Raw genomic sequence first — 56,928 nt, 5'->3', positions numbered from 1 at the left:
GGAATTCACGATGTCGCAGATCACCTGCGCCGTCGGATCGCTCTCCCAGGGCACGACGGAGAGCGTCGAAAGATCGGGCACCAGCTTCAGGTCGCTGTCGCGCGGCTCGTAGCGGAAACTTTCGGTCTCCTCCGGATATTCGCCCGAAATCGTGTGACGATAGATCGCAGAAGGCAGGGCAAGCGAGGTGTTGGAGGTGAATTTCGACGTAGGCATCATCTTGCCGCGCGGCACGCCGGCAAGGTCCGGCGTGATGCATTCTATGTCTTCGATCCCGCGCGCCCGCAGCCATTGAGCCGCTTCCTTCCAATTTGCCACCCCGCGCGCCGATCGTAAGCTTGGGGGAACTGTTGCGACTTTCGAGACCGGCATGGAAGCTTTCAGCGGGGCCTTTTTCGCGGGCATAAAACACCGTATTTGCGTTGATCGGTGACTGCATCATAACGGTAGTTTGCCAATTGGCGAGGGGAAAACCGCTGCGCTTTTCGCCATATGATGGAAAACGACGATGCGGCGCAGCAATGGGTAAAGGAATGAAACGTGGCCGGCAAATATGATGTGATCGTTCTCGGCGCAGGTGCTGCGGGTATGATGTGCGCCATCCGCGCAGGCCAGCGCGGGCGCTCTGTGGCCGTGCTCGACCACGCCGTCGCGCCGGGCGAGAAGATCCGGATTTCCGGCGGCGGCCGCTGCAATTTCACCAATATTCATGCCGGCCCGAAGAATTTCCTCTCGGCCAATCCGCATTTCGCCAAGTCCGCCTTGGCGCGCTTCACGCCCAAGGATTTCCTGACCATGGTCGAAAGCCATGGCATTGCCTGGCATGAAAAGACACTCGGTCAGCTTTTTTGCGACAACAGCGCCAAGGACATCATCCGCATGCTGACCGACGAGATGCGCGCGGTCGGCGCGGAGTTGCGGCTGCGCACCGAAATTGGCGGCATCGAGCCGGTTGCCGGCGGAGGCTATAGGATCGCCACATCTGACGGCGCCCTGGAGGCAACTTCTCTCGTCATCGCCACCGGCGGCAAGTCGATCCCGAAAATGGGCGCCACCGGCTTTGCCTATCGCGTCGCCGAGCAGTTCGGCCTGCCGGTCGTCGAGACGCGTCCCGGCCTCGTGCCGCTGACCCTCGATCCCCAGCTTCTCCAGCGTCTGGCGCCGCTTGCCGGCATCGCCGCGCCCGCTGAAATCCGCCATGGCAAGACGGCCTTCCGGGAGGCCCTGCTTTTCACCCATCGGGGTTTAAGCGGTCCGGCAATCCTGCAGATCTCCTCCTACTGGCGGGAAGGGGACGAGATCACCGTCGCGATCGAGCCCGACATCGACATTTTCATCACCCTGAAAACAGCACGGCAAGCCAATGGCCGGCAATCGGCGCAAACGGCTCTGGCGGAAATATTACCGAAGCGGCTGGCGCAGCATTTCGCCGAGGGGGAAGGCATGTCGGGCAATATGGCCGATCAGCCCGACAGACGCCTGCAGCAGCTCGCCGCCGCCGTGCAGGCCTGGCCTGTCAAGCCGTCTGGCTCCGAAGGCTACCGGACGGCAGAAGTCACCCTTGGCGGCGTCGATACCGCTTGCCTCGATTCGAAAACGATGCAGGTGAAAACCATGCCCGGCCTCTTTTTCATCGGCGAATGCGTCGATGTTACCGGGTGGCTCGGCGGCTATAATTTTCAATGGGCATGGGCCTCAGGCCATGTCGCCGGCGAAGCGGTTTGAAGTCCGTTTAACGTCACACGCAGCCGGGCAACAGAAGCATCGCCATCGTGGCGTTGCGGAGGTAGAACTGCCGGGAAAGAATCCTACGCCTTTCGGATAAACATTCGCAAGGTGCGACAATTGCGGCTAGGCTCTGGTTCCGGCGTTTTCCTTTCCTACATCTTTATTGTCCACATTGGCAGTTGCCGGAACGACCTTTTGCCGGTTATCGTGTCAGTGCGAAATTGGGATTTAGGCTCATGAATAGAACACAACGTCGCGCTCGCGCCATTGCAATTGCTCAAACCCGTGACAATGCCAAGTTGGTAGCCGCCCGGCTGCTGATGCTGGCGACCGGCGCCACGGCAGCCTGCATTGCCTACCTTGCGGTGCGCAGTTTCTGATATCATAGGCCTGATCGTTCGGCCGTCGTCTTCCCGGCGGCCGCCACGTGTGCATACGCCTGACATCCTCTCGGCAGAAGCTCCATATTCCCCAATTTTCAAGGCTTTTCCGGGTTCTTAAGGACCTTGCGGCTCATCGCCACGCTCCCTTATCCGAAAATTAATCAATCGAACTCACAATCCGCGAAGATTTTCCTGGGGCGTGCTTCTACAACGTAGAGCCGAAGCAATGATTGCCACCCGACATGGTTGGGGACCCCGCCTGCGAATATTTCAAGATTGATGTTTGTGCATCCGGTCAGCGCCGTGGCGGCGCCGGCAGGGGGAGTGCGGTGTATGAGAGGTCAGAGCCACGATGTTCATTGACAAGATCCTGTCCCGTTTCAAGATCAAGACGAAGGTTCTGATCTTCGTCCTGCCTTTCGTCATCAGCATTTCCGCCGTCGGCCTCACCGGGCTCTACGCTTCGGGCCTGCTGCAGGGGCGTATGGAAATTTCCAACAGCGTGCTGCAATCGCTGACGGGCTTCAAGAACCTCTACGGTTCGATGGATGACTTCCTGCGCATTACCAACGAACAGCAACGCGACAAGCTCTATCAGGATATCAAGTCGCAGCAGAGCGTTCTGAACGCAACGATGGCCCAGCTCGGCACGGAAGCGGAGGGCCGGGACAATCTGATGGATGCGACGACCAAGACCGCCGACACGTCGAACGTGGTTGCCAAGCTCTGGGCGTTGCACGAGCAGGAAGTCGCCCTTCGCAAGGTGATCGACGACGCGCAGAGAGCGCTGATCAGCGCCCGTTTCAATGTCGATTACGATGGCCAGCAGTTGGAAGACCAGATGCGCAAGGATCAGGCCGACGCGACCGCGACGTTGCGCGCGGCCGACCGCCTGCTGAAGGGCGGCGATACGCTCGTCTCCGTTGCTGAAGATTTTAACAAGGCCGCAGCGCCTGCCGACAAGGTCAAGGTGCTCAAGGACCGGATGCCTGACCTCAACAAGGCGCTCCGGGCGATCGATCTTGCCGTGCCGCAGAACCAGAAAAGCGTCGTGCAGTCGCTGGCCGGCACCATCAAGGATCTCGGAGCGTTCACCGAAAGCACGGATGCTCCGACAGACGATACCGTCACCGCCATCGGTCGGCTGCTCTCCCGTTTCCGGCAGATGTCGACCTATACGCAGCTTGCGGCAACGCAGATGATGCGCCAGGCGACCACCACCTTCGTTCAACTCGACGCCCGTGTCGTTCAGACCAATTCCGTTCTGCAGGATACCCGCCGTCTGGAAGCTTCGGTCTATTCGCTGCAGCTCGTCCTTGCCGACTTCACCGCCAATACCAACAAGGACAATCTCGTTCGCCTGCGCCAGGAAGTCTCTAAGCTTGGCGGCGATATGAATACGCTGAACCAGAGTGCCAAGGGCATGGATTTCGCCGGCGATATCGACAAGGCCATCCGCCCGGCCATCAAGTCGATGGATGAAGCCGGCGGCAAGCTGGTCGATACCATCGGCCAGCGCATCAACGAATATGCCAGCGCCCGCCAGCAGCTCGATCAGGTCTGGGGTCAGCTCACCGCCTTTGCCGAAACCCAGAAGCAGAGCGCCGGCACCGAACGCGACCAGGCGAATTACATCTCTATCCTTGCCACCACGCTCGGCATCATCCTCTCGGTCGCCGGCGGCATCGCGCTGGTCCTGACCCTGCAGCGTCCGATCGGTCAGATCACCGCCGCTATGCGCCGCATCGCCGACGGCATGCTGGAAACCGCGATTTCCGGCGAGCAGCGCCACGACGAAATCGGCGACATGGCCCGTGCACTCGGCATCTTCAAGGAAAACGCGCTTTCGAAGATCCGCATCGAGGAGCAGAGCGACGAGGAGCGAACCGCCGCCGAGCATGAGCGCCAGCGCAACGATGCCGAAAAGCGCGAGCTCGACCGTCAGATCGACTTCGCCGTCAGCGAGCTTGCCGCCGGGCTCGAGCGCCTGGCTCAAGGTGACATCTCTTCGGCGATCGAGACGCCCTTCATCGGCCGCCTCGAGCAGCTCCGCCAGGATTTCAACAGCTCGCTGTCGCGCCTGCAGCAGACGCTCAGCCAGGTGCGTGACAATGTCGAGATGATCCAGAGCAACGGCAGCCAGATGGCAGCCTCTGCCGAGGACCTGTCGAAGCGCACCGAGCAGCAGGCGGCCGCGTTGGAAGAAACCGCTGCCGCCGTGGACGAGATCACCGTCACCGTCCGCTCGTCCGCCGAGCGCGCCAAGGAGGCCGATGCGATCGTGCGCGAAGCCAAGCGCAGTGCAGACGACAGCTCCGTCGTCGTGGGTAACGCCATCGACGCGATGGGCCGTATCGAAGACGCATCACGCCAGATCGAGCAGATCATCGGCGTCATCGACGAGATCGCCTTCCAGACCAACCTTCTGGCATTGAATGCCGGTATCGAAGCTGCCCGCGCGGGCGAGGCCGGCAAGGGCTTTGCCGTTGTCGCCATGGAGGTGCGCGAGCTTGCGCAACGCTCCGCCGCCGCGGCGCAGGAGATCAAGGGGCTGATCAACAAATCAACGCACGAGGTCAATTCCGGCTCGCAGTTCGTGCAGGAGGCCGGCTCGGTACTCGCTCAGATCAGCGGCCAGATCGTCACCATCAGCCAGCATGTGGAAATGATCGCGCGCGCCAGCCACGATCAGGCAAGCGCGCTGCAGGGGGTCAACTCCTCAGTCAACCAGATGGACCAGATGACGCAGAAGAATGCCGCCATGGTCGAAGAAACCACGGCGGCCAGCCGCGAACTGGCCACCGAAGCGGATGCGCTGCTCTATCTCATCCAGCAGTTCAAGATCGAGGGCGGGCAGGGCGTGGGCTACATGCGGGCAGAAGCCGCCTGACCGGAGCAACTGTCACTATCACAGGCGGACCGGCCGATATCAGGCCGGTCCGCTTTTTTCGTTTTGAGCCATGCATAGCCGGCGTCGAGCGCGTTTCCGAACCAGGTAAACAGCGCCAGGGAGTCACGGCCATATTCCCGGTAGAACGCGTCCTCGTTGCGGCGCCATTGCGCATGGCGGACGTCGTTCTCCAGTTGGATAATTCTAGCCAAAGCGATGCAGTCGATCATGGGAAGTCTCCATATTGAGAGGCATCCTTTCAATTACACAGAGGAATTTTCTTTATAAACCGCCGTTTTCGCCTTATGTCTTTCAGTCATGAAAAACGCTGCGTGGGATTCCTATCAACTTTTCCTCGACGTTGCTCGCGGCGGCGGGCTGACGGGCGCAGCATCTTCAAGCGGGTTGAGCCCGGCAACGATCGGCCGGCGCATGCTCGAATTGGAGAGCCAGATCGGACGCTCGCTGTTTCAGCGCAGCCAGACGGGCTATGTGCTGACCGGCGATGGCCAGGAACTATTCGACCAACTGCTGGAGATGGAAGCGGCCGCACGCAAGATCGAAAGCTGGCAGCGTGACGCCCAGGGTGCCTCAATCGTCCGGATCGCGGCGGGCACCTGGGTCGGCTGGCTGCTCAGCCAGAACATGCCGTCGATCTGCTCCGAGCGGGACGGCTTCCGCATCGATCTGCATCTCGCCGAACGCCGTGCCAGCCTTGCTCATCGCGAAAGCGACATCGGTATCCGTGCCTTCGAGCCGGAGGAGATCAATCTGGCGGCTGTCAAGACCGGCGATGTCGCCTATGCCGCCTATCAGGCCCGCAACATGCGCTTCGCCGGGCCGAGGCGCTGGATCGCCGTGGCGGAAGAGGATGCGATCTCCGCCTATTTGCGCTGGCCGCACCAGAACCAGCGCGAGGCAATCGCGGTAACGGTCAACCGGCCGCGCTCACTCTATGATCTCGTGCTGGCGGGAGCAGGCATTGCCGTTCTCCCCTGCTTCGTCGGCGATCTGGAGCCACGGCTGGAGCGGGTCGGCGACGAGGTCGCCTCGTTGCGTCACGGGCAGTGGATCGTCATGAACGACGCCGACCGCCACCGCCGCGAAATCCGCACCGTAGTCGATCGCATGACAAGGCTGCTGAAAAGCCATGCCGATCTCTTCGCCGGGAACCGCCCGACCTACATTTGAACACCGGCGGTGCGTCGCCGCCGGCATCTTAGTCCCGAATGAGGGCTATGTTCAGCGGGCAGCATCGCCCCAGCGATATTCCACCGTCGCGTCGTCCAGCTTTGCCTTCAGCGCCGGATCGAGCTTGAGGTCGATGGCGGCGAGCGTGTCGGTCAACTGATCCGGGCGGCTGGCGCCGATAATGGCTGAGGTGATCACGGGATTGGCGGCCACCCAGGCGACTGCGAGCTGGGTGAGCGAATGGCCGGCCTCGTCGGCAATGCCGCGCAGCTTTTCGATCGTTGCGAACTCGCGTTCGTGCCAGTAGCGCTCCAGATAGGTGGTGCCGGCATTGCGCAGTTGTGCGCTGAAGCGGCCTTCCGTCGGCGCGACGTCGCGCTTGTGTTTGCCGGTCAAAAGACCGCCGGCGATCGGATTGTAGGGCATGACGGCGATGCGCTGTTCTTCGGCGAGCGGCAACAGCTCGCGCTCGATCTGGCGGAACAGCAGATTGTAGCGCGGCTGCACCGAGACGAAGCGGGCAGTTCGCAGGAAATCGGCGCGGCCGAGCGCCAGCGCCAGCCGGTAGGCAAGAAAATTCGATACACCGACATAGCGCGCCTTGCCCGAGCGCACGATGACGTCGAGTGCCTCCAACGTCTCGTCGATCGGCGTTTCGCGGTCGTCGGAATGGAGCTGATAGAGGTCGACATAGTCGGTGCCGAGACGCCGCAGCGATGCATCGATGGCATCGAGAAGGTGCTTGCGCGATGCGCCCTGATCCCAGGGAGATGGGCCGACCTTGCCGACGGCCTTGGTTGCGACGATGAAGCGGTCGCGTTTGCCCTTCAGCCAGCGGCCGACGATCTCCTCGGTGCGGCCGGCAAGCTGTTCGCCGCCGCCCAGCGGATAGACGTCGGCGGTGTCGATGAAGTTGACGCCGGCATCGGTTGCCTTGTCGAGAATGGCATATGCGATGTCTTCCTGCTCGATCTGCAGGCCGAAGGTCATGGTGCCGAGGCACAGGCGGGAAACGCTAAGACCGGTATTGCCGAATTTTTGATACTGCATGATGGAAACTCTTGGAATGGTGCGGGTTGATTTTGCCCTTGGGCAGGGCGGCGAAAGCTGGCGGGAGGCTATTCATAGGATGATACGGGCCGATGGTAGCAAAGCTCATTCCGGCATTCACGCAGGAAGGAAGGCTCGCGTTCACAATCGCGTGCGCGTGGATATGGCCGCTTTCGCGACGTGACTGCCCATTTTCGGTAAATCCGCCAAAGTTTATAATGCCTTGCTTTTCCCCTTGTGGCCTTCGGAATTCCTTTCTAGTCTGACGGGAAAAACAGAGGGTTGGGTATCGCCGGGATGCCCTGGAACAAAATAGGAGAGATCATGAAGTCCATGTTCGCACGGCTCGCAGCAACGGCGTTCGCAGCCGTTTCGCTGGTGACGGCGGCCCAGGCCGAAGACAAGGTCGTCAATATCTACAACTGGTCGGATTATATCGATGATTCGATCCTGGCCGATTTCACCAAGGAAACCGGCATCAAGGTCGTCTACGACACGTTCGATTCCAACGAAACGCTGGAAACCAAGCTACTGGCGGGCAAGACCGGCTACGACATCGTCGTGCCGACTGCGGATTTCATGCAGCGCCAGATCAAGGCCGGCGTGTTCCAGAAGCTCGACAAGTCGAAGCTGCCGAATATCTCCAATATGTGGGACATGGTGATGAAACGCATCTCCACCTACGATCCCGGCAACCAATACGCCGTCGACTATATGTGGGGCACCAACGGCATCGGCTACAATGTCGACAAGGTGAAGCAGATCCTCGGCACCGACGATAAGCCGACGCTCGACGTAATCTTCGACCCGAAGGTCGCTGCCAAATTCAAGGATTGCGGCATCTACATGCTCGATGCGCCGAAGGACGTCATCCCGACGGCGCTGGCCTATCTCGGTCTCGATCCGAACTCGACCAAGCCTGAGGATTTCAAGAAGGCTGAAACGCTTCTGACGTCGATCCGGCCCTTCATCCGCAAGTTCCATTCGTCCGAATACATCAATGCGCTCGCCAACGGCGATATCTGCCTCGCCTTCGGCTATTCCGGCGACGTATTGCAAGCCCGCAACCGCGCCGAAGAGGCAAAGAACGGCGTCCATGTCGACTATTCGATCCCGGCACAGGCGCAGATGTGGTTCGACGTCATGGCAATCCCCGCCGATGCGCCGCATGTGGCCGAAGCGCATGCGTTCCTGAACTACATCATGAAGCCGGAAGTCATCGCCAAGGCCAGCAACTTCGTCGCCTACGCCAATGGCAACAAGGCGTCGCAGCAGTTTGTGAACAAGGAAGTCCTTGAGGATCCCGCGGTTTATCCAACCGATGAGATCATGAAACACCTATTCACGGTGACGCCGTGGGATCCGAAAACGCAGCGCGTGGCGACGCGCTTGTGGACCAAGGTCGTGACCGGTCAATAAGTCAGACAAAGGCCCGGACGGAAACGCCCGGGCCTTTCCTTAGTACAGTGAGCCAGGTGCGGCAGTCCTGGATGGAATAGTATGAAATCTGAAGCGCTACCGGATGGGGAAAAGCCGGAGCGGCATCTTTCGGGGATAGATGATGAAGTCTCTTGGCAATATCCGGCGTTCCTTCGCTCCTTGGGCCGATCCGTCGGCAAAGCCTTATATTTCGTTCAAGAACGTCACCAAGAAGTTCGGCGATTTCACTGCCGTCGACAATCTTTCCCTGGATATCTACAACCGCGAATTCTTCGCCCTGCTCGGCGCATCGGGCTGCGGCAAGTCCACGCTGCTGCGCATGCTCGCCGGCTTTGAGCAGCCGACGACAGGCGAGATCGTGCTGGACGGCCAGAACCTTGCGGGCACGCCGCCCTATCGCCGTCCCGTCAACATGATGTTCCAGTCCTACGCGCTCTTCCCGCATATGACGGTGGAAAAGAACATCGCCTTCGGGCTGCGCCAGGACGGCATGCCGAAAGCGGAGATCGCCGAGCGCGTCGCGCAGATGCTGAAGCTCGTGAAGCTGGAGCAATTTGCCAAACGCAAGCCGAACCAGCTCTCGGGCGGCCAGCGCCAGCGTGTGGCGCTCGCCCGCTCGCTTGCCAAGCGCCCGAAAGTGCTGCTGCTCGATGAGCCGCTCGGCGCGCTCGACAAGAAGCTGCGCGAAGAGACCCAATTCGAGCTGATGGACCTGCAGCAGAGCCTCGGTCTCACCTTCGTCGTGGTCACGCACGATCAGGAGGAAGCCATGACAATGGCTGATCGCATCGCGGTGATGAGCCATGGCAGGGTCGTGCAGGTGGCGACGCCGGCGGAGATCTATGAGGCTCCCAATTCCCGTTTCGTCGCCGACTTCATCGGGGACGTGAACATTCTCGATGGCAATGTCACGCGCGCAAATGGCGGCACGGTCGAGATGGCCGTCGACAATGGCTTCACCTTGCGCACGGCAACCGGCGAAATGCCCACCGAAGGCAGCCGCGCAGGTTTTGCCATTCGGCCGGAAAAGCTGCGTGTCACACCGCGTCCGCCCGCCAACGCCTCGGTCAACGCGGCAGAAGGCGAAATCTGGGATATCGCCTATCTCGGCGACATGACGGTCCTCCACGTCAAGCTGAAGAGCGGACAGGTGGTGAAGGCCTCGTCGCTGAACGCGGTGCGCGCCGTGGAGGAGCCTTTCGCCTACGATCAGGACGTCTGGGTCTCCTTCGATGAAAATGCCGGCGTGCTGCTGAAGGATTGATCATGAAGACGCTCGGCTCTTCCATCTACCAGCGCCTCGTCATCATCGTTCCCTATGCCTGGCTGCTGATCTTCTTTCTCGCGCCCTTCCTGATCGTCTTCCGCATTTCCCTGTCGACGAAGGCGCTCGCGGTTCCGCCCTATGATCCATCTTTCAATTGGACGGACAGTTTCAGCGATTGGTGGGACAAGCTGCAGAGCATGTCCTTCGACAACTACATCTGGTTGGCCGGCGATCCGCTTTATTTCAATGCCTATGTGCAGAGCCTGAAGATTTCAGGCATATCGACGATCCTGACGCTGATCATTGCCTATCCCATCGCCTATGGCATGGCGCAGGCGCCGCGCAGCATCCGCCCGACGCTGTTGATGCTGGTCATCCTGCCGTTCTGGACGAGCTTCCTGATCCGCGTCTATTCCTGGATGTCGATTTTGAGCACCAGGGGTTTGCTCAATCAACTGCTGATGACGCTCGGCATCATTCATGAGCCGCTGGTGATCCTGAATACCAATACGGCTGTTTATATCGGCATGGTCTATTCCTATCTGCCCTTCATGGTGCTGCCGCTCTATTCCTCTCTGGAAAAGATGGACGGCACGCTGATCGAGGCGGCGCAGGATCTTGGCTGCACGCCGATCGGCGCTTTCTGGCGCGTGACCTTCCCTTTGTCGGTCCCCGGCGTCATCGCCGGCTGCATGCTCGTTTTCATCCCCGCAGTCGGCGAGTTCGTCATCCCAGATCTGCTCGGTGGTTCCGAAACGCTGATGATCGGCAAGGTGTTGTGGAGCGAGTTCTACGGCAATACCGACTGGCCGCTGGCGTCCGCAGTGGCAACCATCCTGCTGCTCGTGCTGGTGGTGCCTATTGTTTTCTTCCAGCACATCCAGGCCAAAGCCGATGAGAAGGGGAGATAGGTCATGAGCCGCTGGTCTCGCTTCAACATCGTATCCGTGACACTCGGCCTTGCCTTCCTGTATTTGCCGATCCTGCTGCTGGTCATCTATTCCTTTAACGCCTCGCGGCTGGTCACGGTCTGGGGCGGATTTTCGACGCAATGGTACGGCCATCTGCTTCGAAACAACGATATGCTCAACGCCGCATGGCTCACCGTGCGCATCGCCGTGTTTTCGGCGACGATCGCGACCGTGCTCGGCACGCTGGCGGCGCTGACGCTGGTGCGTTACACGCGCTTTCGCGGACGCATCCTGTTTTCCGGCATGATCTATGCGCCGCTGGTCATGCCTGACGTCATCACCGGCCTGTCGCTGCTGCTGCTCTTCGTCACCGCCGGCCTCGACCGCGGCTTCTGGACGATCGTCATGGCGCATACGACGCTGACCATGTGCTTCGTCGCAGTCGTCGTGCAGTCCAGACTGTTAAGCTTCGATCGCTCGATCGAGGAGGCGGCGCTCGATCTCGGCGCGCCGCCCGTGCGCACCTTTTTCGAGATTACGCTGCCGATCATCGCGCCGGCCGTATTCTCCGGCTGGGTGCTGGCACTGACGCTGTCGCTCGACGACCTGGTGATCGCCACATTTGCTTCGGGAGCTGGCGCCAAGACGTTGCCGATGCTGATCTACAGCCAGGTAAAGCTCGGCGTGACGCCCGAGATCAACGCGATCTGCACCATCCTGATTGGCATCGTCACCGTCGGGGTTATCTTCGCCTCCCTCGTTACCAAGCGCCGCGAGGTGCAACGCCAGAGGGACGAGCAGGCCGCCGCCGCGGCATAGGGCAAAAGCCAGCCGCAGGCGCCTAGAGCAATTCCAGGAAAAGTGCGAAGCGGTTTTCCGTCCGGAATTGCGCAAAAACAAAGAAATAGAGCGGGAAAGCGATTCCGTGAAACGCAGAACCGCTCTATTGTTGCTGCGACTGATGGCCGGGTTTATGCAGCAGCGTCGTGACCGGCGAGATCACCGGGTCCGGCCAGGTGCCGCCGATGAAAAAGGGCAGCATCGGCAGCTCCGCCGCGTTGGCCGGGTTGCTCGCCTGCATCGTGCCCGACAGCGCCAATCCGTTGCTGCGGAAGGGAATGACGCCGTTCAGCATCACCGTTTCGTTGCGTCCGACGATCTTGGCATCGTGAACCTCGACCGATCCCTTGGCAAAGCTTGCATCGACATCGAGGCTGTCGAAATCGAAGGATGTATCGCCAATGTCGCTCATCCGGAAAAAGGCCTTGTCGGAGGCAAGCGCGCGGAAGGCGGAGATGTTGAACTGCCGGAAGGAGCCGGTGGCCGAGGTGAAATGCATCTTGCCGGCAACATCGCTGAGAGTGGCAGCCCAGATCGGCTTCGAAGTGCTGAGCGAAAGATCCAGAGATCCGGTCGTCAGAGGCAGGGGTCCGGCGAGATTAAGCCGGGTGAAAAGCCCGCCGAAATCGGCATCGTGGATGGATATCTGCAATTTGCCACCGCCATCGAAGTCGCCTTGCGTGACCTCCAGATGCGAGATGAGCTCACCACCCTCGAAACCGCTGTCGCCGATATCGAATTTTGCCTTGCCGCCCGCAACCAGCAGGCTTGCGCCGATATCATCGAACTGGAAGGGGCCGAGCGCGGCTTTATTCGACGAGAGTCGCATATCCATATCGAGGCGTTGCAGCGGATTGCCGTTGAGCAATGCGTCGATCGCGGTATCGGCGGCAAGCCGCATGGAGAAGGCCGCCAGAAAGGGATTGAGATTCATCTGGTCGAAGGCGAGCGTTCCGGAAATCTTCGGCTTGCCAGCCTTCGAATAGCTCAGATCCATGACGCCGGACGCGGCGGACTCGTTGACCTTGAAGTTCAGATTATTGAAACGCAGGCCGTTCGGGATTGCGGCGACATCGGCATTGAGAGAAACGTTCCGCAGCGTATCGGCGGCCGGCAGCCGTTCTCCGCTCCAGGCGAGGAAAGAGGGCACATTCGGCACGCTCAGATCCAGATTTCCGGCGAGCGCCGAGAGATTGGAAATACTGGTGGCGCCGGAATAGGTCCAGTTGATCAGGGGCGAGGAGAAGCTTGTTTTCGCATCGACGCTTTTGCCGGCAAAGAGCAGCAGCGGCTGGGCGGAATTGAAATCGATCTTGACATCCTGACCGTTGAGCCGCGCCAGGATGACGGCAGTCATCGCCCCGGACAGGCGCGGCCAGGAGATGTCCGCATTCACGCTGCTCATCTTGTAAATATTGCCGCTGCGATCGTCCGTCATCTCGATGCGGCCGTCCTCGATGGTCAGCATGCCGATGACGGCATCCTGATCCCTGCTCATCGGCATATTCTGGTTGGAGGATGTCTCCACCCGTTCGATGGCCTTGGACAGCAGCCCCTCATTCGTCCAGTCGATCAGACCGGTCTCGTCGCGCCGGATGTAAATGACCGGCCTCAGGAAATGGAATTCATGAAAATGCGCGCGCCCGCGCAGCGCCGCAAACAGCGAGAAGTCCGCCGAAAGGCTGTCGACATGGCCAAGCACCTTGCCGTTTTTAGCCGGTTCGCGGATGGTAACCTGATTGAGCGTCACGCGCGGCGTCGGCCAGAATTCCAGCGTCGGAGCGCCCTCGATCTGAGCGCGATATCCCGTCCAGTCCGACAGCGCGTCCTCGATGCCGGCACGTACCAGGCCGCTGGAAATCAGGAAAGGAGCGGTTGCTCTGAAAACCGCAAAGACGATGATGAGGGTGAGAAGGACAATACCCGTAGTACGCGCAACGGCAGGTAGCCAGCGCGATGCCGATCGCATCGTCATCAGCCACTTCTTATTCCTTGACGCTCTCATGATCCAACTCAGACTTTCATACTGATAGCGCTGATATGCCTGCGTTTGCCGGATATAGGAAATGATCGGCGGATGCAAACATTGTACAGCGGGAATACCGACAACTCAGTGACTTTATAATGCGCTGCAGCATGGTATATAAGCCGAAAACGGGAGGAGATAACATGCGAGATAGTCAGCCGCTTTGGACTCCATCGGACGAATTTCGCCGGCAAAGTCCGATGTTCGTCTTCATGGAAGACTGCAACCGACGCTTCGGCCTGTCGCTCTCCGATTTTTCCAGCCTGCATGCCTGGTCGATCGCCGAGCGTGAAACCTTCTGGACGGCAGCGTGGGATTTCTGTGGCATCAAGGGAAAACGCGGCGAAAGGGCGCTGATTAATGGCGACCTGATGCTGGAGGCGCGTTTCTTTCCGGATGCCGAGCTGAATTTCGCCGAGAACCTGCTGTCGAAAAGCGGCGAGGGCGATGCGCTGGTCTTCTGGGGCGAAGACAAGGTGCGCGACCGCTGGTCCTGGGACCGGCTCTCGGCCATGGTATCGCGCCTGCAGCAGGCCTATCGCGCTCTCGGCATCGGCAAGGGTGACCGCGTGGCCGCGATGATGCCGAACATGCCGGAAACCATAGCCTACATGCTGGCCGCCGCCTCGATCGGCGCCATCTGGTCCTCCTGCTCCCCGGACTTCGGCGAGCAGGGCGTCTTGGATCGCTTCGGCCAGATCGAACCGAAACTGTTCATCGCCTGCAGCGGTTATTGGTACAGCGGCAAACTGCAGGATGTGACGGCAAAGGTCGGCGCCATCGCGCAGCGCCTCGGCGCGCCTACGCTCATCGTTCCCTATGCCGGTGATGCCGATGCGGTTGCAGGCGCCACACCGGGTGCAAAGACGCTGGATGCGTTCATCGCGCCTTTCGAGGCGACGTCCGTCGAATTCGTGCCGCTGCCGTTTTCGCATCCGCTGTTCATTCTGTTTTCCTCGGGTACGACGGGCGTGCCGAAATGCATCGTCCATTCGACCGGCGGCACATTGCTGCAGCTCATCAAGGAGCATCGCCTGCATTGCGGCGTGGTCCCTGGCGAAAAGGTCTTCTACTTCACCACCTGCGGCTGGATGATGTGGAACTGGCTGGTGACCGGGCTTGCCGCCGGCGCCACGCTCTGCCTCTACGACGGTTCGCCTTTCGCGCCGGATGGCAATATTCTTTTCGACTATGCGCAGGCGGAGAAATTCGCCATGTTCGGCACCTCGGCCAAATACATCGACGCAGTGCGCAAGAGCGGCCTGACGCCGAAGACATCGCACGATCTTTCCAGCTTGCGGCTGATGACGTCCACCGGCTCGCCGCTGTCGCCGGAAGGCTTCTCCTTCGTCTATGAGGGCATCAAGGACGATATCCAGCTCGCCTCCATCTCGGGAGGCACCGATATCGTCTCCTGCTTCGTGCTCGGCAATCCCTTGCAGCCGGTTTGGCGCGGCGAAATTCAGGGACCCGGTCTCGGCCTTGCCGTCGATGTCTGGAATGAAGAGGGTGAGCCGGTGCGCGGCGAAAAGGGCGAGCTTGTCTGCGCCAAAGCCTTTCCCTCGATGCCGATAATGTTCTGGAACGATCCCGAGCGCGTCAAATATCGCGCCGCCTATTTCGAGCGTTTCGACAATGTCTGGTGCCACGGCGATTTTGCCGAATGGACGGAACATGGTGGCCTGATCATCCACGGCCGATCCGACGCGACGCTGAATCCTGGTGGCGTGCGTATCGGCACGGCGGAAATCTACAATCAGGTCGAGCAGATGCCCGAAGTGTTGGAAGCACTCTGCATCGGCCAGGATTGGGATGACGATGTGCGTGTCGTGCTTTTCGTTCGCCTTGCGGCCGGCGCGGTGCTCACCGAAGATCTCGCCAAAGCGATCAAGACCCGCATTCGCACCGGCGCCTCGCCACGGCATGTGCCGGCCAAGATCATCGCCGTCAACGATATTCCGCGCACCAAGTCGGGCAAGATCGTCGAGCTTGCGGTTCGCGATGTCGTGCATGGCAGGCCGGTGAAGAACAAGGAAGCGCTCGCCAATCCCGAGGCGCTGGACCTCTTTGCCGGGCTGGAGGAGCTGAAGAGCTGAGATCCTCTTAAAACTGATAGGCAAACGCTGACCTCTCGGTGGTAACCGGGCGTTAAGAGAGATTGGTCAAAGGTAAAGTCCAACTTGGGGCTGTTCGCATGAGTTTGGACGGCTTGGAGCCGCGAGGCTCCCGAGACATGACGTTGATCGACTCGAGCTTTCGTTAGACAGCATAGACCTCAAAGGCAGCGCTACTAGCTGCCTTTTTTTCGTTGTGCGCCGCACAAATACGCACCTGCTCTGTACAACGGCTTGCCGACCAAGTATGTGCACGCCTGAAGAAGAGGCCTGCAACGTGCGGGCCACGATGATCCACGCCGGCTGGCGCGCGAAGAATTCCGAAAGACAAGATATGACCGAATTCGAAGGCATCGTTCCTGCGATCGCCCAGGCTTTGGCAAAGCGCGGTTACGAAGCGCTGACGCCGGTACAGAAGGCGATGCTCGATCCCGGCCTTGCCGGCAAGGACGCGCTGGTTTCGGCACAGACCGGCTCCGGCAAGACGGTTGCCTTCGGTCTGGCATTGGCGCCTAGCCTGCTCGACGGTTCCGAGCGTTTCGGCCGGGCCGGCACGCCGCTGGCATTGGCGATCGCGCCGACCCGCGAACTGGCGCTGCAGGTGCAGCGCGAACTGGAATGGCTATATGAATTGACAGGCGCGACCATTGCCTCCTGCGTCGGCGGCATGGACATGCGCACGGAAAAGCGCGGCCTGGAGCGCGGCGCCCATATCGTCGTCGGCACGCCGGGCCGCCTTTGCGACCATATCCGCCGCAATTCGCTGGATATCTCCGGGCTCAAGGCCGTGGTGCTCGACGAGGCCGATGAGATGCTCGATCTCGGCTTCCGCGAAGACCTCGAATTCATCCTGGAAACTGCACCGGCCGAGCGGCGGACGCTGATGTTTTCGGCGACCGTGCCGCGCTCGATCGCAAAGCTCGCCGAAAACTACCAGCGCGACGCCGTGCGCATCGCCACCGCCTCGGAAACCAAGCAGCATGTCGATATCGACTATCGCGCCCTGACGGTTGTTCCGAGCGACAGGGAAAACGCCATCATCAACGTGCTTCGCTATTACGAAGCGAAGAACGCTATCGTCTTCTGCTCGACGCGTGCCGCGGTCAACCATCTGACCGCGCGCTTTAATAACCGGGGCTTCGCCGTCGTTGCGCTCTCGGGCGAGCTCAGCCAGAGCGAACGTACCCACGCGCTGCAGGCAATGCGCGATGGCCGCGCCCGCGTCTGTATCGCGACCGACGTCGCCGCCCGCGGCATCGATCTGCCCGGTCTGGAGCTGGTGGTTCATGCCGACCTGCCGACCAACCCGGAAACCCTGCTGCACCGTAGCGGCCGCACCGGACGCGCTGGCAACAAGGGCGTCAGCGCCCTGATCGTGCCGCTCAGCGCCCGCCGCCGCACCGAGCGCCTGCTGGAAGCTGCCCGCATCCGCGCCACCTGGGCGAAGCCCCCATCGGCCGACGAAGTCAGCCAGCGTGACAATGAGCGCCTTCTCGCCGACCCGGTCTTTGCCGCACCGCTTGCCGAAGACGAGCAGTCGATCGTGCAGCAATTGCTGGAGCGCCACGGCGCCGAGCAGGTGGCCGCTGCATTCCTGCGGCAGTATCGTGCCGGCCATTCCGCGCCTGAGGAACTGCAGGACGTGCCGGCCGAAGGCGAGCGGAGAAAGCCACGCCGCGACGATTTCCCCGTCTCTCGTGACGACGTGACGTCGTCCGGACGCAACGACTTCACCGACGGCGTCTGGGTGTCGCTTTCGGTCGGCCGCAAGCAGAATGCCGAGCCGCGTTGGCTGATCCCGATGCTCTGCCGCAACGGCGGCCTCACCAAGCGCGACATCGGCGCAATCAAGATGCAGCCCGAGGAAACCTTCGTCGAGTTTTCACAGGAAGGCGCCGAACGCTTCCTGTCGACCATCGGCCCGGACAAGACCTTGGAAAGAGGCATCCGCGTCAAGCCGCTCGCCGGTGTACCGGATTTTTCGCAGGCCAAGAGGGAAGGAACCTACGGCAAGAAGAAGCCCTTCGCCGACAGGGATGCTCGTCCTCAGGACGGCGGCAAGCCGAAATGGAAGTCCGATCGGAAGCCGGAGCGGGCGCATGCGGGGGAAGGCGGCGTTTCCGAGCGCTCGGATAAGAAGCCTTGGGCAAAGAAGCCCGGCAAGCCGAGTTTCACCAAGAACGACGGCTCTCCCAAGCCCAGCAAGCCGAATTCAAGGGCCGCGCGCAAGGCTGCGAAGGCGCGGGGGGAGTAATTTCTTTGCCGAGCTGAAGGGGGCAGCAGCCCCCTTGCCGCAATCTCCACATCTCCCAGTAACAGGAGATATCCAGAGCGCCGCTACTCGAAGAAGATCAAGCTCGCCGGCGATGGCGGTAACGGTTTTACCCTGGCGTTTTGAAAACCGGCACGTCTAGCCATCTCGGCTAGATCCTTCTGCGTGTAGGCCTCGCCCTTCGGCGTACTGGCCAGCATCTCCCACGAGAAGGCGCCGGGGAAGGGAGGCGAAACGAGATCGTCATTGGGCACGAATTCCACGCCGACCACCTTGCCGTCTTGGCTCAGGCTCGCCCGAACCTTTTTGAGCAATCCGGCGCAGGTTTCCATATCGAAGTGATGCAGAAAGTTTGGAAGCAGGATGAGATCATAATCCGTGCCCCAATCGACCTCGAACGCGCTGCCGGGAATGACCTTGTAACGTTCGGCGACGCCAAATTGCCGCGCATTATGTTTCGCCAATTCCAGAACTGAGCTCCAATCGACCGCGACGATTTCGGCCGAAGGAAAAGTCTTCGCCATCTCGATTCCGAAACGCCCGTGTCCTGCGGCGATGTCCAGAATCTTCTTTGGCGGCACGGGCAAGCTGGCCATTTCAGCAGCGAGACTGACTGCGCTGCTGCCTGTAAATGAACCCATCCCGCGAGCAAACTTCACCCAAACGGGATTGTCGGGCGACATGTTTGCCAATCCAACGGATCCGCCATTGCGGACATAGGAAGTCGGATCGTCCAGAATCTGCTTTAGCATTTCCGGTGCGGCCAGGAATTCGATGGCTGAGCCCATATAGGCCGGCGAGTGCCGATCAAGGAATACTCGGCTGGATGGCGTCGGGGCATATTGATTGCCCGTCTTGATCAGAAAGCCGTTTACGACGAGATAGTCGCACAGAATGCGTATGCCGCGTTCGGCAGCATTCGTCGCGGTCGCCAAGGATGCCGCGTCGCGGCCGTCACCGATCAAGGTAAAAAGATCGAGTTCTATGGCGGCCTTGATAGCGGCCGTCTTTCGGCACGCAAACATCGCATCAACCACCAAATTGGGCGAAACCCCGCCCGCGCCTGCTTCTGCTGCCGTCGATGACATTGGAGCCCCCTTATGCGCCCAACGACCGACCGGAATAGCCGGTCTCAACGGCGAACTATCCCATAAAAAGCAACCGAAAGTAAGTTTTGGATCTCTAAAATACCGATGACGCGTCAGGCGTTTTTGGCTGACGGGCCGCATGGATCATCAGACATCCGTCAGCGTCGCCGCTACGCTAGTTGAAAAACAAGCGCGCTGGCGGCCATCAGCACCACGACGATCCAAGGCGGCGTCTTCCACACCGCCAGCAGAAGGAAGCCGGAAAGGGCAAAGGCAAAATCGGCCGACGTATGGACAGCGCTGGTCCATACCGGATTGTAGAGGGCGGCGCCCAGCACGCCGACCACGGCTGCGTTTGCGCCGCGCATGGCCGCCTGAGCGCGCGGATAGGCGCTGAGCCGGTCCCAGAAAGGCAAGGTGCCGACGAGCAGCAGAAAGCCGGGCAGAAAGATTGCGAGCAAAGCGATTGCTGCGCCCGCAAGGCCATGGGGAGATGGCACCAATGCCGCCCCGAGATAGGCCGAAAAGGTAAAGAGGGGACCTGGAACGGCCTGCGCAACGCCGTAGCCGGCAAGGAAGGCGTTTTCCGATATCCAGCCCGGCCTCACCACCTCCGCCTGAAGCAGCGGCAGCACGACATGTCCGCCGCCGAACACCAGCGCGCCGGAACGATAGAAGGCATCGAAGAGTCGCAGCCCCTGCCAATCCAGAGCCGAAACAACGAGCGGCAGTCCGAGCAACAGGAGCAGGAACACCAGCAGACAGGTGAGGCCCGCAGATCTCGATATTCCGAACGAAAGACTTGGCTTGTGCTCGACCGCAGCCCCGCGACAAAGGGCAAGCCCTGAAACGGCCCCCAGCACGATGGCTGCGAGCTGGCCGAGCGTCCCGCCAAACGTCACTACGAAAATCGCTGCGAGCGCGATGCCGGCGCGCGGCCTGTCTGGCGTCAGCGACTTTGCCATGCCCCAGACGGCTTGGGCGACGACAGCCACGGCAACGAGCTTCAAGCCATGCAGCAAACCTTGCCCGAGGGGATTGTCGAGGGCAGCGGCCGCGGTGGCGAAGATGAACAGGATCAGTGCTGACGGAAGGGTAAAAGCGCTCCATGCCGCGAGCGCCCCCAGCGGGCCGGCTCGCAACAGGCCCATGGCAAAGCCCACCTGGCTAGAGGCAGGTCCTGGCAAGAACTGACAGAGGGCAATGAGATCAGCATAACCCTTTTCGTCGATCCACTTCCGCCGCGCCACGAGTTCGTCGCGGAAATATCCAAGATGCGCGATCGGCCCGCCGAACGAGGTGAGGCCGAGCTTGAGGAACGCGCCGAAGACCTCCTGAGGCGTGCCCGCAGGTGGAACTGCAGCTCCGCCTCCGGCTACCTCTTTTATATCCACGACCACACCCCCCAACGTCTTCGTTCGCTCCATATCCTCGTCGTCAGTGACGGCGCGATGACAGTAGACGACTGCGATCTTGCCTTGCAATGAGCCAGTTGCCATTGATCGGTCGTCGTTCGTTTTCGGGCGATGGGCGACGTGATCGGGCAGACGCGAAGAAGCGTCTGCCTCATAGGAATAGGTCAGACCGTTTCAGCCATCGGTCCCCGCGAGGTCAGCCAGACGCCCACCAAGGTCACCGCCAATCCCACGAACATTGCCGTCGTCAGTGGTTCGGAGAACAAGGCCCAGGCCCATAGCATGGTGACGGGTGGACTGAGATAGATGGCCGCGCTGACCTGCGCCACCGGGAACAGCCGCAGGCTGGTGTAATAGACCGAATAGGCGGCAAAGGTTGCGATCAGCACCAGCCATATCATCCCGATAGCAAAACCGCGGGTCATGGGCGGGGCAAGATCCCCCTGCATCACGGCGCAGACGCCGAACAACACCGAGCCTGTAAGCGTATGGATGCAGAGGCTTTGGTGAACCGGCATATGCATAGTCCGCCGCCTTTTGTGCAGAACCGATGCCAGCGCAAAGACGAGCATCGAGCCGACCGTCAATCCATAGGCCCAACTTGGAGCCGCACCGAAGCTGAGACTGTCTAGCGATACGATCAGCACGCCCGCCACCGCGATCGCTGTCCCAAGCCACTGGCGGCCGCTCAGCCGCTCGCCCAAGACGGGTTGGGACAGCGCGGCAATCGCTAGCGGCAGGAGATCGGAGATCAGCGCAACCAGACCCGTCGGCACCCGCTGTTCGATCGCCAGCGCAAAGCCGCCGAGATAGAGGAAGACCGACATGACGCCGAATGCCATCTGTCCCGCGATCGCGCGCAAACGCATGCGCGGCCCGACCGCCAAGGCAAAAGGCAGCAGGACCAATCCAGATAGCAGCGTGCGCCAGAACAGGACGAGTATGACGCTGGCCTCCTGGCTGGCATAGCGAATACCGACGAAGCCGGAACTCCAACTGATGATCAACAGCGCCGCCATCAACGGCCAAAGAAAGCGGCGGTTGTTTAACAAGGGCCGAGACAGGGCTTGGTCAGTCATAGGGTCCTCGGTTGGATGTCACCTGCCGCTCAGCCATAGGCGAGTGTCGGCTCGATTACACATGACAAATATCGATCATGACATGACATTTCAGTCTCGGAACCAATGAGTATTTGCCTGATTGCGCCGGAATATGCATTCTTTCTGCAAGACGATCATCCGAGGCGAGTATGCCATGACCGAGTTTACCAATAGGCGTTTGGAAATCGACGCACTGCGCGCATTATGGGCAATCCGCCACCACGGCGGCATCACCCGTGCGGCCGAGGCCTTAGGCCTGTCGCAATCCGCCGTCAGCCATAAGATCAAGCGGCTCGAGACGAGCCTCGATTGCGATCTGCTGAACCGCAAGCCTGGAGCATCGATGTTCACCGCAGCCGGGGAGGATCTGCTTGACTATGCCGGGCGCATCCTCGGCCTGCATGACGAGGCGCTGTTGAGCCTGTCGAAGACGTCGCTTGCCGGGCGTGTCGCCCTCGGCTTGACCGAGGATACGACCTGCACCGACCTTGCCCGCATCCTGGGGCGTTTTCGCCGCCTGCACCCCAACGTCTCCGTGCGCACCAAGGTTCGCATGAGCCTGGTCCTACGGGGGATGTTGGAGCGGGGGGAGCTCGACGCCGCGATCGTGCAGGTTTTCGCCCATGAAGTCCGCCCGGCCGATGTCGTCCTCTTTCGGGAGCAGCTTCATTGGGTCAAGCATCCCGACTTCTCCCTGCCGCAAGACGGCCCGGTTCCTTTTTTGTCCTTCGACGATGAATGCTTCTATCGCCGATGGGCGCTCGACATCGGACAGGATGGTGGTGTCGTTCTTGAAACCGTATTCGAATGCCCGAGCGCGGCGGGGATTATTGCGGCCGTCACCTCCGGTTTGGGCGTGGCGCTTCTGAACGGCCGCCATCTGCAGCCCGAGATGGAGATCGTCAGCAATGGCCTGCCGGCACCGCCCGCCTTGGCCTATGTGGTGCGCCGCGGACGCAAGGTGAGGAATCCCGCGCTCGATACGCTTGTGGCGGAGATCGAGAGCGAAATCAGCCGTTATGGTGGCTTGGCTCTGGCGAGTTGAGCTGAGTGGAGGCAAAATGCCGTCTTCGAATGGACAAGAAATGGAGCGGCATGCTCATGCTGATCGGCTCATGTCATTGCGGCAAGGCGGGATGGACACTCGAAGGCGATCCAGGCTCGATCACGGCCTGCAATTGCACGCTCTGCCGGCGTTATGGCGCGCTATGGGTCTATGACTACGAAGGGGAGCGAGTCTCCGTTACCGGACAGACTTCGGCTTATACGCGCGCCGCCAGGGATAAATCTTCTCTGGAAATATTGTTCTGCCCGTCCTGCGCCTGCGTATTGAGCTGGCGGGGGCTGAGGCTCCAAAAGGATGGCCGTCGACGCATGGCTGTAAACATGCGGCTGGCGCCGCCGGATCTCGTTTCTGACCTGCCGATCGATCACTTCGATGGGCTCGACACGTTTGAAGACCTTCCTTCCAAAGGGCGGTGCGTGCGCGATCTATGGTTTTAATGGCGGGCCGACGATTTCTCAGTTTGCCAGCACGCGCGGCGATGGGAAGGTGATCTCCACCAATGTCCCCTCGTTCGGCGCCGAATTGATCGAGAAAGTCGCCCTGTTGGCGTCGACCATGGCCTTGGTCAGCGGCAGCCCGAGGCCGGTGCCGTCGCCGCGTTTGCGGGCATTGGTCGACACCTGGCGGAAGGGTTTCATCGCCTGTTCCAGCTCGCTGCGGGTCATGCCGACGCCGGTATCGCGGATGCGCATGACGACGCTGCCATTGCCTTCATAAGATGTAGAGACCACGATCTGACCGCCTGAGGGCGTGAAGCGGATGGCATTCGACAAGATGTTCAGCGCGATCTGCTTGATCGAGCGCAGGTCGGCGACGACGTTCGGCACGGCCTGCGACAGCGCCGTGCGGATGATGACGCGCTGGCTGTTGGCCTGCGGCTGCACCAGCGACACGGCTTCGGCAATTGCCTCGTTCAGGCCGACGGAGGCAAATTCCAGGTCCATTTCACCGGCTTCGATCTTGGAGATATCCAAGAGATCGTTGACGATGTCGAGCACATGCCGGCCCGAGCGGCCGATATCCGCTGCATATTCGATATAGCGGGAATGGCCGATCGGCCCGAAGCGCTCGCCGGCCATCATGTCGGAAAAGCCGATGATGGCATTGAGCGGCGTGCGGATCTCATGGCTGACGCGAGCGAGGAAATCGGTCTTGTGGGCATTGGCGGTCTCCGCCGCGCGCTTGGCATTGCGCAACTCTTCCTCGGTGCGCTTCCATTGCGTGATGTCGCGAATGACGGCGCAATAGCCGTTGGAGGAGTTCAGCCGTCCCATCGTCATGAACAAAGGCACGAAGCCGCCCGAGGCCTCGCGGCCGATCACTTCGCGGCCGTCGTTCAGCACGCTGGCCACGCCATGGCCGGAGAGACCGCCGAGATAGTCGAGCACGGCCTTCTGGCTCTCATGCGCAAAGAGCATGACGAAGGGTTTGCCGCGGGTTTCCTGGTCGTCATAGTTGAAGAGCGCACTTGCCGATCGGTTCATCGAGCGGATCTCGCCCTCCTGGCCGATGATGACGACCCCATCCGTTGCCGTTTCCAGCGTCGAACGCAGCTCTTCGATTTCGACCTGCAGCTTGGCGAGTTTTTCGACCATCCGTTCCGGCCGCGCTTCTTCCGGCACGGGCTCCGGCGCGGGAGCCTCGCTCTTTTCAAGCGGCATCAGCGCCAGCATCAAAGCGGTGCCGTCTTCCCAACGGATCGATTGCAGCCGCGCGGTAACGGGCACGAGCGTATCGTCGGCGCGTACCACCATCATCGTCCCCGGCCGTTCGGTCTTGCCTTCGAGGTCATGGCGCTGCAGCAGCGCATCCAGCCCGCCGACATGCTCAAGGTCCGTGAGGCTTTCATAGCCCGTCAGCCGCAGGAATTCCGGAGTGCCGTGGATCAGCCGGTCGCCGGCATGGACGAGAATGGCAAGAGGCAGTTGATCGACGATCTCGGCCGACAGCCCATCCCGCATTTTCACGCGTGGCGGAATGGCGGTGCTCAAGACCTCCAGCGGATCGATATTCCCTTCCGGCTTTTCCGTCTCGGCCAAAGGCGCCGGGATGTCCGGTTCGGATTGTGCGGTGTCGTCGCTTTCCGGCTGATCTTCGGCATGCGGCTGATCTTCGGCAGCATTGTCTTCGATCGGCGCTTCGGCGGCATCGGACAGAACCTCATCCGCCACATTCGGCGGCGGGGAGATATCAGCCACCTCTTCGGAGTGTTCCATCGTTTCAGGCTGGCCGCCGGGCGGCTCGGCGCGTTTGCCGAACGGGTCGAGCTGCCGGGCGATCTCGCGGAAGGCTGCCTGCTCGCTGAGCGACAAGCCGCCTGGATTTAGCGCCCGCCGCTCGTGCAACCGGATGATCTTGTCGGAGTCCCGGCGGTTCGGCGTCTCGGTAATTTTCAGGGCAGGCGGCTCGTCGTCGCCGGGAACGGGTTCGTTCGCTGCCTGGAATTCTGCTTCGCGCGCGCTCTCGTCTTCTGCGGCAGCATTTTCCTCAGCCGCGTCCTGCAGCGCTTCTTCGGCAATTGCCGGCGCAGCCGTCTCGATAACCGGCTCTTCTGCAGTGCCCGGCGTGGTGACCCGCTCGCCCTCTCCATCCAGCGTTAAGCCAAGCTTCATCGGATCTTCGATGGCATCAGACAGGCGGACGACGCCGAAACCTCTGAAGCCGTCGAATTCGCGGCTGCGCGTATAGGTCGGCAATGCGGCCAGATCGACCGGCACCACCAGGCTGGTATTTTCCACCGGCCAGTAGATCGTCCGGCCCGACCATGTGTCGCGCCGCGCCAGAAGCTCGGCGATCTTGCCGTCCGGATCGAGATTGAAATGCCTGGCGATGTCGGCGAAGGCAACGCCGGTTACTTTCGTCGCATGCGGGCCGACGGCTTCGGCGAATTCGCGCGAGACTTCGCTGAAGCGGCCTTCGGCATCGATCCTCCAGACGAAGCGGGTGGCGCGGCCGCTGCGCTTGAAGATGAAGCCTTCCGGCTGGTCGATTTCGGGAACGCTGGCCTCGGGTATGACCGGCTCAGCGCCTGCCTCCGCATCCTCCTCCGGCTGCCTTTCTCCGGCGCCGGGCCGGAGATCGTCATCGGCCTCCGGTACAAGCTCGTCGGCATGGGCGGCCGCCTCGATCTGTTCCGGCGTCGCGCCGTCCATCATCACCAGGGCATCGATATTCTGGCCCCCGGCATCGGTGTGCGCATGCATTTCTTCATGGTCGGCGCTAGACGCTTCCGGCATATGCTCGACTTCCGCGATCTCCGCCACCGCATCGATGACCTCACGTGAGGGCGCTTCCGCGGCAGGTGTCGTATCGACAACAGGTGCCTCCTCAGCCGCCGCAGTCTCGAGTTCATTCCGCGCTTCTTCCGCTTCCGGCTCCATTGCGGCCTCCGTCGCCGAGGCGGCGGATGCATCGGCCCCGAGGCTTGCCGTCGGGTCGAGATTGCCGGCCGCGGTATCGACGACGAAGAGCAGATGCAGGGCAGGGATTTCCGACAGCTTGCCAACGGCGGCGGGCAGATAGCCATGACCGGTCGGAATCGGCCGCTTGATAAGCCGCTCCGCCTGCGCGCCCGCCATGGTCGTCAGCATCCTTGCGGTCTGCGGCGTCACGCCCAGAGCATCGAAGCGGGCAGAGGCGGCGATGACTTCACCGTCGCGGCCGATCACAGCCATATGCGTATCGGGATCGTCGAAGCCGTCGATCATCCGCTTTGCACTCTCGGCTGCGGCCATCGGCTTAGAAGAGACCGGCGAGGAGAACAGGATCGCCTCTTCGCCCGCCTGGACGCGGATGATTTCGACCGCGGCATTGACGACCGCGCGCTGGAAGCCGGAGGCCATGCGGATCAGGAAGGTGCGCTGGTCGCCGACCGCGCCTAGTCCGCGCGCCGTCGCCTCGATCTGGCGGAAGGAGACATCGCCGGCCTTCGGTCCCTGATCGAGAAAATCATAAATGATATCATAGCCGAAGAGATTGGCGCCGGCGCCGTTGGCCCAAAGCACGCGGTCCATGCCGGTCGAAAACAGCACCATGGCTTCGCCGCGCGCAAAACGTTCCCGAACGCGGGGGTGCACGGCAATATCAATGAACGGGTACTGAATTGCGGGCATGTTCCGACCTGCTTTGCGGGCGTGATCGCCTCTCTTGCTTTAACGCTTTATTAATAACGGCGCCCCGGTTTCAGGTCCAGCGAAGGGCCAGGTTTTTGACTGGCAGGGTTAACGTGTTGTGCATTGCAAAAAACATGTTGCGCTGCACCATAATTTATATTATATAGAGCTCAATCAATTCACCAAGGGCGCCTCTGAGGAGGGCCCATATAGGAGCGCTATCATGGCTACTGTAAAGAAAGACGACGTTTTTTCAACGGCTGCATTCGACCCGTCCAAGCTGTCTGAATCCTTCCGCGACTTCGCCGAAAAGGGCGCTGCACAGTCCAAGGAAGCCTTTGCCAAGATGAAGACGGCCGCCGAAGAAGCCAGCAAGACTGTTGAAGCCACCGTGCAGACCGCGCAGGCCGGCTCCGTGGAAATCGGCCTCAAGGCCATCGACGTGCTGCGCACCAATGCCGAAAGCTCGCTGGCGCACATGGAAGCCCTGCTTCGCGTCAAGTCCGTCGCTGAACTCTTCGAACTGCAGACCTCCTTCATCCGCAAGCAGGCTGAAGTAACGGTCGAGCAGGCCAAGTCCATCCAGGAAACCACCAAGAAGGTTGCCGAAAAGGTGGCAAAGCCCGCCAAGGATGCCGCTGAAAAGGCCATGTCCTCCTTCAAGGCTGCCTAATTTTCCAGAACGCCTCCCAAGGCCGGAACGTCCCGTTTTCAGATGAACACTGAAAACGGGACGTTTTAGTTTCGGGGGGCAGAGCGCCTTTCGCAACGTCGCCCGAATGCGATGCCTGCTTTGGAGGCGGGTCATACCCAGCTTTTTCATATTGCAGGGAGATAGGACTTGAAATAATTTCAAAGTCCTCGTATGTGACCCCCGTCCCCGCGGCGACGCGGCATGTGCGGTTGTAGCTCAGTTGGTTAGAGCGCAGGTTTGTGGCACCTGAGGTCGGTGGTTCGAGACCACCCAACCGTACCATTTTTCCCCCATCGATCAGACGAAAGCAGGAAGCTCGGCGTTAACGCGGGCTATTTCTTGTCCTTGGGCTTCTTTGCGACATGTCCCGGTGAGATCGGATCGCTCGCAGGAAAAGTCTCCTCGAGCGCCTCTTCGAGATAATCGTCCTGCTCCTTGCGTTCCTTCTCGGTCAGATCCGGCTTCTTCTTCTCGCTCATGATTTTGCTCCCTTCGACATTCCTAAAATTTTAGGCCAAGGTTGTCCCTTGTCCAGCGCGGCTTCATCTCTACGCCGCGCAGCGCCTTCCGGCCGCCATTTGAAAATGGTCTTAGAACGTGATTCGCGAGACAATCCTGGCGCGGGCGCGGGGTGGTATTGCGGGAGTTTCGGGCGGGACCCTGAATGTTCTTCTGGCGGCAGGCCGGGCGGCGCCGGGGATGGCTTTTTCGACCGCTGCGACATCCTCGGGGCTGACCTTGGAGGCGGCGCATGCTCCTTTTTTGTTCCAGAGATTCTCGGCAATGCTGCTGCCGACCGCCGCCGTGATGGCCGTCCCGGCCACATCGTTGCGCTGAACCTTGTTCGCTTTCACCATGCCCTGGATGGCTTCGCCGAGGATATCCGCCGAGTCCTTGAAGGATACGTCGCGCACCTGGTCGAACCTCTTGTCGTTTTCACCATCCACGATGCAATGGTGCGCCGTGAACATCCAGTCGTGGATCATATAGGCAGGCGCATATCCCCATGGCGACAAGCCCTTGAAGACCTGCGCGATCTTCGGAATGGAACCGCCATCCGTGTACATCAGGCCGGGCTGGATCTCGGCACCCGGCAGGGAGCGGTCGGCTCGCCGAAACGTCAGGGGATCGGCGGGATCGGGCACGAAAACGAACTTGCCGTCGCCGCTGGAATTTCCCTCTCCGACCCACATCACAAACAGGCTGCCGGCAAGCGTGGCCGGGGGGAGCTGCGAAAAGTCGATGGTCGTGCATGCACTGAGACCGGCGGCAAGTGCCGCAAAGAATACCCCGCCTTTCAACATCAAGCGTCCCCCTCGGACCCTGCCTGGATGAAAACGAAAGCCTGCTGCTCTACTTATGCACGAACTGGCGCCATGCGCAAAGCCCGGCGCAGGAGAGCCCGTCGTGGCATTCACACCGGGGCGATGGGATTTCCTTTGGAACCGTGCCAGCTCGCCGCAGTTCTGTTCATATCAACAACAAGACGGAAGGACCTCGCCATGTCCGTGCCACGCGAGCCGATTCCCGACAAGCCACCGATGCCCGGTCCAGGCTGGACGCCGGAGCCGCCGATAGAGGAGCCGGATCCCGATAGGCTGCCGGATGAAATTCCTGTTCCCAATCCCGATGAGAACGAAGAGCCGCCGAAGCATGCCTAATGCATGTCGCGCAAAAGTGTGCGGCGGTTTTGCGAAAACGACATGCAAAAACAAGGAGCTAAAGCGTGGAAGCGAATCTGAAAGATCGCGACGAGCTTTAGAGGCCAAACACTGGCTTCAGAAGAACATTCGCCTTTCCTCGCTCACCAGCTCCTGCAGAAAATCCGCGACGGTGCGTACCCGCACCAGATCCCGGGCGCTTTCATGGTAGGTGGTCCAATAAGCGCGTTTGATCGAAACATCGGGAAGAATGCGGATCAGCTCCGGATATTGCCTGGCGATGTAATCGTGCAAAATGCCGATGCCGGCGCCCGAGCGCACCGCTTCCGTCTGGCCGATTGACGTGGAGATTTCGAACGAGGCGTCCCAGCTTCGCATGATTTCGCCGGAAAAATTCAGTGAGGCGGTAAAGATCAGATCTTCGACATAGCCGATGCGCGGGTGCAGTTTCAGCGCCTCGACACTGTCGGGCAGGCCCGCCTGATCGAGATAGGCCTTGGAGGCGTAGAGGCCGAGCGTATAGTCCGTCAGCTTGGACGAAATCAGGCGACCCTGTTCGGGACGTTCCAGCGTGATGGCGATATCCGCTTCGCGCTGCGACAGCGAAAAGGAGCGGGGCACCGGCACCAATTGGATCCGCAGCTCCGGATAGCGCGCAATCAGCCGGCCCAAGCGAGGGGCGAGGAAGGAGACGCCGAAACCGTCGGGCGCACCGATACGCACCGTGCCGGTAATGGCGCTGTCGAGATGGCCGACGCTCGCCTGGGCGCGCAGCATCTCGGTTTCCATGCGCTCGGCTGCATGCAGGAAGATTTCGCCTTCGGAGGTGAGATCGCAGCCGTTGGTGCGACGCACCAGCAGCCGCGTTTTCAGCCGCTCCTCCAGCGTCGTCACCCGCCGGGAGAGCGTGGCGTGGTTGACCCCAAGCCGTTTCGAGGCCGCCAGGATCTGCCCCGTGCGGGCAACAGCGAGGAACATGCGAACATCATCCCAATCCATATGCACATCCCGGACTTTAATTTCTGCACAACGGTTGCTTATAACAGCTCATTGATTTGTGCAAATTGAAGTGCCATCCTGTCATCATTCCAGAAAACGAGGAGGCATATCCATGCAGAAGATCGGTCATTTCATTGGCGGCAAGCATGTCGCCGGCACCAGCGGCCGCACAAGCAACGTCTATAATCCGGCAACCGGCGAAGTGCAGGCGACGGTCGCGCTCGCCAGCGTCGAGGAAATTCGCGCCGCCGTCGAAAATGCTAAGGCCGCGCAGCCGAAATGGGCCGCCACCAATCCGCAGCGCCGTGCCCGCGTTTTCTTCAAGTTCGTCGAACTTCTTAACCGCCATATGGACGAGCTCGCCGTAATGCTCTCCAAGGAGCACGGCAAGACGGTTGACGATTCCAAGGGCGACGTCCTTCGTGGCTTGGAAGTTTGCGAATTCGTCTGCGGCATTCCGCATCTGCAGAAGAGCGAATTCACCGAAGGCGCCGGCCCGGCGATCGACATGTATTCCATCCGCCAGCCGGTTGGCATCGGCGCCGGCATCACGCCGTTCAATTTCCCGGCGATGATCCCGATGTGGATGTTCGCGCCGGCGATCGCCTGCGGCAACGCCTTCATCCTGAAGCCGTCCGAGCGTGATCCGTCCGTGCCGCTTCGTCTTGCCGAACTGATGATCGAAGCCGGTCTTCCGGCAGGCATCTTGAACGTCATCAATGGCGACAAGGCAGCCGTCGACGCCATTCTGGCCGATCCGGATATCGCTGCCGTGTCCTTCGTCGGCTCCACGCCGATCGCCCGCTACGTCTACGGCACGGCTGCGATGAACGGCAAGCGCGCGCAGTGCTTCGGCGGCGCCAAGAACCACATGATCATCATGCCGGACGCCGACATGGATCAGGCCGTCAACGCCCTGATGGGCGCGGGCTACGGTTCGGCGGGCGAGCGCTGCATGGCAATCTCCGTTGCCGTTCCGGTGGGCGAAGAGACCGCCAATCGCCTGGTCGAAAAGCTTGTGCCGAAGATCGAGTCGCTGCGCATCGGCCCCTACACCGATGACAAGGCCGATATGGGCCCGCTCGTCACCAAGGATGCCTATAACCGCGTCAACGGCCTGATCGACCGCGGCGTTGAAGAAGGCGCCAAGCTCGTTGTCGATGGCCGCGGCTTCAAGCTGCAGGGCTATGAGGACGGCTATTTCGTCGGCGGTACGCTGTTCGACCATGTCACGCCGGAGATGGATATCTACAAGACCGAAATCTTCGGGCCTGTCCTCTCGGTCGTCCGTGCCAAGAACTACGAAGAAGCGCTCGATCTGCCGATGAAGCACGAATACGGCAATGGTGTTGCGATCTACACCCGCGACGGCGATGCCGCCCGCGATTTCGCCTCGCGCATCAATATCGGCATGATCGGCGTCAACGTGCCGATCCCCGTTCCGCTTGCTTACCACTCGTTCGGCGGCTGGAAGGCCTCGAGCTTCGGCGACCTCAACCAGCACGGCACGGATTCGATCAAGTTCTGGACCCGCACCAAGACGATCACCGCCCGCTGGCCGTCGGGCATCAAGGATGGTGCCGAATTCGTCATGCCGACGATGAAGTAAAGTTCTTCGGTATCCTCTGATACGAACCGCCGCTCAATGCTGCTTTCAGGCAGATTTGGGCGGCGGTTTTTTGTTGCGGTTATTTTCTGCTGAGTCATCTTGTCGAATGGTGCGTTTTGTTTTAGAACAAAACAAGAACAACCGGAGGACGGTGTGATGCCCGTGACCTATCAGATCGACTATCTCGAATTTCCATCCACCGACGGGTTGAAGACCCGCCGCTTTTTCGAGGAAGCCTTCGACTGGAGCTTCGTCAGCTACGGGCCGACCTATCATGCCATTGAAGCGGCCGGCATCGACGCCGGTATCCAGGGTGACGCGGCAGCGGCCACCGAAGCACCACTTCCCGTCGTGCGCACGACGGACTTGGAAGCGGCGCAGCGTGCCGTCGAACTCGCCGGCGGCGTCGTCACGCGCCAAGCCTTCGACTTTCCCGGCGGCCGCCGCTTTCACTTCCGCGAGCCTGGCGGCTGCGAGATGGCGGTCTGGGTTTCGGCGACGTGAATTCCAGGCTGTTGCTGTGGCATTGAGGCCGCAGTCCTGGCCCCAGTTGCGGCAAGCCGGCGCTGTCTGTTCTGGTTGCCTATTTTCCCATTGCCTACCGCTGATTTTCCTGCTCTCAAATGCAGCTATGAGGCGAATTTTTTGCTTCGCAATGCAGCCGGCGACCCGGCAATAAGGGGCAGGGAGATTTCAGCATGGCAGTTGTTGAAAAGAGCTATCCGATAGGGGAGGGCCGGTTTTTCCAGCGTGCGTCGTTTACCGGCCGTGCCGCAGAGTATTTCGGTATTTGGATCGTCAATGTTTTGCTGACGATTATTACCCTGGGCATCTATTCGGCCTGGGCGAAAGTCCGGCGCAACCGTTATTTTTATGGCAATACCGCGCTGCTCGGGCATACATTCGAATATCACGCCAAGGGCAAGCAAATCTTTATCGGCCGCCTGATCGTCTTCGGGCTTCTGATCGTCATGCAGGTCGTCACGACTGTCGCGCCACTCGCGGCGCTGATCGTCATACCGCTGCTGATCGTTGCATTTCCTTGGTTTCTGATGCGCGGCTTGCGCTTCAATGCCCGCGTGACGAGCTATCGCAATGTGCGTTTCGATTTCGTCGGCACTTATGGCGGCGCTTTCAAGGCGATCTTTTTAGGTGCCCTGATAACGGTGATCTCCCTTGGGTTGCTGTCTCCGGTCGCAAGCCGCTGGTTCTACAAATATATCTTTGACAATCTGCGCTATGGCGATCGACAGTTCTCCACCGAGCCGCGATTGGGCGCGCTCTACGAGGCGTTGATCACCTTAGTCGCGATTGTGATCGCAGGCATCGTGATCCTGGGGCTTTTGAGCGCTGTCGCGGCCGGTCTCGGCGGTAACTCGATGGGTCGCGGAATGGATAGCATCAGCCTGGGGCATTGGATGGTTGTGCTTATTTTCCCGATCTACATAATCGCCGGTCTCTACTATCGCGCGGCGGTGCGCAACATCATCTGGTCGGCTACAATGGTCGATCATCGCCATCAACTCAAAAGCGATCTCGGTCGTCGGCGCTATGCGTGGATTGCGATCTCCAATGTGATCGTCACCTTCGCGACCCTCGGCCTGATGCGTCCCTGGGCGGCGGTGCGCCTGCAACGCTATCTCGCCGAGCATACCGCCATTCATGTCGACGGCGACATCGGCGTCGTCTTCGACCAGATCCGCTCGACCGGCGGCGTTATCAGTGCGGAATATCTCGATATCGATGGCTTCGACTTTGGTTTCTGATCCTGCATCAATTGCGACGGGCACCTGGCATCCGCCCCATTCCAGCCGCGCAATTCCGGCGCGGCTGGCCGATATCGGCGGTTCGCTCACCGTGCTCTCGGATGAGGATGATGAGAAGGACAAGCGCCTGGCCTGGGGCATCCGTTCCGATATCGAAATCAGCCCGCGCGTCGGCTCCATTCCGCGGCGCATCATCTTCGGCAACGAATCCGTCTTCGAAACCCGCGACAATGATGCCGTCGACGCCTATCTCCAAGACCGCGGCGAGGGGCGCAGCGGTTTCGTGCATCGATTGGAGATTGTTCGCCCGCGTATGATCGCCTTCGTTGTTGCGACGATCGTGCTGGCTTCAACCATCTATCACTATGCCTTGCCGGCGCTGGTGGAGGTCGCCGTGCTGGTGACGCCGCCGGTTGTGCCGGATATGATGTCTGCTGGCACGTTGAAAACGCTGGACCAGGTGACGCTGGGGCCGAGTAAGCTTCCGGAAGCCAAGCGCGAGGATATCACCAGTCAATTCGAAAGGATCGCGGCTCATGCCGAGGGCGGCATTGGCCGTTATAAGCTGAATTTTCGCGATGGCGGCGTCATCGGCCCGAATGCCTTCGCGTTGCCGGACGGCAATTTGATCCTGACTGACGAATTGGTAGACCTCGCCGGCGGCAATACGGAAATGATTACCGCCGTTCTCGGTCACGAGATCGGCCATGTCGAATACAAGCACAGCCTACGCCAGCTTTACCGGGCCGCCGGCGTTGCCGGTTTGGTCTTGCTGATCGCCGGCGACGTCGGTTCCGGCGTGCAGGATGTTTTGACTCAGGGAGGCGGCCTGTTGGCGCTTTCCTATTCCCGCTCGGCCGAAGCCCAGGCTGATCGGCGCTCGGTCGAGTTGATGCAAGAAGCGGGCATGGACGCGACGGCATTGTCGCGCTTCTTCGATATTCTTGAAACCAAACTCAACGATCATTCCGGTACCAGCATATTGTCGACCCATCCCGGCACGCCGGAACGCAAGCAGGCTATTCTCGATTACGCCAAGGAGCTGCGGATAAAATAGAGTGGACGGAAACGGGCGACGTCCGCCCGCCAAAAAGAGAACTGACGTCCATATCCCCATCAGAATAACGTGAATGTGATTTTCATCTTTTGGAATTGTTCAAAACTACGAAAGGCACTATATACCAGTCGAACCGTCCTATACGGCCTTGATTCCAGGAGATCGGCATGCGCTTGACCAAGCAGACCAACTACGCAGTGCGCATGCTCATGTATTGCGCCGCCAATGAAGGCCACTTGAGCCGCATCCCGGAAATCGCAAAAGCCTACGGTGTTTCCGAGTTGTTTTTGTTCAAGATTTTGCAGCCGCTCACCAAGGCCGGTCTCGTCGAGACCGTGCGTGGCCGCAATGGCGGCGTGCGTCTTGGCAAGCCGGCGGCCAACATCAGCCTGTTCGATGTCGTCAAGGTGACCGAAGATAGTTTCGCGATGGCGGAATGCTTCGAGGAAGGTGTCGTCGAATGCCCGTTGGTCGATAGCTGCGGCCTGAATTCGGCGCTGCGCAAGGCGCTCAATGCCTTCTTCGACGTGCTGACGGAGTATTCCATCGACGATCTCGTCAAGGCCCGTCCGCAGATCAACTTCCTGCTCGGTCTGACCGAGGATGATCGCAGGGCGATCGCCAAGAAGCCGGCGATCGCCGCGCCGGCCGCCTGACCTCGACTAATTTTGCGCAGTTTTCAATCCGCGGCCGCTTTCCGGTGTCCGCGGATTTTTCATTTGTGCTGTCCGGCAACTCCTGCGGCCCAGCATTCGTATTTTCGAACGGGCAAGGGTAAAATTGTCCAGATTGCGTCGAAAAGCGCCGCGATTTCGTTAGATTGTTACCAATCCAAGACCATTTTTGACTTAAAATTTCCAAACTCCATAATTTGGAAAAATTTTGGGCGGGGCGTGTTGCTTTCAAACATTAAATAGCGTTCCATCGGCGCGATCCGGATGGGGAACCTCTGGGGATCCACGGCTTCAAAAGAAGAACAAACCTGGGAAACGATATCATGAAAAAGATCTCTGTCCTGTTGGCAGTGACAGCCCTGACTTCGGTCATGGCGACGTCCGCCTGGTCCAAAACGCTCGTCTATTGCTCGGAAGGTTCGCCGGAAGGTTTCGATCCGGGAATTTATACCGCCGGCACCACTTTCGATGCCTCTTCGCGTACGGTTTACAGCCGTCTCGTCGAGTTCAAGCACGGCAGCACCGAGGTTGAGCCGGGTCTGGCCGAAAGCTGGACCGTTTCCCCGGACGGCAAGGAATATACCTTCAAGCTCCGCAAGGGCGTGAAGTTCCAGACCACCGACTATTTCACCCCGACGCGTGACCTCAACGCCGACGACGTCGTCTTCTCTTTCAACCGCCAGCTCAAGGAAGATAGCCCGTGGGCCAAGTATGTCGCCGGCGGTTCCTATGAATATGCTGCGGGCATGGGCTTCCCGACCCTCATCAAGTCGGTCGATAAGGTCGATGACCTCACCGTCAAGTTCGTGCTGAACCGTCCGGAAGCGCCGTTCATCGCCGACCTCGCCATGGACTTCGCATCGATCCTATCGAAGGAATATGCGGACAAGCTGCAGGCCGACAAGAAAATGGAGCAGATGAACCAGCAGCCGCTGGGCACCGGTCCGTTCACCTTCGTCGCCTATCAGCCCGACGCCGTCATCCGCTACAAGGCGAATGAAACCTACTTCAAGGGCAAGGAAAAGATCGACGATCTCGTCTTTGCGATCACCCCCGACGCGTCGGTTCGCGCGCAGAAGCTGAAGTCCGGCGAATGCCAGATCATGCCGTATCCGAATGCCGCCGACATCAAGGATCTCCAGACTGACAAGAGCCTGAAGGTTCTCGAACAGCCGGGCCTGAACGTCTCCTACCTCGCCTACAACACGCTGGTCGCTCCTTTCGACAAGGCCGAAGTGCGCAAGGCGCTGAACATGGCCGTCGACAAGCGCGCGATCGTCGACGCCGTCTTCCAGGGTTCCGGCTCGGTCGCCACCAACCCGATCCCGCCGACCATGTGGTCCTACAACAAGGACATCAAGGACGATCCCTACAACCCCGAAGAAGCCAAGAAGATGCTGGAAAAGGCTGGGGTCAAGAACCTCAGCATGAAGATCTGGGCGATGCCGGTTTCGCGTCCGTACATGCTGAACGCACGCCGCGCTGCCGAGCTGATGCAGGCTGACCTCGCCAAGATCGGCGTCAAGGCCGAAATCGTCACCTATGACTGGGCGCAATACCTGAAGCTCTCCTCCGCCAAGGATCGCGACGGCGCGGCTATCCTCGGCTGGACCGGCGACAACGGCGATCCGGACAACTTCCTGGATACGCTGCTCGGCTGCGACGCAGTCGGCGGTAACAACCGCGCCCAGTGGTGCAACAAGGAATTCGACGATCTCGTGAAGAAGGCCAAGCAGACTGCCGATGTCAAGGAGCGCACCAAGCTCTACGAACAGGCGCAGGTCGTCTTCAAGCGCGAAGCTCCGTGGATGACCATCGACCATTCCGAGGAGTTCATTCCGATGAGCGCCAAGGTTTCCGGCTATGTGCAGGATCCGGTCGGCGTTCACCGCTTCGACGGCGTTGATATCGCCGAATAACGGATACACTCTGAAATACCCGGCCGAGAGCCGGGCGAAACCGGCGGTCAGGCAATTTGCCTGACCGCCGGAAAACTTTGGACATCTGCCATGTTGCGATTTCTTTTCGGCCGCCTTGCGGTGCTGATCCCGACATTCCTCGGCGTATCGATCGTCGCTTTTTCCTTCATCCGCCTGCTTCCCGGCGATCCCGTCATGCTGTTGTCGGGTGAGCGCGTCATGTCGCCCGAGCGCCACGCCCAGATCTCCCATGATCTCGGCTACGACCAGCCGCTGGTCGTGCAATACGGCCATTACATCTGGAGCGCGCTGCATGGCGATCTCGGTACTTCGATCACCACCAAGCGCGACGTACTGACCGATTTCCTGACCTTCTTCCCGGCGACGCTGGAACTCTCCATCTGCGCCATGATTCTGGCGATCTGTCTTGGCATTCCGGCCGGCGTTTTCGCCGCCGTCAAGCGCGGCACGTGGTTCGATCAGAGCGTAATGGGGGTGGCCCTTGTCGGCTATTCCATGCCGATCTTCTGGTGGGGCCTGCTGCTGATCATCGTCTTCAACGGCTATCTGCACTGGACGCCGGTTTCGGGCCGCATCGGGCTCATCTATTTCTTCAAGCCGATCACCGGCTTCATGCTGATCGACAGCCTCCTGTCTGGTCAAAAGGGCGCCTTCGCCTCGGCGCTGAATTCGCTGATCCTGCCGACCATCGTGCTCGGCACCATTCCGCTCGCCGTCATCGCCCGGCAGACGCGCTCGGCCATGCTGGAAGTTCTGGGCGAGGATTATGTCCGCACCGCGCGTTCCAAGGGCCTCGCGCCGCTGCGCGTCGTCTCCGTGCATGCGCTCCGCAATGCCATGATCCCGGTCATCACCACCATCGGCCTGCAGGTCGGCGTGCTGCTCGGCGGCGCCATCCTGACGGAAAGCATCTTTTCCTGGCCAGGCATCGGCAAGTGGATGATCGACGCTGTGTTCAAGCGGGATTATCCTGTCGTGCAGGGCGGTCTGCTGCTGATTGCGGGCATCGTCATGCTCGTTAATCTCGCCGTCGATCTGCTCTACGGCTTCATCAATCCACGCATTCGTCACTAGGAGCGGCCCATGAGCACGGTAAGTCTCAAATCCGACCGCCCCTCCGCTCTCGCGGAGTTCTGGTATTATTTCTCGCGTAACAAGGGCGCGGTCATCGGGCTGGCGATCTTTGTCTTCGTCCTGTTCCTGGCAATCTTCGCCGGTGTGGTCGCCCCGCATAATCCGGATACCGCCTATGGTAGCGCCATGCAGCGCCTGCCCCCCGCCTGGGCCGCGGGCGGCAATAGCGAATTTCTCCTCGGCACCGATGCCAATGGTCGCGATCTTCTCTCGCGCCTGATCTACGGCACGCGATTTTCGCTGTTCATCGGCCTGGTGGTCGCTTCGCTTTCGGCGCTCGCCGGCATCCTGATCGGCCTCGTCGCCGGCTATGTCCGTGGCCGCACCGATACGATCATCATGCGCATTATGGACATCATCCTTGCCATTCCTTCGCTGTTGCTTGCCCTGGTGCTGGTGGCGATCCTGGGGCCTGGCCTGACCAACGCCATGATCGCGATCTCCATCGTCAACCAGCCGCATTTCGTCCGCCTGACGCGTGCCTCCGTGATGGCCGAGCGCGACAAGGAATATGTCATCGCCTCCCGCGTCTCCGGCGCCAGTTCGCTTCGCCTGATGTTCAAGACCATCCTGCCGAATTGCCTCGGGCCGCTCATCGTGCAGGCGACGCTTGCCTTCTCGGCCGCGATTCTCGATGCCGCCGCGCTCGGCTTTCTCGGCCAGGGCGCGCAGCCGCCGACGCCGGAATGGGGCACGATGCTCGCGGATTCGCGTGAATTCTTCCAGAGCAATCCCTGGCTCGTCACTTTCCCCGGTCTTTGCATCCTGATCACGGTTCTCGCCATCAATCTGATGGGCGACGGCCTGCGCGATGCCTTCGACCCGAAGCTGAAGAGGTCGTGATGCCGCTTCTCGATATTGAAAATCTCACCGTTGAATTTCAGACCGCGTCCGGCCTGTTCCGGGCGGTGGACGGCGTATCGCTCACCTGCGACAAGGGTGAAATCCTCTCGATCGTCGGCGAATCCGGTTCCGGCAAGTCCGTTTCCATGCTTGCCATGATGGGCCTTCTGCCCTGGACGGCGAAGATCACCGCCGACCGCATGACCTTCGACGGCAAGGACCTGCGCGGCATCTCGTCGCGCCAGCGCCGCAAGATCATCGGCAAGGACATGGCGATGATCTTCCAGGAGCCGATGTCGAGCCTCAATCCCTGCTTCACGGTCGGCTTTCAGCTCGGCGAGACTCTGCGCATCCACATGGGTCTCGACCGCAAGGCGCGCCGTGAGCGCTCGATTGAGCTGTTGAATCTTGTCGGCATCCCGGCGCCTGCGGATCGCTTGTCGAACTTCCCGCACCAGATGTCGGGTGGTATGAGCCAGCGCGTCATGATCGCCATGGCGCTTGCCTGCAATCCGAAGCTTCTGATCGCCGACGAGCCGACCACCGCCCTCGACGTGACCATTCAGGCACAAATCCTCGATCTGCTCGTGCGCCTGCAGAAAGAGCAGGGCATGGCGCTGGTACTGATCACCCACGACATGGGCGTGGTGGCCGAAACTGCCGAGCGCGTACAGGTGCAATATGCCGGCCAGAAGGTCGAGGAGCAGCCGGTGAAGGCCCTGTTCCGCGATCCGCATCATCCCTATACGGCAGCACTTCTTTCGGCTCTGCCGGAGCGCGCCGTTGTCGGCGAGCGCCTGCCGTCGATTGCCGGTGTCGTGCCCGGCCAACATGATCGCCCCACGGGCTGTCTTTTCGCGCCGCGCTGTTCGTTTGCAACCCCGGCATGCGACCGCGGCGTCAAGCGTCAGGGCGCGGAACTCGGCGTGGCGCTCTGCAACTATCCATTGGAACACGGCAAGCCGCTTGGCCATCCCGGCCTTGCCGCCACGCAAGCAGCAGGAGGCCGTTAATGACCGGCGCTGTTCTCGAAGGGCGCGATCTCGCCCGTTTCTACACCGTCAAGCGCGGCGCCTTCAAACCGGAGGCGACTGTCAAGGCTTTGAACGGCGTCAGCTTCAGCCTGCAGTCCGGCCGCACCCTCGCTGTCGTCGGCGAATCCGGCTGCGGCAAGTCGACGCTCGCCCGCCTGGTGACGATGATCGAGGATCCGACGGCGGGCGAATTGCTGATCGACGGTAAGCCGGCTAAGCTTGGCGACAGCAGCCTGCGCAGCGCCGTGCAGATCGTCTTCCAGAATCCCTATGGCTCGCTCAATCCGCGTCAGAAGGTGGGTTCCATCCTCGAGGAGCCGCTGAAGATCAATACGGACGATGATGCCGCCACCCGCCGCCGCAAGGCCGAAGAAATGATGGCGCGCGTCGGCCTGCGCCCGGAACATTACGACCGCTATCCGCACATGTTCTCCGGCGGCCAGCGCCAGCGCATCGCGATTGCCCGCGCCCTGATGTTGCGGCCGAAGGTGCTGGTGCTCGACGAGCCGGTCTCCGCGCTCGACCTGTCGATCCAGGCTCAGGTGCTGAACCTTCTGATGGACCTGCAGAAGGAGATGGGCCTGGCCTATCTCTTCATCTCGCACGGTCTTTCGGTCGTCCGCCATATCGCCGACGACGTGATGGTGATGTATCTCGGCCGGCCGGTCGAGACTGGTACGGCCGAGCAAGTCTTTACCCGCCCGCGCCATCCCTATACGGCGGCGCTATTGTCCGCGACGCCGATCGCCGACCCCGAACGCGAGAAGAACCGCATCCGCCTGCAGGGCGAATTGCCGTCTCCGCTCAATCCGCCGACTGGCTGTCACTTCAATCCGCGTTGCTGGCGCGCGCAGGATAATTGCCGGCAGGTGACTCCGGAATTGTTCGGCGAGGGCGGGCACAAGTTTGCTTGCTTCTATCCGCTGGATTGATTCAATCTTCGAGTCCAGCGCCTTGTTGATGCCGCACCTCAGTGCATGGCCCCTCACCCCAACCCTCTCCCCGCTCATGCGGGGAGAGGGGGTTATCATGCCAAATCAGTAGTTTAATAGGCGGCGAACACAGGAATAATTCCCTCTCCCCGCAAGCGGGGAGAGGGCTAGGGTGAGGGGCCAGGCACTTGGGTGCGTCGTCGGTGAACTTGCCTGACGATCCTCTTTTCAAGGCTATGGACCTATGACCAAAACATCGACCACCCCCCTTGCCGTCATCATCATGGGCGTCAGCGGCAGCGGCAAGTCGTCCATCGGCGAAAGGATGGCGACGCGGCTTGGGCTGCATTTTGTCGAGGGTGACGCACTTCATCCCGCGGCCAATGTCGAGAAGATGAGCAAGGGTATTCCGCTGACGGATGAGGATCGCTGGCCCTGGCTCGATCTGATCGGTCAGCAGATCGCCGAAAGCCTTGCGAAAGGTGAAGCGATCGCCGTCTCCTGCTCCGCTTTGAAGCGTATTTATCGCGAGCGTCTGCGAGCCGCCGCCGGCGGGCACCTCTATTTCGTCTATCTCGACGGCTCGAAGGAGCTGTTGACCGAGCGCATGGGCGAGCGCAAGGGCCATTTCATGCCGGCGTCACTGCTGGAAAGCCAGCTACAAACGCTGGAAATCCCGACCGGCGAACCGGGCGTCGTCACCGTCGGCATCGATGACACGGTCGACGGCATCGTCGAAGCCGCGCTCAAGGCTCTCGACGCGATCCGTTAACGTTCAGGGCGCGAACCGGTCCGGTGCGTAAGCCGAGATGTCGATGAACGGCTTTTCTCCGGTGATCAGTTCGGCAAGCACGCGCCCGGTCACAGGACCCAGCGTCAGGCCGTGATGGGCGTGCCCGAAGGCAAACCAAAGGCCGTCATGGCGGGGCGCCTTGCCGATGATCGGCATCATATCAGGCGTGCAGGGGCGGGCGCCCATCCAGGGCTCCGGATCGAGCCTCTCGCCGAGCGGGAAGACGGTGCGGGCCACGGCTTCGGCTCGGTCAAGCTGGATCGGTGTTTTCGGCGCGTCGCGCAGCGCAAACTCCGCCCCAGTCGTCAGCCTGATGCCGCGGCTCATCGGCGCCAGAAAATAGCCGCGCTCGGCATCCAGCGTCCAATTGTTGAGGATGGCGTTGCCCTCGGCGGCGTAGTGCATGTGATAGCCGCGCTTGACGCCCAGCGGAAAAGCATAGCCGAAACGCTTCGTCACGAGATCGGCCCAGGGGCCGAGGGCGACGACGACGTCCTCGGCCTCAATCGAGCCCTCCGATGTCACCATCTTCCATTGGGAGCCGGATCGGCCGAGCGAGACGGCGTCACCCGTCGCGAAAAGCCCACCAATGCTCTCGAAATACGCACGATAGGCCGCGATCAAACCATGCGGATCGAGCACGGACCAGGGATCGCGCCAGCGCAGGCCTCCGGAGAAGCTGCCCCTGATATGCGGCTCCAGCGTCGCTATGTCGGCGCCGGTCAGCGTGTCGTAAGCAACGCCGAATTCGCGGTTGAGACGCTCGGCTTCGGCGAATTCCGCATCGCGTTTCTCGTTCGTGCGGAAAATCTCCATCCAACCATTCTTGCGGATCAGTTCCTCGGCGTGAGAAGCCTGTATCAGATCATTATGCTCGCTGATCGAATGCTCGATCAGCGGCGCATAGGCGCGTGAGATCATCTCATGCCGCTTGGTGTTGGAATTCCACCAGTAGCGGGCGAGAAAGGCGATCTGACCCGGCAGCGCGCGCAGGTGATAATGCGCGTCGATGCGGTTGTTGAAGGCATAGCGCAGAAGCAGACCGAACTGCTGCGGAAAGCCGTAGGGAACGACGCCTTCGCGCTGAATCAGACCGGCATTGCCGAAGGAGGTTTCCTTACCCGGCGCTTTGCGGTCGACGAGGATGACCTGGCGCCCGCGCCGCTGGAGATGGATGGCCGTCGATATGCCGACGATGCCTGCACCGAGCACGATTGCGTCTTTTGTCATGTTCCCTGTTATCCGCACGCTTCTTTTATTTGCGCATGATCCTATTCAGAGATCATGCTTCAAGCATCGAAAATGCCTGCCAAAATGCTGCGGCGCAAATGAAAAATGCAATCAAGCAATGGCCCGTCTCAAAGCCGCATTTTCAGCTCGAATGCGTATGGCAAGAACGGCCGCGTTGAGCAGCGAAAATACCGCGGCGTAAAGCGGCAGGCCGAAGGCGAGCGGCAGTACGGCGATCTCGCCGACGACCACCGCATAGTTCGGATGACTGAGGAAACGATAGGGTCCGTTTGTCACCAAAGCTGCACCCGGCAACACGATGATCCGCGTCGTCCAGCGCCCTTTCAGGGTCGCCAGCACCCAGACGCGCAAGCCCTGCAGCACCATGAAGACGACGAACCAGAACGGGCTGACCGGCCGGTCTGCGGCTAGAAGCCACAGACCGACGAGCCAGGCGGCGTGCATCGCCACCATGTAGGGATAGTGTTCGGGTGCGATCTCCCGGGCGCCACGCGCAAGAAGGGCGGCGGTGTTGCGCCGGGCGTGCAGCAGTTCGGCCAGCCGCTGCAACGTGACGAAGGTCAAAAGTGCGATCGATGGCCAGACCATCAGGCAGCCCTCTTCAGCGTGACGCAGCTTGCCGCAAAGCCGGGACCCATGGCGATGAGAGCCGAACGGCGCGGCAGACCGGCATTGATCGCACGCTCCAGCACGAAGAGCACAGTCGGCGACGACATGTTGCCATAGTCGCTGATCACCTCCCGTTCGATATCCAGCGAGCCCGGTTCGAGGCCGAAGGCAGTCTCAAGCGCCACCAGCACCTTGGCGCCACCAGGATGGCAGATGAAGCGGTCGACATCGGATATCGTCAGGCCGGCGCGTTCCAGTATGCCGGCGACGGCGGGCTTGATATTCGCTTCGGCAAAGGGCGGCAGCGATTGGTCGAGGATGATGCCGAAGCCCGTATCGTCGATCTTCCAGCCCATGATACCGAGCGTATCGGGAAAGAGATGCTCGCCGGTCGATTCGATTTCCGCGACACCCTCTTTGCCGGCGCGCAGGATACAGGCGGCCGCGCCGTCGCCGAACAGCGCTGTCGCGACGATGTTCGGTCGCGTCAGCTCGTCCAGACGGAAGGCGAGCGAGCAGAGTTCGAAGGCAATGAAGAGCACGACAGCGCCAGGCCGGCTTTTCGCCATGCGCGACGCGATGCCAAGGCCGGAAACCCCGGCCGCACAACCGAGGCCGAAGACCGGCACGCGCTCGATATCGGAGCGGAAGCCCAACTCGCGCGAGAGCCGCGCCTCAAGGCTCGGTGTCGTAAAGCCGGTCGACGACACCGTCACGATGCAATCGACGTCTTCCGCCCTGAGCCCAGCGCGTTCCAGCGCCTTGGTCGCGGTCTTCGTGAAGAGCTGGCTTGCCACCTCGGCATAGGCTTCCATGCGGTCCTGCCAGCCATGCGATTGCTCGAACCAGGAAAGCGGCCGGGCAACATAGCGTTTGCGAATGCCGGCGCTTTCGAACACGCGGGCGAGATGTTTGAAATCGCGGAAGCGATCGGAAAACAGACGGCCGGCGGTCTCGGCGGCTTCCGTTTGGTAGATGATGTTGTCGGGCGTGGCGACAGCCAGACTGACAAGCTTGACAGTATCGGTCACTTGTTTCTCCTTGCAACCCCCGGCGGGGTACGCAGGTGGAAACACGCCAGCATCGGGAATTATTCGGCATGGCACCGGTCACGAAAGAGTGACGGCATGCGGCCGGTATGAGCGCGAGAAAATAGCTGCCGCCCGCGAATAAAATGAACGGATGGCGTGTTCTCCCGTCGCAACGTTCATTTTGCCAAGGAGCAATCCCATGACGACTACCGCTTTCCGCCTGGCCTCCGTCGCTCTCGGCGCCTGCCTCACCCTCGGCGTCTTTACCGTTCCGGTCTTTGCCGCCGGCGACGATAGCGCCAGCACCCCGACCTGCAAGAAGGGCGAGATCTACGACAAGAAGGCGAAGAAGTGCGTGAAGCAGCAGGGCGCCAATATTACCGATGAAAACCGCGCCGACTATGCCTATTCGCTCGCCAAGAAGGACCACCGCTATCAGGAAGCGCTTGATGTTCTCAACACCATGCAGAATCCCAACACCGCGGAAGCATTGAACTATCGCGGCTATGTCACCCGAAAGCTCGGCCGCACGGATGAAGGCATTTCCTATTACCTGAAGTCGGTCGCAATGGATCCGAAATACGCGCTGGTTCGCGAATATCTCGGCGAAGCCTATGTGATCAAGGGGCAGATCGACCTCGCCAAGGATCAGTTGAGCACGATCAAGACGCTCTGCGGCAATACCTCCTGCGAGGAATACCAGGACCTGAACAACGCCATTCAGAATCCGTCGAGCCTCTGATTTCAGGCGCGGGACCGAGGTGGCCGGTATAAGCAGTCAGCAATCCGAGGGATATCCGGGTGTCAGTCGCTCATTCCACAATTTCTGCTTATAGTCGGGTAAGATCGGAACCGCCGGCACGACCGGCGATTCCCAAAGATGCGAACCTCGCGGAGGGTGCCATAGCGAGCGAAGAGGATATCAGGGCGGGCCTGTCGCAGCATCTGACGCGGCTATGGCGCTACGCGGTGGTACTGTCGCGCCAACGCGATGTCGCGGATGATCTGGTGCAGGCGACCTGCGTCAGAGCCTTAGAGCGGGCTGGTCAGTTCGCAGCCGGCACGCGGCTCGATCGCTGGTTGTTTTCGATCCTGCACTCGATCTGGCTGAACGAGATTCGCTCGCGCCGGGTGCGCATGGGCCAGGGGTTTGTCGATGCCGACGAGACCTTGGTCTTTGACGGCGCACGCGAGACGGAGACCCATATTCTCGCCGGCCAGGTGCTGAAACAGGTGCAGGCGCTGCCAGAAGCGCAGCGCACCGCCGTGTTCCTCGCCTATGTCGAAGGACTTTCCTATCGCGAGGTGGCTGAGATTTTGGATGTGCCGATCGGAACGGTGATGAGCCGGCTGGCGGCGGCGCGCGCAAAGCTTGCCGATGGTGCGGGACCGGCTGGCGGCGCGCGACTTTCTGGGGGTGGGCGACGGGGGGAACGGGAATGAGTGAATTGGACGATAAAAAAATGCCCTCGGACGAGCTGCTCACCGCCTTCATTGATGGCGAGTTGAATGCGGCCGAGAGTGACAGAATAGAAAAGCTGATCGCCAGCGACGCCCACGTGGCCGGGCGCTTCGATTTCCTGTCGCGCAGCGATCTCCCCTTTCGCGAGGCATTCGAGCCGGTACTTGCCTCAGCCCCAAGCGCCAAGCTGGACGCCATGCTTGCCTCTATCCCCTCCGCGGTCGAGCAAAAGCGGGCCGCTTCCGGCATCAGCCGCCGTGGCTTCCTGTCGGCGATCGCCGCCTGCCTTGTCGTGGGCGTCGCCATCGACCGCGCCGCGATCGGCATCAGCCACCGCCTCAGCAGACCGGAGGAGGGTAGTGACTGGCGCGCCGTCGTCGCCGAATATCTTTCGCTCTACACGCCGGACACATTGAGTTCGCCGGCCGGCAACCATGCTGAGCAGGCCGCACAATTGAACGAAGTCGGCTCCAAGCTCGGCCTCACGCTGACCCCTGAAGCCGTTGCCCTGCCGGGCATCGAGTTCAAGCGCGCACAGCTATTGAATTACGACAGCAAACCCCTGGCGCAGATCGCCTATCTCGATCCCGAAAGCGGTCCGATGGCGCTCTGCATCATTCCTTCGACCAAAGGCGCTTCGGCGCCGGACATGGAAAATCGCCGCGGCATGAATGTCGTCTATTGGTCGAACGCCACCCACGCCTTCATGCTGATCGGCCATTTGCCGATCGATCGGATGAAGGCGCTGGCCGATGGCGTTCGGGGAAGCCTGGCGGTTTGAGATTGAGCCTTTTCCCAATGGGCAGGAAGGGTTAGCCCCGGGAAATCGCGCGATTCAAAAAGAATTTGGCGAAAACTCATCCTCCTGATATTCTCCGCCCAACGAAAATCGAATGAGCGCCTGCAGCATGCCCTGGGGCCTTGCGCGGCGCGGTGGAAAAGATACGTGAGTGACCCCGACAGCGGCAGAGCGCCGCAGGCAAACGGGGCGTCGGTAGCAGAGCGCAGGAAGGGTAAATCCTCCCGGCGCGGTAAGCGTAAGCGTGGCGGTCCCGCCCGTCCGAACGCTTTTTCTGCGGAGGCCAGCCAGACCGGCATGTCCGGCCAGGCGGCGACACGCCCGATAGATAATGACACCGGTTCTCCGGGCAAAAAGCGCAAGCGTCGCCGCCGTTCCCGTGGGGGCGCGCATGATGGTGCGCAGAATGCTTCCCCAACCCAGCAGCAAAAGGCTTCCGCGTCGCCGGAACAGCGCGCTGCGGCCGAGCACGGCCACGGGCCGTCGCATAAGAGCGGCAAGAACAGGCGCAAGCACCGCAGCAAGCGCGGCTTACAGGGCCGCCCCCTGGTGCACGAAAAGACGGCGCAGATCGTTGCCCCCACCGCTCCTGCCGCTGCTGAGCATGCTCCAGCCCGCAATGAACATCATACTGACCGGCATCCGCCGCAGCGCCGCGACGGCAATGCGCCGTTTCATCATGCCGACGGAGATTACCGGCCTGTCGATCTCTACGCGGCGCTCGATCTCGGCACCAATAATTGCCGTCTGCTGATCGCCCAGCCGACGAGGCCCGGCCAGTTCCGCGTTGTCGATGCCTTTTCTCGCATCGTTCGTCTCGGCGAAGGGCTTGGCGCCAGTGGCCGGCTGTCAAGCGATGCCATGGATCGCGCCGTCGAGGCTTTACGCGTCTGCGCGGGCAAGCTGAAGACGCGTGAGATCCGCCGCATGCGGCTGATCGCCACCGAAGCCTGCCGCGCCGCGGAGAACGGCGAAGCTTTCCTCGCCCGCGTTACGGAAGAGACCGGCCTGCGGCTCGAAATCATCGACCGCGAGACCGAGGCCCGGCTTGCCGTCTCCGGCTGCTCGTCGTTGGTTGGCCCTGAGGCGCGCTCGGTCGTGTTGTTCGATATCGGCGGCGGCTCTTCGGAAATCGCCGTCATCCGTATTGGCGAAAACCGCTCCAGCCGGCTTGCCAACCACATCACCCACTGGACATCGCTGCCCGTTGGTGTGGTGACGCTCTCGGAGCGCCATGGCGGCCGCGACGTCACGCCGGACCTGTTCGAGACCATGGTGCGCGAAGTCGAAGGCATGCTCGAACGTTTCGATTGCCCGCCGGTCCAGGGCGCTGCCCGCGACAGCGGCGATTTCCATCTGATCGGCACGTCCGGCACGGTGACGACGCTTGCCGGCGTCCATCTCGATCTGCCGCGTTACGATCGGCGCAGGGTGGATGGCGTCTGGTTGTCAGACGATGAGGTGACGGCCATGCAAGCAAAGCTGCTTTCCTGGGATTTCGCCGGCCGCGCCGCCAATCCCTGCATCGGGCCGGACCGCGCCGATCTCGTTCTGGCGGGCTGTGCCATTCTCGAGGCGATCCGCCGCCGCTGGCCGAGCCCGCGGATGCGCGTCGCCGATCGCGGCCTGCGCGAAGGATTGCTGACCGACATGATGGCAGATGACGGCGTGTGGCGACGGGGCCGCTCGCGCCGCAGCCATCGACCGAGGGATATGAAGGGGCCGCAGACGTGACCAAGCCAACCATCGCCGGCAATCGCACGGGCCGCAAGCTCGGCCAGCGCGTCAAGAAAAAGAAGCTGAAGGCCTCCTCCCGGCAATGGCTGGAGCGGCACATCAACGATCCCTATGTGCAGCGCGCCCAGCTTGAGGGCTATCGTGCCCGTGCCGCCTTCAAGCTGCTGGAGATCGACGAGAAGCACCACATCCTTAAGGGCGCACGCCGCATCATCGATCTTGGCGCCGCGCCGGGAAGCTGGTCGCAGATCGCCGCCAAGGTTACGGGATCGACCGAGGATGATATCCGCGTTGCGGCCATCGACTTCCTGGAAATGGCGCCGCTTCCGGGCGTCACCATCCTGCAGCTCGACTTCCTCGATCCGGATGCGCCGCAGCGCCTCATCGATGCCGTCGGCGGCACACCCGATCTGGTGATTTCGGATATGGCCGCCCCGACGACCGGCCATCAGCGTACGGACCATCTGCGTACCATGCATCTGTGCGAAGTCGCCGCGCATTTCGCCGTTGAGGTCCTAAGCGAAGGCGGACATTTCCTCGCCAAGACCTTCCAAGGCGGCACCGAACGTGACCTGCTGACGCTGCTGAAGCAGAATTTCCGCCAGGTCATTCATGTGAAGCCGGGCGCATCCAGGGCCGAATCGGTGGAGATGTTCCTGCTGGCGAAGGGCTTCAAGGGCCGCAGGACGGACGAGGAAGTAACGAGTGCTTGATTTAGCGGCCGCTTTTGTCCGATGATATAGTCCCATCGGCATCGCAGGCAGCGCATTCGTACCATGCTTCTTTACGTCACTCTCGGCTCCAACGATATTCCGCGTGCACGCAGCTTTTATGATGCGGTTCTGCCGACCCTCGGCTACCGGCGCCAGCGCGAATCGGATGAGGAAATCGGCTATGCCGCCGATGGCGATACGCGCTGCCGGTTCTGGGTGGTAGTTCCCTATAATCACCGCAAGGCCACGATCGGCAATGGTTCGATGGTGGCTCTGCATGCGGAAAGCCGCGCTGATGTCGACGCCTTTTATGCCGCCGCCCTTGCCCATGGCGGCACCGACGAGGGCAAGCCGGGCCTACGCTCCTTCCATGCCAATTTCTATGCGGCCTACGTGCGCGATCCCGACGGCAACAAGCTCAGCGCCGTCTGCGAGCGGCCTGAGTAGAGTTTACCGTCGCCCCAACGAGCGACGGTAGGATCGCATCATTTCACCATCGGCACTTGCGGCTGCGCCGCGGCCACGCGCTTCAGGCCGGCCTTGTGGCCGGAGACCGCGGCGCCGGCGCTTCGGTCCATGCGGATGAAAGGAATGGTGGCGACCACGGTCAGGATCGAGATCGAGAAGAAGGCGATATGGAAATCGCGGACCTGCAGTTCCGTGCCGCTGAAGAAGGTCGACGTTTCCAGGATCATGGCGGCGACGGCAACGCCGAGCGCCAGGCTGATCTGCTGCATGACAGAGCTCATCGATGTAGCCTGACTGGCCTCCTTGTCGCTGATGTCGGCGAAGGCGAGCGCATTGATGCCTGTGAAGAAGAATGAGCGCGAGAAGCCGCCGATCAGCAGCACGCCGACGATGATGAGATGCGGCGTCCAGGGCTGGAACAGGCCGGTGCCAATCGTTGTCAGCGTCGTGATCCCCGCTGCCGACAGCAGCGCCGTCTTGAAGCCGACGGCGGTGAAGACACGGCGCGCGATGAACTTGGTGCTGATCGCGCCGATGGCGCCGGCGAAGGTGATGAGGCCCGATTGGAACGGATTGAGGCCGAAGCCGAGCTGCAGCATCAGCGGCGTCAGGAACGGCATGGCGCCGATGCATATACGAAACAGCGTGCCGCCCGTGACGGAAGCACGGAAGGTGGCATTCTTCAGAAGCGACAGGTTGAGGATCGGTGCCGGATGACGACGCGCGTGGCCGACGTAAAGGAAGCCGCAGATGAAGCCGAGAACAATAGCCGATATGCCGATGAACGGCGGCAGCGCCGGCAGGCTGATCACCGACATGCCGAACACGACGCCGGCCGCCGCGACTGATGTCAGGACGAAGCCGATGAAATCCAGCTTCGGCGGCATGGTCGCCTCGACCTCCGGCAGGAAGATCGTCGACAGAATGACGCCGAGAATGCCGACGGGGACGTTGATCAGGAAGATCCAGTGCCAGGAGGCGTAAGTGGTGATGAAGCCGCCGAGCGGCGGTCCCGCGAGAGGACCGACAAGGGCGGGGATGGAAAGCAGCGCCATGGCCGAGACCAGATCGCTCTTCTGCGTCGTGCGCACCAGCACAAGGCGGCCGACCGGAGTCATCATCGAGCCGCCGAGACCTTGCAGGAAGCGGGCGGCGACGAATTCCAGCAGTCCGCCCGAGAAGGCGCACATGATCGAACCGATCACGAAGACGCAAATGGCGAGCCGGAAGACAGTCTTCGCCCCGAAGCGATCCGCCATCCAGCCGCTGATCGGGATGAACACCGCCAGCGATACCATATAGGATGTCAGCGCCAGTTTGAGCGTAATCGGGCCGACATGAAGATCCGCCGCGATCGCCGGCAGCGCCGTCGCAATCACGGTGGAATCCATCTGCTCCATGAAAAGGGCAACGGCAAGGATCAGCGGAACGATGCGATTCATAGGCATATGCCTTGGGTGAGTCGTGTCTTCGGGGAAGGGGTCCGCCTGAGACGGGCACCCGCTCTCTAGTCCTATGTGCGGCCTCTGCCAATCCCCGATTCTGCCCTGTGGCCTCCTGGAGATCACGTCTTGGTGATGCCGCTTGCCGCACGGTATAGGCTATCAAGTTTGACATATGCTAAACGCATAGAAATGCTAAACGCATAAAACGCTGTTTGGCGTATTAGCGGATTTGGATCGATATGTCATGGCGAATTATCGGCCATGAAAGCTCGCATTGCCGCTGTCGATGACGGTGACTGGCGCAGCTTACGCTGCCACCATTGGAGAGAATGAAATCATGACTGCTGTTGTTCTGCCGCCCGAGACCCATCAGTTCAAGCTGGGGTCCTGCACCATCACCGTTGTCAAGGATGGCGCAAGCATTCTGGACAATCCCTGGGAAACCTTCGGATTGAACCAGGCCCCGGACACGGTGCGGAAGCTTTTGGCGCAGAATTTCCTGCCGACCGAAAAGTTCGTCAACAGCTATGCGCCAGCCATCATCGACACAGGTTCCGACGTGATCGTCGTCGACACCGGCTTCGGCGCCGCCGGCCGCGCCCGCGGTTTGGGCCGTTTTCGCGAAGGTCTGAAGGCTGCCGGCTACACGCCGGAGCAGGTGACCGTCGTCGCTCTGACGCATCTGCATGGCGACCATATTAGCGGGCTGTTGGAGGATAGCGCTGCGGCTTTCCCGAACGCCCGCTATGTCGCGGGCGAGATCGAATATGAATTCTGGACCGACAAGTCACGCGAAGGGACGCCTGCCGAAGGCGGTCACAAGGCCGTGCTCGCCAATGTCGCGCCTTTTTCCGAGAAGATGATCTTCCTCAAGGAAGGCGACCAGATCGTCAGCGGCATGACCGCCATGCTCGCTCCGGGTCATACGCCCGGTCATCTCGTCTTCCATCTCGAATCAGATGGCAAGCAACTGGTCATGACCGGCGATACGGCCAATCATTACATTCTCTCGCTCGGGCGTCCGGATTGGGAAGTGCGCTTCGACCTCGATAAGGCGCAGGCCGCCAAGACCCGCCGCCGGATCTTCGACATGATCGCCACCGACCGCATCCCTTTCCTCGGCTTCCATATGCCGTTCCCCGCGGTCGGCTTCGTCGAAAAGCAACCGGAAGGATTCCGCTATGTACCGAAAACCTATCAGCTCGATCTGTAAGGCCAACTGACGGAACGCTAACGGCTCGGCTAAAAAGCGAAATGATTCCTGTCGCAAAAGTCCGTAGGTCAAGTTGGACTTTTCGCGAGCGAATTTTACGACAGAAACATCCTTAGTAGTCGCTAAGGGTGCGGTTCGGTTCTCAATTCCGGACCGCCTTGCCCAGTTGCGGCTCTGTGCCTGCCAGTAGCCGCTGAATGTTGTTACGGTGGCGCATTATCACGTAAAGGCCGCCCACTAGGACCAGCAGCCGATAAGGTAAAGCTTGCTCCAAGCCGCAGATGAGGGCAATCGCAGTCAGCGCAGCCAGGATCGAGCCAAGAGAAACAATCCGAAAAATAGCCAATACGACGCCAAAAATCGTCACGGCACCCAACCCCACCGGCCAGGCTATCGCTAGCACGAGGCCAAATCCGGTCGCGACGGATTTGCCGCCTTTGAAATTCAACCAAATCGGACGGCTATGCCCAAGCAAGGCGGCAAGTCCTGCCAGGCAAACGGCCCACGGCACCCACGTTTGCTGATTTTGCAGATCAAGAGCAGTTGGTGGCGAAACGGACGGCAGCGTGCAAAGCCAAGGATAGAACCAATCCGCAAAGATGATCGCCGCTGCACCTTTCAGCACATCTACGAAGAGCACCACAAGGGCAGGCCATTTCCCAAGGGTCCGCAATGCGTTCGTCGCCCCAGTGGATTTGGAGCCATGCTCCCGAATATCGATGCCCTTCAGCAGTTTGCCCATTAGATACCCTGTGGGCGTGGCACCAAACAGATAAGCGATCACCAATCCAACCGCACTCGCTATCCAGAAAACCATGAGCGTGGCATTACCTCCTCTACTTCTTCGTGGATCGCGAACCGAAATCGCACCATTGCGAACTAGGGGAGTCAGGGCAATCGTGTTTGGCAATGCCTCACATGAATATCTTCATCACGGTTCATCGTGAGCAGCCTCGATTTTGGTGCCGCAATCGAATTCCGCATGGAAGTCAAGGGTTGGCATGCCTGCCAGGCGCTTTTCCCTATTCCCTTCCTGTCATAGACGTGTTACCAGCCCTCGCCAACTTCCAAGCAACACTTGCAAGATCGCCCGGTAGACGATTCGTTCCGGGCTTTCCTGTTTTTCACAGACGAAGGAATTGGCCATGGCACGCATTATTGAAACGTCAACCGGGTTGGATGCTCTGACATTCGACGACGTGCTCCTGCAGCCGGGACACTCCGAGGTCATGCCCGGCCAGACGAATATCGCCACCCGCATTGCCCAGGACATCGAACTCAACCTGCCGATCCTCTCCGCCGCCATGGACACGGTGACGGAAAGCCGTCTTGCGATCGCCATGGCCCAGGCGGGCGGCATGGGCGTCATCCACCGCAATCTGACGCCGGTGCAGCAGGCCGAAGAGGTTCGCCAGGTCAAGAAGTTCGAAAGCGGCATGGTCGTCAATCCGGTCACCATCGGTCCGGACGCAACGCTCGCCGAAGCACTCAGCCTGATGAAGGCGCACGGCATTTCCGGCATTCCGGTCGTCGAAAAGTCGCATCGCCTCGTCGGCATCCTCACCAACCGCGACGTCCGCTTCGCTTCCGACCCCTCGCAGAAGATCTACGAGCTGATGACCCGCGAAAATCTCGTGACGGTTACGGAAAGCGTGCAGCAGCAGGAAGCCAAGCGCCTGCTGCACAAGCACCGCATCGAAAAGCTGCTGGTCACCGACGGCGAAGGCCGCCTCGTCGGCTTGATCACCGTGAAGGACATCGAGAAGTCGCAGCTCAATCCGAATGCCTCCAAGGATGCGCAGGGCCGCCTTCGCGCCGCTGCCGCCATCAGCGTCGGTGATGACGGCTTCGAGCGTGCCGAACGCCTGATCGAGGCCGGCGTCGACCTTCTGGTCGTCGATACTGCCCATGGCCATTCGCAGCGCGTTCTGGATGCGGTCACCCGCGTCAAGAAGCTCTCCAACTCGGTCCGCGTCATGGCCGGCAATGTCGCCACCTATGACGGCACGCGGGCGCTGATTGATGCAGGCGCCGATGCCGTGAAGGTCGGTATCGGCCCCGGTTCCATCTGCACGACCCGTATCGTCGCCGGCGTCGGCGTACCGCAGCTTGCCGCCATCATGTCGGCAGTGCAGGCAGCACAGGATCAGAACATCCCAGTTATCGCCGATGGCGGCATCAAGTTCTCCGGGGACCTCGCAAAGGCGATCGCCGCCGGGGCCTCCGCTGCCATGATCGGCTCGCTGCTCGCCGGCACGGACGAAAGCCCGGGCGAGGTCTATCTCTACCAGGGCCGCTCCTTCAAGGCCTATCGCGGCATGGGTTCCGTCGGTGCCATGGCGCGCGGTTCGGCCGATCGCTACTTCCAGGCTGAGGTCCGCGACACGCTGAAGCTCGTGCCGGAAGGCATCGAAGGTCAGGTGCCCTACAAGGGCTCGGTCTCGGGCGTGCTGCATCAGCTCGCAGGCGGCCTCAAGGCGGCCATGGGCTATGTCGGCGGCGCCGACCTCAAGGAGTTCCAGGAGCGCGCCACCTTCGTGCGCATCTCCGGCGCTGGTCTGCGCGAAAGCCATGCCCATGATGTGACGATCACGCGCGAAAGCCCGAACTATCCGGGCGCTGGCGGCTGATCGATGGCAGATCGCGCTCAGGGCAACGTCAGGTCCCTAGAGGGCCTGACGGCGGTCCTTGCGGCTCTTTCCCTGGCACTTTTCGCCTGGATCTATGCGGGCTTCGTCAGAGCCTTCAGCGATGCCGCGGCCGGCGAGCAGATGCTGGATGCGCGCATCGGCGGTTATGAGCGCGACGACGTGGTCGCCATGCTGCGCTATCTCAAGGATCATCCCGATCCGGCCGCTATCCTGCATTCCATGTATCTAGGGCCGGAGCTCATCTTTCCGCTGGTGTTGGCTGGTCTGCTCTTTTGCCTGCTGCGGCTGGTCGGTCCCGCCGGCATCTTCTTCGGCCGGCCGATCCCGCCTGCTGGGATCGCCCTGATCTTTTGTCTGCCGGTCTTTTACGGTGTGATGGACTACGCCGAAAATATTGCCGGTCTGTTGCTCTATCCGCCGGCCGCGCCATCGGAGGGAACCGTGATGCTGCTTGCGGGCCTGCTGCCGATCATCGTGCGGCTAAAGTTCCTGTCACTGGTCATCACGGTCATTCTACTGGCCCGTTTCGCGATTCTTCGCTACCTGTCTGCGAACGGTTCAAAGCCGTACTGAGCGGTCGTTCTGCCGCTCAGCAATCCCTAGAGTGGTTCAGCGTTCCACGGAATCGCTTTCCCGCTCTATCCCTTTGTTTTTACGCAGTTCCGGACGAAAAACCGCCTCGGATTTCCAGGAATTGCTCTGAGGAGTTGGCGGCGTGACCGGCTATGAAATGTTCTGGCCCATGATGGCCCATGCAGTGCTTGTCTACATTCTCTACGCGCTGCTGGGCTTGCGCCGCCAGAGCGCCGTAAAGGCGGGCAAGATCAAGCGATCGCAGTTTCGCGAGAACCATGCTGCCGATGAGCCGGCCGAAAGCCTGGTTGTGCGCAACAGCATCGCCAATCAGTTCGAACTTCCGCTTCTTTTTTATGCCTGCTCCATCGCCCTGTTCGTCGCCCAGGCGGACAATCTGACCGCCGTCATCCTGGCCTGGATCTTCGTCGCATCGCGCTATGCCCATGCCTATGTGCATGTCACCAGCAACGACCTGCGCTACCGCAGCCCGCTTTTCGCACTCGGCTATATCGCCCTTGCCGGCATGTGGGTCTGGCTTGCCATCTGGATGACCTTCTCCTGACCGGACTTGCATTTTCGCGAAAAGCAACCTGCGATAACGTATTTGTGTTCTTCCTTTACCGCCGCATCGCCCTCCACTGACCTATCTTGTCCTTGGACAGCCTTGCTTTGGGATACTGGCTGCCGGGGAAAGCTAAGGAGATGGCATGAATGGTCGGTGAGCGGCAGATGCGCCCGATGCTGTTAAAGGTGTTGGGAGAGGCGGATAGGTTTCAGGCTGGATCGAAAATTAGGGCATTGGACCCTGTTAAGGAGATTAGCCTTCGCCTGCTACCGAACGACCATCTTGAGGCCCGGTTCTGGCCGGTGACCTCGTATAGGAGTTTGGCTTTGCCGTTCACGCCCCTTTCGGGGTTCCGCCTCCCGCCAACGGGGAGATATTA

The 56,928-nt window shown here is 60.8% G+C and carries 52 protein-coding genes and 1 tRNA gene (1 of these 53 only partly in view); 37 read left to right on the top strand and 16 right to left on the bottom strand.

Going from position 1 to position 56,928, the window contains the following annotated elements; translation table 11 throughout:
* A protein-coding gene (locus QDY28_RS22545) for a glutamine synthetase family protein (protein WP_331383845.1) crosses the window boundary here: on the bottom strand, positions 1-405 show its 5' portion. The gene continues 1,032 nt to the left of window position 1, outside the view; the window shows 405 of its 1,437 coding nt (coding positions 1-405); the start codon lies at positions 403-405; its stop codon lies off the left edge, out of view.
* Between the two features lie 135 nt (positions 406-540).
* Between QDY28_RS22545 and QDY28_RS22540 the strand changes: the two genes are divergently transcribed.
* From QDY28_RS22540 to QDY28_RS22530, 3 genes are all read left to right on the top strand, one after another.
* Positions 541-1,725, top strand: a complete 1,185-nt coding sequence (locus tag QDY28_RS22540; RefSeq protein ID WP_331383844.1) for an NAD(P)/FAD-dependent oxidoreductase — start codon at positions 541-543, stop codon at positions 1,723-1,725.
* A 239-nt stretch (positions 1,726-1,964) separates the two neighbouring features.
* Complete coding sequence (locus QDY28_RS22535; RefSeq protein WP_331383843.1) at positions 1,965-2,108, top strand: hypothetical protein; 144 nt, start codon at positions 1,965-1,967, stop codon at positions 2,106-2,108.
* A 355-nt stretch (positions 2,109-2,463) separates the two neighbouring features.
* Positions 2,464-5,001: a methyl-accepting chemotaxis protein gene (locus tag QDY28_RS22530; RefSeq protein ID WP_331383842.1), complete on the top strand. Its 2,538-nt coding sequence runs from the start codon at positions 2,464-2,466 to the stop codon at positions 4,999-5,001.
* Here QDY28_RS22530 and QDY28_RS22525 read toward each other — a convergent pair.
* Entirely contained in the window at positions 4,977-5,231 is a 255-nt protein-coding gene (locus QDY28_RS22525) for a hypothetical protein (RefSeq protein ID WP_331383841.1), read from the bottom strand. The genes QDY28_RS22530 and QDY28_RS22525 overlap by 25 nt on opposite strands.
* 88 nt (positions 5,232-5,319) lie before the next feature.
* Here QDY28_RS22525 and QDY28_RS22520 point away from each other — a divergent pair, with 88 nt between their 5' ends.
* Complete coding sequence (locus QDY28_RS22520) at positions 5,320-6,192, top strand: LysR family transcriptional regulator (RefSeq protein ID WP_331383840.1); 873 nt, start codon at positions 5,320-5,322, stop codon at positions 6,190-6,192.
* Positions 6,193-6,243: 51 nt separating this feature from the next.
* Here QDY28_RS22520 and QDY28_RS22515 read toward each other — a convergent pair whose 3' ends face one another.
* On the bottom strand, positions 6,244-7,242 hold the full coding sequence (locus QDY28_RS22515; RefSeq protein WP_331383839.1) for an aldo/keto reductase: 999 nt from the start codon (positions 7,240-7,242) through the stop codon (positions 6,244-6,246).
* 333 nt (positions 7,243-7,575) lie between these two features.
* Between QDY28_RS22515 and QDY28_RS22510 the strand changes: the two genes are divergently transcribed.
* The 4 genes from QDY28_RS22510 to QDY28_RS22495 all read left to right on the top strand — a co-directional run bounded on the left by QDY28_RS22510 (position 7,576) and on the right by QDY28_RS22495 (position 11,679).
* The gene (locus QDY28_RS22510) at positions 7,576-8,661 is read left to right on the top strand and encodes a polyamine ABC transporter substrate-binding protein (RefSeq protein WP_331383861.1); all 1,086 of its coding nucleotides are present in this window, start codon (positions 7,576-7,578) and stop codon (positions 8,659-8,661) included.
* 142 nt (positions 8,662-8,803) lie between these two features.
* Entirely contained in the window at positions 8,804-9,946 is a 1,143-nt protein-coding gene (locus tag QDY28_RS22505) for an ABC transporter ATP-binding protein (RefSeq protein WP_331383838.1), read from the top strand.
* A 2-nt stretch (positions 9,947-9,948) separates the two neighbouring features.
* On the top strand, positions 9,949-10,860 hold the full coding sequence (locus QDY28_RS22500; protein ID WP_331383837.1) for an ABC transporter permease subunit: 912 nt from the start codon (positions 9,949-9,951) through the stop codon (positions 10,858-10,860).
* 3 nt (positions 10,861-10,863) lie between these two features.
* Complete coding sequence (locus QDY28_RS22495) at positions 10,864-11,679, top strand: ABC transporter permease subunit (protein ID WP_331383836.1); 816 nt, start codon at positions 10,864-10,866, stop codon at positions 11,677-11,679.
* Positions 11,680-11,803: 124 nt separating this feature from the next.
* Here the strand turns inward: QDY28_RS22495 and QDY28_RS22490 are convergent, their stop codons facing one another.
* Positions 11,804-13,705, bottom strand: coding sequence for an AsmA family protein (locus QDY28_RS22490; RefSeq protein WP_331383835.1), 1,902 nt, complete (start codon positions 13,703-13,705; stop codon positions 11,804-11,806).
* 164 nt (positions 13,706-13,869) lie between these two features.
* Here QDY28_RS22490 and QDY28_RS22485 point away from each other — a divergent pair, with 164 nt between their 5' ends.
* Positions 13,870-15,822: an acetoacetate--CoA ligase gene (locus QDY28_RS22485; RefSeq protein WP_331383834.1), complete on the top strand. Its 1,953-nt coding sequence runs from the start codon at positions 13,870-13,872 to the stop codon at positions 15,820-15,822.
* Between the two features lie 352 nt (positions 15,823-16,174).
* On the top strand, positions 16,175-18,094 hold the full coding sequence (locus QDY28_RS22480; protein ID WP_331383833.1) for a DEAD/DEAH box helicase: 1,920 nt from the start codon (positions 16,175-16,177) through the stop codon (positions 18,092-18,094).
* Positions 18,095-18,177: 83 nt separating this feature from the next.
* Here the strand turns inward: QDY28_RS22480 and QDY28_RS22475 are convergent, their stop codons facing one another.
* The 3 genes from QDY28_RS22475 to QDY28_RS22465 form a co-directional block, all read right to left on the bottom strand.
* Positions 18,178-19,200 carry a class I SAM-dependent methyltransferase gene (locus QDY28_RS22475; RefSeq protein WP_331383832.1) on the bottom strand — a complete coding sequence of 341 codons (1,023 nt, stop codon included), beginning with the start codon at positions 19,198-19,200 and terminating at the stop codon, positions 18,178-18,180.
* A 170-nt stretch (positions 19,201-19,370) separates the two neighbouring features.
* Positions 19,371-20,609 (bottom strand): chromate efflux transporter, encoded by a 1,239-nt coding sequence (gene chrA / locus QDY28_RS22470; RefSeq protein WP_442967573.1) that lies wholly within the window; start codon positions 20,607-20,609, stop codon positions 19,371-19,373.
* Between the two features lie 170 nt (positions 20,610-20,779).
* On the bottom strand, positions 20,780-21,694 hold the full coding sequence (locus QDY28_RS22465; RefSeq protein ID WP_331383830.1) for a DMT family transporter: 915 nt from the start codon (positions 21,692-21,694) through the stop codon (positions 20,780-20,782).
* 175 nt (positions 21,695-21,869) lie between these two features.
* On the opposite strand from QDY28_RS22465, the gene QDY28_RS22460 reads away from it, so the two are divergent.
* Together QDY28_RS22460 and QDY28_RS22455 are read left to right on the top strand one after the other, a co-directional pair.
* Complete coding sequence (locus QDY28_RS22460) at positions 21,870-22,760, top strand: LysR family transcriptional regulator (RefSeq protein ID WP_331383829.1); 891 nt, start codon at positions 21,870-21,872, stop codon at positions 22,758-22,760.
* Between the two features lie 56 nt (positions 22,761-22,816).
* The gene (locus QDY28_RS22455) at positions 22,817-23,218 is read left to right on the top strand and encodes a GFA family protein (RefSeq protein WP_331383860.1); all 402 of its coding nucleotides are present in this window, start codon (positions 22,817-22,819) and stop codon (positions 23,216-23,218) included.
* An 18-nt stretch (positions 23,219-23,236) separates the two neighbouring features.
* Here QDY28_RS22455 and QDY28_RS22450 read toward each other — a convergent pair whose 3' ends face one another.
* Positions 23,237-26,893: an ATP-binding protein gene (locus tag QDY28_RS22450; protein ID WP_331383828.1), complete on the bottom strand. Its 3,657-nt coding sequence runs from the start codon at positions 26,891-26,893 to the stop codon at positions 23,237-23,239.
* Positions 26,894-27,116: 223 nt separating this feature from the next.
* On the opposite strand from QDY28_RS22450, the gene QDY28_RS22445 reads away from it, so the two are divergent.
* Together QDY28_RS22445 and QDY28_RS22440 are read left to right on the top strand one after the other, a co-directional pair.
* Complete coding sequence (locus QDY28_RS22445) at positions 27,117-27,566, top strand: phasin (RefSeq protein ID WP_331383827.1); 450 nt, start codon at positions 27,117-27,119, stop codon at positions 27,564-27,566.
* A 226-nt stretch (positions 27,567-27,792) separates the two neighbouring features.
* Positions 27,793-27,869: transfer RNA gene (locus tag QDY28_RS22440), tRNA-His, on the top strand.
* A 50-nt stretch (positions 27,870-27,919) separates the two neighbouring features.
* Here the strand turns inward: QDY28_RS22440 and QDY28_RS22435 are convergent.
* Together QDY28_RS22435 and QDY28_RS22430 are read right to left on the bottom strand one after the other, a co-directional pair.
* On the bottom strand, positions 27,920-28,066 hold the full coding sequence (locus QDY28_RS22435) for a hypothetical protein (protein WP_331383826.1): 147 nt from the start codon (positions 28,064-28,066) through the stop codon (positions 27,920-27,922).
* Positions 28,067-28,177: 111 nt separating this feature from the next.
* A complete protein-coding gene (locus QDY28_RS22430; RefSeq protein ID WP_331383825.1) occupies positions 28,178-28,891 on the bottom strand; it encodes a hypothetical protein in 714 nt (237 codons plus the stop codon).
* Between the two features lie 198 nt (positions 28,892-29,089).
* On the opposite strand from QDY28_RS22430, the gene QDY28_RS22425 reads away from it, so the two are divergent.
* Entirely contained in the window at positions 29,090-29,248 is a 159-nt protein-coding gene (locus tag QDY28_RS22425) for a hypothetical protein (protein WP_331383824.1), read from the top strand.
* 117 nt (positions 29,249-29,365) lie between these two features.
* On the opposite strand, the gene QDY28_RS22420 is transcribed toward QDY28_RS22425, so the two are convergent.
* Entirely contained in the window at positions 29,366-30,247 is an 882-nt protein-coding gene (locus QDY28_RS22420) for a LysR family transcriptional regulator (RefSeq protein WP_331383823.1), read from the bottom strand.
* Between the two features lie 112 nt (positions 30,248-30,359).
* Here QDY28_RS22420 and QDY28_RS22415 point away from each other — a divergent pair, with 112 nt between their 5' ends.
* The 11 genes from QDY28_RS22415 to QDY28_RS22365 all read left to right on the top strand — a co-directional run bounded on the left by QDY28_RS22415 (position 30,360) and on the right by QDY28_RS22365 (position 42,008).
* A complete protein-coding gene (locus QDY28_RS22415; protein ID WP_331383822.1) occupies positions 30,360-31,856 on the top strand; it encodes a CoA-acylating methylmalonate-semialdehyde dehydrogenase in 1,497 nt (498 codons plus the stop codon).
* Positions 31,857-32,012: 156 nt separating this feature from the next.
* Entirely contained in the window at positions 32,013-32,360 is a 348-nt protein-coding gene (locus QDY28_RS22410) for a VOC family protein (RefSeq protein WP_331383821.1), read from the top strand.
* A 194-nt stretch (positions 32,361-32,554) separates the two neighbouring features.
* On the top strand, positions 32,555-33,622 hold the full coding sequence (locus QDY28_RS22405) for a YjgN family protein (RefSeq protein ID WP_331383820.1): 1,068 nt from the start codon (positions 32,555-32,557) through the stop codon (positions 33,620-33,622).
* On the top strand, positions 33,600-34,679 hold the full coding sequence (locus QDY28_RS22400) for a M48 family metallopeptidase (RefSeq protein WP_331383819.1): 1,080 nt from the start codon (positions 33,600-33,602) through the stop codon (positions 34,677-34,679). Before QDY28_RS22405 ends, QDY28_RS22400 begins: the two co-directional genes overlap by 23 nt.
* A gap of 167 nt (positions 34,680-34,846) precedes the next feature.
* Positions 34,847-35,335: an iron-responsive transcriptional regulator RirA gene (rirA, locus tag QDY28_RS22395; RefSeq protein ID WP_331383818.1), complete on the top strand. Its 489-nt coding sequence runs from the start codon at positions 34,847-34,849 to the stop codon at positions 35,333-35,335.
* 341 nt (positions 35,336-35,676) lie between these two features.
* Positions 35,677-37,272, top strand: coding sequence for an ABC transporter substrate-binding protein (locus tag QDY28_RS22390; protein ID WP_331383817.1), 1,596 nt, complete (start codon positions 35,677-35,679; stop codon positions 37,270-37,272).
* Between the two features lie 90 nt (positions 37,273-37,362).
* Complete coding sequence (locus tag QDY28_RS22385; protein WP_331383816.1) at positions 37,363-38,367, top strand: ABC transporter permease subunit; 1,005 nt, start codon at positions 37,363-37,365, stop codon at positions 38,365-38,367.
* A gap of 9 nt (positions 38,368-38,376) precedes the next feature.
* A complete protein-coding gene (locus tag QDY28_RS22380) occupies positions 38,377-39,270 on the top strand; it encodes an ABC transporter permease subunit (RefSeq protein ID WP_331383815.1) in 894 nt (297 codons plus the stop codon).
* Positions 39,270-40,283, top strand: coding sequence for an ABC transporter ATP-binding protein (locus tag QDY28_RS22375; protein WP_331383814.1), 1,014 nt, complete (start codon positions 39,270-39,272; stop codon positions 40,281-40,283). The genes QDY28_RS22380 and QDY28_RS22375 overlap by 1 nt, the downstream gene beginning before the upstream one ends.
* Positions 40,283-41,236: a peptide ABC transporter ATP-binding protein gene (locus QDY28_RS22370; RefSeq protein WP_331383813.1), complete on the top strand. Its 954-nt coding sequence runs from the start codon at positions 40,283-40,285 to the stop codon at positions 41,234-41,236. The genes QDY28_RS22375 and QDY28_RS22370 overlap by 1 nt, the downstream gene beginning before the upstream one ends.
* A 244-nt stretch (positions 41,237-41,480) precedes the next feature.
* On the top strand, positions 41,481-42,008 hold the full coding sequence (locus QDY28_RS22365) for a gluconokinase (RefSeq protein WP_331383812.1): 528 nt from the start codon (positions 41,481-41,483) through the stop codon (positions 42,006-42,008).
* 3 nt (positions 42,009-42,011) lie between these two features.
* Here the strand turns inward: QDY28_RS22365 and QDY28_RS22360 are convergent, their stop codons facing one another.
* From QDY28_RS22360 to QDY28_RS22350, 3 genes are all read right to left on the bottom strand, one after another.
* Positions 42,012-43,259, bottom strand: coding sequence for an NAD(P)/FAD-dependent oxidoreductase (locus QDY28_RS22360; RefSeq protein WP_331383811.1), 1,248 nt, complete (start codon positions 43,257-43,259; stop codon positions 42,012-42,014).
* A 111-nt stretch (positions 43,260-43,370) separates the two neighbouring features.
* The gene (locus QDY28_RS22355) at positions 43,371-43,868 is read right to left on the bottom strand and encodes an isoprenylcysteine carboxyl methyltransferase family protein (RefSeq protein WP_331383810.1); all 498 of its coding nucleotides are present in this window, start codon (positions 43,866-43,868) and stop codon (positions 43,371-43,373) included.
* Positions 43,868-44,920: a type III polyketide synthase gene (locus tag QDY28_RS22350; RefSeq protein WP_331383809.1), complete on the bottom strand. Its 1,053-nt coding sequence runs from the start codon at positions 44,918-44,920 to the stop codon at positions 43,868-43,870. The genes QDY28_RS22355 and QDY28_RS22350 overlap by 1 nt, the downstream gene beginning before the upstream one ends.
* 199 nt (positions 44,921-45,119) lie before the next feature.
* Between QDY28_RS22350 and QDY28_RS22345 the strand changes: the two genes are divergently transcribed.
* From QDY28_RS22345 to QDY28_RS22320, 6 genes are all read left to right on the top strand, one after another.
* On the top strand, positions 45,120-45,662 hold the full coding sequence (locus tag QDY28_RS22345; RefSeq protein WP_331383808.1) for a tetratricopeptide repeat protein: 543 nt from the start codon (positions 45,120-45,122) through the stop codon (positions 45,660-45,662).
* Positions 45,663-45,721: 59 nt separating this feature from the next.
* Positions 45,722-46,363, top strand: coding sequence for an RNA polymerase sigma factor (locus QDY28_RS22340; RefSeq protein WP_331383807.1), 642 nt, complete (start codon positions 45,722-45,724; stop codon positions 46,361-46,363).
* A 20-nt stretch (positions 46,364-46,383) separates the two neighbouring features.
* Positions 46,384-47,163, top strand: coding sequence for an anti-sigma factor family protein (locus tag QDY28_RS22335; RefSeq protein WP_331383859.1), 780 nt, complete (start codon positions 46,384-46,386; stop codon positions 47,161-47,163).
* A 165-nt stretch (positions 47,164-47,328) separates the two neighbouring features.
* A complete protein-coding gene (locus QDY28_RS22330) occupies positions 47,329-48,915 on the top strand; it encodes a Ppx/GppA phosphatase family protein (RefSeq protein ID WP_331383806.1) in 1,587 nt (528 codons plus the stop codon).
* Positions 48,912-49,631 (top strand): RlmE family RNA methyltransferase, encoded by a 720-nt coding sequence (locus QDY28_RS22325; protein WP_331383805.1) that lies wholly within the window; start codon positions 48,912-48,914, stop codon positions 49,629-49,631. Before QDY28_RS22330 ends, QDY28_RS22325 begins: the two co-directional genes overlap by 4 nt.
* 63 nt (positions 49,632-49,694) lie before the next feature.
* Positions 49,695-50,078, top strand: a complete 384-nt coding sequence (locus tag QDY28_RS22320) for a VOC family protein (RefSeq protein ID WP_331383804.1) — start codon at positions 49,695-49,697, stop codon at positions 50,076-50,078.
* 38 nt (positions 50,079-50,116) lie between these two features.
* Here the strand turns inward: QDY28_RS22320 and QDY28_RS22315 are convergent, their stop codons facing one another.
* Entirely contained in the window at positions 50,117-51,541 is a 1,425-nt protein-coding gene (locus tag QDY28_RS22315) for an MFS transporter (RefSeq protein WP_331383803.1), read from the bottom strand.
* 289 nt (positions 51,542-51,830) lie between these two features.
* On the opposite strand from QDY28_RS22315, the gene QDY28_RS22310 reads away from it, so the two are divergent.
* Positions 51,831-52,757 (top strand): MBL fold metallo-hydrolase, encoded by a 927-nt coding sequence (locus tag QDY28_RS22310; protein WP_442967572.1) that lies wholly within the window; start codon positions 51,831-51,833, stop codon positions 52,755-52,757.
* Positions 52,758-52,899: 142 nt separating this feature from the next.
* On the opposite strand, the gene plsY is transcribed toward QDY28_RS22310, so the two are convergent.
* Positions 52,900-53,574, bottom strand: coding sequence for a glycerol-3-phosphate 1-O-acyltransferase PlsY (gene plsY / locus QDY28_RS22305; protein WP_331383801.1), 675 nt, complete (start codon positions 53,572-53,574; stop codon positions 52,900-52,902).
* Between the two features lie 328 nt (positions 53,575-53,902).
* Here plsY and guaB point away from each other — a divergent pair, with 328 nt between their 5' ends.
* From guaB to QDY28_RS22285, 4 genes are all read left to right on the top strand, one after another.
* Positions 53,903-55,387, top strand: coding sequence for an IMP dehydrogenase (gene guaB / locus QDY28_RS22300; RefSeq protein ID WP_331383800.1), 1,485 nt, complete (start codon positions 53,903-53,905; stop codon positions 55,385-55,387).
* A gap of 3 nt (positions 55,388-55,390) precedes the next feature.
* On the top strand, positions 55,391-55,981 hold the full coding sequence (locus tag QDY28_RS22295) for a hypothetical protein (RefSeq protein WP_331383799.1): 591 nt from the start codon (positions 55,391-55,393) through the stop codon (positions 55,979-55,981).
* 142 nt (positions 55,982-56,123) lie between these two features.
* Complete coding sequence (locus QDY28_RS22290; RefSeq protein ID WP_331383798.1) at positions 56,124-56,546, top strand: MAPEG family protein; 423 nt, start codon at positions 56,124-56,126, stop codon at positions 56,544-56,546.
* Positions 56,547-56,695: 149 nt separating this feature from the next.
* Positions 56,696-56,928: hypothetical protein (locus tag QDY28_RS22285; RefSeq protein ID WP_331383797.1), on the top strand; the 233-nt coding region annotated here is incomplete at its 3' end.

The sequence above is a fragment of the Rhizobium sp. BR 362 genome, assembly GCF_036528765.1.
Taxonomy (GTDB): domain Bacteria; phylum Pseudomonadota; class Alphaproteobacteria; order Rhizobiales; family Rhizobiaceae; genus Rhizobium.
Note: the sequence above shows the minus strand (reverse complement) of the source record. Positions and strands in the feature narration are given on the sequence as shown.

What these genes read in the sequence shown, in the direction of transcription:
- QDY28_RS22510 (WP_331383861.1), top strand. Translation starts at nt 7,576, where the DNA reads ATGTTCGCACGGCTCGCAGCAACGGCGTTCGCAGCCGTTTCGCTGGTG.
- QDY28_RS22490 (WP_331383835.1), bottom strand. Translation starts at nt 13,705, where the DNA reads ATGAGAGCGTCAAGGAATAAGAAGTGGCTGATGACGATGCGATCGGCA.
- rirA (WP_331383818.1), top strand. Translation starts at nt 34,847, where the DNA reads ATGCGCTTGACCAAGCAGACCAACTACGCAGTGCGCATGCTCATGTAT.
- QDY28_RS22390 (WP_331383817.1), top strand. Translation starts at nt 35,677, where the DNA reads ATGAAAAAGATCTCTGTCCTGTTGGCAGTGACAGCCCTGACTTCGGTC.
- QDY28_RS22365 (WP_331383812.1), top strand. Translation starts at nt 41,481, where the DNA reads ATGACCAAAACATCGACCACCCCCCTTGCCGTCATCATCATGGGCGTC.
- QDY28_RS22505 (WP_331383838.1), top strand. Translation starts at nt 8,804, where the DNA reads ATGAAGTCTCTTGGCAATATCCGGCGTTCCTTCGCTCCTTGGGCCGAT.
- plsY (WP_331383801.1), bottom strand. Translation starts at nt 53,574, where the DNA reads ATGGTTTTCTGGATAGCGAGTGCGGTTGGATTGGTGATCGCTTATCTG.
- QDY28_RS22530 (WP_331383842.1), top strand. Translation starts at nt 2,464, where the DNA reads ATGTTCATTGACAAGATCCTGTCCCGTTTCAAGATCAAGACGAAGGTT.
- QDY28_RS22535 (WP_331383843.1), top strand. Translation starts at nt 1,965, where the DNA reads ATGAATAGAACACAACGTCGCGCTCGCGCCATTGCAATTGCTCAAACC.
- QDY28_RS22375 (WP_331383814.1), top strand. Translation starts at nt 39,270, where the DNA reads ATGCCGCTTCTCGATATTGAAAATCTCACCGTTGAATTTCAGACCGCG.
- QDY28_RS22420 (WP_331383823.1), bottom strand. Translation starts at nt 30,247, where the DNA reads ATGGATTGGGATGATGTTCGCATGTTCCTCGCTGTTGCCCGCACGGGG.
- QDY28_RS22335 (WP_331383859.1), top strand. Translation starts at nt 46,384, where the DNA reads ATGCCCTCGGACGAGCTGCTCACCGCCTTCATTGATGGCGAGTTGAAT.
- QDY28_RS22425 (WP_331383824.1), top strand. Translation starts at nt 29,090, where the DNA reads ATGTCCGTGCCACGCGAGCCGATTCCCGACAAGCCACCGATGCCCGGT.
- QDY28_RS22495 (WP_331383836.1), top strand. Translation starts at nt 10,864, where the DNA reads ATGAGCCGCTGGTCTCGCTTCAACATCGTATCCGTGACACTCGGCCTT.
- guaB (WP_331383800.1), top strand. Translation starts at nt 53,903, where the DNA reads ATGGCACGCATTATTGAAACGTCAACCGGGTTGGATGCTCTGACATTC.
- QDY28_RS22480 (WP_331383833.1), top strand. Translation starts at nt 16,175, where the DNA reads ATGACCGAATTCGAAGGCATCGTTCCTGCGATCGCCCAGGCTTTGGCA.
- QDY28_RS22475 (WP_331383832.1), bottom strand. Translation starts at nt 19,200, where the DNA reads ATGTCATCGACGGCAGCAGAAGCAGGCGCGGGCGGGGTTTCGCCCAAT.
- QDY28_RS22455 (WP_331383860.1), top strand. Translation starts at nt 22,817, where the DNA reads ATGCTGATCGGCTCATGTCATTGCGGCAAGGCGGGATGGACACTCGAA.
- QDY28_RS22380 (WP_331383815.1), top strand. Translation starts at nt 38,377, where the DNA reads ATGAGCACGGTAAGTCTCAAATCCGACCGCCCCTCCGCTCTCGCGGAG.
- QDY28_RS22310 (WP_442967572.1), top strand. Translation starts at nt 51,831, where the DNA reads ATGACGGTGACTGGCGCAGCTTACGCTGCCACCATTGGAGAGAATGAA.
- QDY28_RS22465 (WP_331383830.1), bottom strand. Translation starts at nt 21,694, where the DNA reads ATGACTGACCAAGCCCTGTCTCGGCCCTTGTTAAACAACCGCCGCTTT.
- QDY28_RS22415 (WP_331383822.1), top strand. Translation starts at nt 30,360, where the DNA reads ATGCAGAAGATCGGTCATTTCATTGGCGGCAAGCATGTCGCCGGCACC.
- QDY28_RS22345 (WP_331383808.1), top strand. Translation starts at nt 45,120, where the DNA reads ATGACGACTACCGCTTTCCGCCTGGCCTCCGTCGCTCTCGGCGCCTGC.
- QDY28_RS22370 (WP_331383813.1), top strand. Translation starts at nt 40,283, where the DNA reads ATGACCGGCGCTGTTCTCGAAGGGCGCGATCTCGCCCGTTTCTACACC.
- QDY28_RS22385 (WP_331383816.1), top strand. Translation starts at nt 37,363, where the DNA reads ATGTTGCGATTTCTTTTCGGCCGCCTTGCGGTGCTGATCCCGACATTC.
- QDY28_RS22400 (WP_331383819.1), top strand. Translation starts at nt 33,600, where the DNA reads ATGGCTTCGACTTTGGTTTCTGATCCTGCATCAATTGCGACGGGCACC.
- QDY28_RS22460 (WP_331383829.1), top strand. Translation starts at nt 21,870, where the DNA reads ATGACCGAGTTTACCAATAGGCGTTTGGAAATCGACGCACTGCGCGCA.
- QDY28_RS22485 (WP_331383834.1), top strand. Translation starts at nt 13,870, where the DNA reads ATGCGAGATAGTCAGCCGCTTTGGACTCCATCGGACGAATTTCGCCGG.
- QDY28_RS22315 (WP_331383803.1), bottom strand. Translation starts at nt 51,541, where the DNA reads ATGAATCGCATCGTTCCGCTGATCCTTGCCGTTGCCCTTTTCATGGAG.
- QDY28_RS22430 (WP_331383825.1), bottom strand. Translation starts at nt 28,891, where the DNA reads ATGTTGAAAGGCGGGGTATTCTTTGCGGCACTTGCCGCCGGTCTCAGT.
- QDY28_RS22435 (WP_331383826.1), bottom strand. Translation starts at nt 28,066, where the DNA reads ATGAGCGAGAAGAAGAAGCCGGATCTGACCGAGAAGGAACGCAAGGAG.
- QDY28_RS22405 (WP_331383820.1), top strand. Translation starts at nt 32,555, where the DNA reads ATGGCAGTTGTTGAAAAGAGCTATCCGATAGGGGAGGGCCGGTTTTTC.
- QDY28_RS22355 (WP_331383810.1), bottom strand. Translation starts at nt 43,868, where the DNA reads ATGGTCTGGCCATCGATCGCACTTTTGACCTTCGTCACGTTGCAGCGG.
- QDY28_RS22520 (WP_331383840.1), top strand. Translation starts at nt 5,320, where the DNA reads ATGAAAAACGCTGCGTGGGATTCCTATCAACTTTTCCTCGACGTTGCT.
- QDY28_RS22295 (WP_331383799.1), top strand. Translation starts at nt 55,391, where the DNA reads ATGGCAGATCGCGCTCAGGGCAACGTCAGGTCCCTAGAGGGCCTGACG.
- QDY28_RS22450 (WP_331383828.1), bottom strand. Translation starts at nt 26,893, where the DNA reads ATGCCCGCAATTCAGTACCCGTTCATTGATATTGCCGTGCACCCCCGC.
- QDY28_RS22515 (WP_331383839.1), bottom strand. Translation starts at nt 7,242, where the DNA reads ATGCAGTATCAAAAATTCGGCAATACCGGTCTTAGCGTTTCCCGCCTG.
- QDY28_RS22360 (WP_331383811.1), bottom strand. Translation starts at nt 43,259, where the DNA reads ATGACAAAAGACGCAATCGTGCTCGGTGCAGGCATCGTCGGCATATCG.
- QDY28_RS22525 (WP_331383841.1), bottom strand. Translation starts at nt 5,231, where the DNA reads ATGATCGACTGCATCGCTTTGGCTAGAATTATCCAACTGGAGAACGAC.
- QDY28_RS22445 (WP_331383827.1), top strand. Translation starts at nt 27,117, where the DNA reads ATGGCTACTGTAAAGAAAGACGACGTTTTTTCAACGGCTGCATTCGAC.
- QDY28_RS22320 (WP_331383804.1), top strand. Translation starts at nt 49,695, where the DNA reads ATGCTTCTTTACGTCACTCTCGGCTCCAACGATATTCCGCGTGCACGC.
- QDY28_RS22500 (WP_331383837.1), top strand. Translation starts at nt 9,949, where the DNA reads ATGAAGACGCTCGGCTCTTCCATCTACCAGCGCCTCGTCATCATCGTT.
- QDY28_RS22410 (WP_331383821.1), top strand. Translation starts at nt 32,013, where the DNA reads ATGCCCGTGACCTATCAGATCGACTATCTCGAATTTCCATCCACCGAC.